This is a genomic window from Acinetobacter sp. YH12211, from assembly GCF_013418015.1.
GTDB lineage: Bacteria > Pseudomonadota > Gammaproteobacteria > Pseudomonadales > Moraxellaceae > Acinetobacter > Acinetobacter towneri.
The window spans coordinates 1-57,671 of record NZ_VPCW01000003.1; the positions used below are offsets into that span (position 1 = coordinate 1).

Consider the following 57,671-nt stretch of genomic DNA (forward strand, 5'->3'; position numbering starts at 1 on the left):
TGTTCAAATGGCGATTCAGCGTTTAATTGGTTTTGGGAAAAAAGAAGAGTTTAAGGAAATTTTGGCAATTTTAAGAAAGCAGAATCCTGATAGGATAAGGGTTCTGTGAAATTTGTCGTGTACAGAGCAAAAGCTGTTTCACTCAAGCCATATTGATCCATCATGAGCGCACTTGAACCGCTGATATAGCAAAACAATGCCCCACCAGTCAGACAGCCTGCCAGCATTGGAAAACGAAAATCACGATCTTTTAAAATGGCAAAATATAAGGTCAGGACTTGCTGAAAGTTCAAATTTAAACGACGCTCTTTCGCCAAAGTTTCTTTAAAAAAGAAGTGCACACATAAACAGCAAATAATTCCAACGCAGGTCAGCACTACAAAAATAGCTTGCCAATTCATCCATCTAAGTACCCATGCCCCCAGCGTAGGTGCAATAATGGGCGCAATGGTCATCACAATCATCATACTCGAAAAAGCTTGAGCGGATGTTTGCAAATCCAAGCGATCACGAATAGCTGCTCGTGCAATTACCACACCCACACAGCCACCCAAAGCCTGCAAAATACGTGCAGCAATCAGTACCCATTCATTTTGTGCAAACACACACAACATACTGGCGAGTGAAAATAGTGCCAAGCCAAAATATAAAGGCGGCTTACGTCCAATCCGATCACTCAGCGGCCCGTAAATCAGTTGACCCAATGCCAAACCTAAAAAGTAGGCAGGCAAACTGTTTGCGACCATTTGGGTCGATACGCCAAACTCGCTTGCCATAACGGGCAAGGCAGGCAAATACATATCAATCGATAAAGGCCCAAGCGAAGTCAATAACGCCAACAATAAAATCCACGCAGTCGAATATTGCCGCATGTTGGGTTGTTGCCTAGATGGTGGCGTACTGCTTGAACTTGGCAGCGTTTTCGATATGCTCATATTTTATGATGAAATGACAGATGTACAGACAAGCTTACACGCTCCATAGTATGATTTGTTGTGATCAAAGATGAATTTTCACATATTAGGTACTCTAAACATCTCATCTACAGTTACAATGTACGCAAACCTTCATCTTGCAGCATAAATCTCTGTTTAGACAGAAAAGTTTACTTAAAGGAATGATGTTGAAACCTTGGCTGATAAAGCTCAAACAAGCGACCTATAACACCACATTTATGTATAACATCCGCATGCTCATTGCATTTGCGGGAACTGCTTTTGTTCCCTATTTTATGGGGATGCAGCTTGCCACTATTCCTTTAACTTTAGGTGTGCTTGCCGCAGGTTTGAGTGATATTGATGACCGTTTTTCGGTGCGTATTGTCAATCAGCTCTATACTTATATTGGTTTCTTTGTTACCGCCACATCAATTCAGTTTTTATTTCCGCATCCTATTTTATTTGCTACAGGCTTAATCCTGTCGTGTATTGTCTTAATTTTGCTCGGTTCGCTCGGACGACGTTATGCCACCATTTCTTATGGCTGTTTGGTAGTATCGGTCTATTCCATGCTTGGCGTCAACCTATTTGATGACTGGTACATGCAGCCGCTGCTTTTGGTTTCGGGCGCAATTTGGTACGGCTTAATTTCGACCATCAGCTTTTTACTGTTCCCTGTTCGTGCCTTACAAGACAAACTTTCACTCAGTTATTCTTCTTTGGGTGATTTTTTATTTGCCAAATCAAATCTATTTGATGTGGATATGACTGCACCGAGTTATCAACAAAGTATCATTGATTTATCACTTGAAAATGGCAAATTAATTGCGATTTTTAACGACTTAAAAACCGCTTTACTGACCCGTTTAAAAGGCGACCGTGGGCAAAAAGATACCCGACGCAGCTTACAATATTATTTTGTCGCACAAGACATTCACGAACGTGCCGACTCTGCACATATTGATTATCAAAAACTGGCGAAAATATTTCAGCACAGCGATATTTTATTTCGCTTCCAACGCATTTTGTCGATTCAGGGCAAAGCCTGTAAAGATTTAAGCGAAAGCATTTTGCACCGTAAACCTTATGTGCATAACAAGCGTTTTAAACATGCTTTTGAAAATCTTAAACAGTCTTTAGAAAAACTGCGCAGTGAACAGCAATATGACCAAGTCTGGATTAATGCATTGTTTGCCCTATACCAAAACCTGAAATCTATTGATGCTCAATTGCGTAACCTTGAAACCGAACGCAATATTAAACTGGATAAATCAAAACATATTGAACAACAACTGAAAGATGACGACTTAAAAAGTTGGGATGATATTGTCATTCGGATTAAGCAGCATTTAACCCCCGAATCGGTTTTGTTCCGCCACGCCATTCGTTTGTCGATTGTGCTGTTGATTGGCTATATTTTTGTGCAAGTCACCAACATTCAATATGGCTACTGGATTTTACTGACCGCCCTGTTTGTGATGCAGCCTAACTTTAACACCACCAAACGGCGTTTACGTTTGCGTATTATTGGGACGTTGGCAGGGATTGTAGTCGGCTACACCATTTTATATTTTGTACCGTCCGTTGAAGGGCAATTACTGGTTTTAGTGATTAGTGGCATGTTGTTCTTTGAATTGCGCAGTAAACAATATGCACAAGCCACTGCCTTTATGACCATTTTGGCGCTGATGAATTTTAACCTAGAAGGTTTGGGCTATGCCGCAGCTGTGCCACGTATGGTCGATACCTTAATTGGTTGTGCGCTAGCATGGTTTGGCGTGAGTTTTATCTTCCCCGATTGGAAATTCCGTCGTTTATCACGCACGATTCGCCGCTCACTCACCGCGCAATGTGGCTATTTGGCAGAAGTGATTGAACAATATAAAAATGGACGCAACAACGGTTTGAATTATCGTGTCGTGCGCCGTGCTGCTCATAATACCGATGCAGAAGTTGCTTCACTGATTTCAACACTCGCCACCGAACCTGATTTTGACCCCAATCAAAAAGCTCAAGCCTTTGAGTTCTTGTGTCTAAATCACACCTTTATTAGCTATATTGCTGCACTTGGTGCGCATCGTGACAAAATTGACGATCAGGAAGTCTTGCAACTGCTCGATCAAGCAATGGACGATATTCAAGGTGCTTTACTGAAAGATGAAACGCCAGATTTAAGTGCACACAACATGTTGCAAACCATTCGTCAGCGTTTAAGCCAAAACAAAGAAGAAGATCAAAAATCATTAATTATTTTGCAGCAATTATCTTTGATGATGAGTATCTTGCAACAATTAAGTCGCTTAAAACAAAGTTTAAGCCACGAACATGATCAGGACGCAACTGAACTGGCGTCTTTATAAACAATCCTGCAAACGGTCAGTGCCTACTTATTCGCCCTAAGCTGCACAAGTATTCACCGACCTTAGCATGATTTTGCGACAATATACTCACTGCATGACAGCAATTAATGCTAAACTTTTTATAGTTTTAAATTTGTTAGTTTCACTATGACCGCGAAAAGTTTATACGCCTATACCCTACAGCCTGTGATCTACGAAGTTTCTGAAGAAGAACAACGTCACGCACAACTGGTAATTTGGCGCAGTACCAATAAAATTGGCATGAAAGCATGGATTATTATGGGTGTGATTGTTGCCCTTTCCATTTTAGGCATTCTGCTATTAAAAAATTATTCGACAATTTTCTGCTGGGTTGCCATTGTCTGTGTGGTGCTCTACCTGCTGGTGCGTAAATACGGCTTGGAATGGTACGTTAAGCGAAAAATGAATGAATTTCCTGTTCAAGAAATTAAAGGGATTCGTTTAGGCGTACAGCCGCACGGTATCGTGATGCGTCAGCAAATGGGCGCTCAAGAAGGCGTGGGTGCAATTGGCTGGAAAGATGTGTATGAATGGTACAATACCCCTGAGTTTATCTTGATGAACTTCAAAGTAAAAGGTCAGCAAGGTGCTTATATTCTGCCTAAGCGTATGGACAGCAAGAACTTTTCGTTCAACACCATTCGCAAGCATTTGACTGAAGCTGCAGGCGAAGCCAAGCAAATCTAAATATCCCTATTTAAAAATAAACCTCTATCCCCTGTGATGGAGGTTTTTTTTGCTTAAAATTAAAACAATGAACGATAATGAGAATAAATAGCATTTGCATTAACTTCATCTCTGCATTATTCTGCATCACAATTCATACTCAACAACCAACGCTTATGCTGAAGAAAGCCTTTTTCCAAATTCACTGGTTCCTTGGTATTACTGCAGGACTGATCTTGTCACTCATGGGCGTGACAGGTGCGATTTATTCCTACGAACAAGAAATTCTAAAATGGATGAATCCGAACAGTTATCAGGTACAAGTTGAGCAGAAAGCCAAACTAAGCCCTGCAGAAATTTATCAACATTTTCAGCGTACCCAACCTGACTATAAAATTAATAGCATTACCGTTGCAAAAGACCCGGCTGCATCTTCAACCATCAATATTGCGAAAGAAGGTGCAAAACGTGGACAAAATATCCTGATTAATCCTTACTCGGCAGCAGTGTTGCCTGACATTCGGGGACGTGAATTTTTCCAGTTTATTCAGCAATTACACCGCAACTTAACCGTAGGGCCTATTGGTAAACAAATTACAGCCGCATGTACCCTCATGTTGTTGTTCTTTGTGTTAAGTGGCATTTACCTACGCTGGCCGAAACGCCATTCATTTAAACAATGGTTTGCGCTCAAACCTCAATTAAAAGGACGTAATTTTATTTGGGATTTACATGCCGTAGTAGGTACATGGGTGGTGATTTTCTATCTAGTTTTGGCATGCACAGGGCTATATTGGTCGTATGAGTGGTGGCGCAATGGCATGTTTAAAGTCATGGGTGTGGAAAGACCACAAGCGCAATTGCAAGCAGATGGACGCAACAAACCTGTAAATTCAAATGCTCAAGCACCTCATCAGGCTGCGCAAACACAAACTGCAGGACGCCGCGCAAACACTACAAAACCAGCCAAGCAGAATACGCTGGATCAGGCACAAATCAATCTGGCATTGACGAAGGCATGGCAACATTTCCCGCAGCAATTGGGGCAGGATTATTCCAGTATCACTTTTAATGTGCCTAAACACGCCAATAGTGAAATTGAAATTAACTTTGTCGATGTCATTCCACAACATGAACGTGCCCGCAATAGGGCAACTTTTGATTATCAACAAGCACGTATTACTCAACTTGAATTATATGTAGACAAACGGCTTAATGAAAAAATCATGAGCAGTATGCTGCCTGTGCATCGCGGTAGTTTCTTTGGGCCTGTTTATCAATTTTTGGCAATGCTTTCTGCATTGATGATGCCGCTGTTTTTCGTCACAGGTTGGATGCTGTATTTAAAACGTCGTAAACAAAAGCGTTTGACTCTTGCTGCACGTCAAAACCAGACTCAATTTCAGATCGACCCAAATGCTGCACACTGGCTCATTGTCTATGCCAGCCAAACAGGTACTGCCGAACAATTGGCATGGCGCACCGCTACTAGTCTGCAAGAAGCACATCAGCCTGTCACAGTCAAAGCCCTGCAACATCTCAGCCTTGAAGATCTTAAAAACACCACCCAACTGTTATGTATTGCTAGCACTTATGGCACAGGTGATGCACCCGATTTGACCTCAAGTTTTGTGAAAAAAATCCTACCGCAAACCTGTGACCTGAGTCATTTGCGTTATGCAGTACTGGCTTTAGGTTCACGTGAATATGCAGATCATTACTGCCGTTTTGGACATACGATTGCTGCATGGTTGCAACGTAATCAAGCACATGCCTTGTTCAATACCATTGAAGTAAATAATGCCAATCCTGCAGACATACAGCGTTGGAATCAGGCTTTGGTACAGGTCACACAACTTGACTTACCAAGTATGCATATCGAAAAAACTTTTGATACATGGACCTTACAGCAACGTGACTTGCTAAATCCCAACAGTTTAGGCGCACCCGCCTTCAATATTGAACTGTTAGCACAACATGATGTGCATTGGTCTGCAGGTGATATTGCAGAAATTCAGCCTGAAAACAGCACTGCACGGATTCACGCCTTTTTAAAACAGCATCAACTCGATGCCAATACAATTCTTGCTGATGGTCAGCAAACCTTAGTACAGGCTTTGGCAGATAAAGACCTCACCGCGCCAATTCAGACATTTAAAACTGCGGATGAATTATTGGCACAACTTTCACCCTTGCCTAGTCGTGAATATTCAATTGCCAGTATTCCTTCACAACAGGTTTTAAGACTTGTGGTGCGTCAAAAATTCGATGCTCAAGGCGAGCTTGGCTTAGGTTCAGGTTGGTTAACTGCACATGCTGCACTTGGGCAAAATATCGCATTACGCATTCGCAATAATCCATCTTTCCATTTAATTGATGATGACCGCCCAATTATTTGTATTGGCAACGGTACAGGGCTTGCAGGATTAATGAGCTTATTGCATGCACGTACCCGCCTGAATTACACCCAAAACTGGTTGTTTTTTGGTGAACGTCAGCAAGCGCACGATTACTTTTATCAGCACACCATCGAGGCTTGGCAAAGCACAGGTATGCTACAACGCCTTGATTTGGCCTTTTCCCGTGATCAAGCCGAAAAAGTCTATGTACACCATAAGTTACGCGAACAGGCTGAAGAATTAAAACGCTGGATTGAACAAAATGCCGTGATTTATGTCTGCGGTAGCATTCAAGGCATGGCCAGTGATGTCGACCAAGCCTTAAAAGATATTTTGGGTGAGACTCAACTGGAACAATTACGTCAGCAAGGACGTTATCGCCGAGATGTGTATTAGGATTTGTTGACACTTTTTAAATGGCTTGCGCTGTAGCTCTATAGCTAAAACTTGGCAATTCACCCAAGTTTTATCCATAGCCTCAGCCGAAACATAATTCAGTTGAGGCAAAATTTTTCAGCAGCTTCGGCTATACTGTTTGTACAGCATCACAGTACAATAAAATTATGCAAGGCATGCAAGCAAGTCACGTACAAACACAATTTAGTCTATTTAAAAGAATATTGAGTAGCCTAATTGGATTAATTTTAGTATTGGATGGTGCCTATCTCATCAGCTTAAAGAAAATTCATTTCGGCACCGTTTTACCTGTTTTAATAGGCATGATGCTGCTGTGTTATGCCATTTTCTATACTTGGATTCAAAGCTACTTAAAACAACATACACGCTTAGATTGGCTGTGGAAATTCGGTTGGGGCGTATTTTGGCTGTGGTGCATCAGCCTGCTGATCTTTTTTACTTATATTCATTTCAGTACACAGCAGCAAAATACTGTAACCAACAATGCTAAAGTGGTGATTGTACTCGGCAGTGGCATTGAAAATGGACAACCATCGCCCACGCTCGCCAAACGACTGGATACTGCAGCCGCGTATGCCTTGGAGCATCCTCAAAGTTATTTCATTGTTAGTGGTGGCCCTGCATTTGCGGAACAACTCACTGAAGCACAGGTGATGTCTAATTATTTGCAACAACGTTATGCAATTGCAGCATCACACATTATCTTGGAAACCCAAAGCACCAGTACGGCACTTAATTTGAAAAACAGTCAGCCCTTGCTGCATACATTAGGCACAGATAAAACCCAACCGATTATAATTGTCACCAGCGACTTTCACACACCACGTGCAGCAGCCATTGCCAAACGACAAGGATACACACAGTTCAGCATGCTCAGTGCAACGACACCACTCTATACCCGCTATAACGCATGGTTACGCGAGTATTTTGCTTATATCAGTGGTTGGCTGCTGAATGAGTATTAAAAATAAAATCTAGCAAGCAGATCGCTTAATTCAAACGTATCGAGCGTGGTAAAGGAATTTGCATATCTTTAAAAAATTCAGGTTTTTGCATATACACCTGATACAAATAATTTTTTAGATCAAGCAATAACTTTTCAGGGGCAACCAATACATTCTGCCCTTCTGGGCTTAGATTCATCGAAATATTGGTGGCTTCCTGACGTAAAAATGGAATCACTTTTTCAATAAAATCTTTCAGTGAAATTTCTTCGACTTGATAATTGGCCCAATTGTCTTTAATTAACAGTTTTGCCAGACTTTTATTTTGCCACATTGCAAAAGCACGTTGCCCTGTAGGCGTGGCACAGAGCGCCCAGCCATCTTCATACAATGCAAAAACATGCCCCTGAGACACAATGGTTTCAATAAATTGCTTGTAAATATCTTGTGCATTATAAGTTTGCGTTGCTTGCTTAGATGCAGCTTTACGTTGATAAGGATTTCGCATAAGTCACGGATATTAGTATTATTATTAAATAAAAATTCTAGGCGAATTTAGTGCAATACGCAAGAAATATAAGATAAAGGAGGATGAAAGGATATGGTGGGCGCTGACGGGATCGAACCGCCGACATTCTGCTTGTAAGGCAGACGCTCTACCAACTGAGCTAAGCGCCCTGAAGATTAAAAAATAACATCGTTATTTTTTATGATGCAAGACAAGCAAAGAACGTCGTCTTGAACTTTGAAATACATTTTTCACATCAGGGAATGAAAAATGGCGCAGCGGACGGGGCTCGAACCCGCGACCCCCGGCGTGACAGGCCGGTATTCTAACCAACTGAACTACCGCTGCAACGGTAATTGCGTAAGCAATTAAGGTCTTTTTTGTATGTATGCCAAGCATAAATACTAAAATATGGTGGGCGCTGACGGGATCGAACCGCCGACATTCTGCTTGTAAGGCAGACGCTCTACCAACTGAGCTAAGCGCCCTGATAAGATCAAAACAATATTTTGTTCTGATTTTGCAAAACTGTCAAACTTTGCATCATTTCAGTTTAAGTCTATCAGGCAACCTAAACTTTTCTTTTGAATGGCGCAGCGGACGGGGCTCGAACCCGCGACCCCCGGCGTGACAGGCCGGTATTCTAACCAACTGAACTACCGCTGCATCGCAAAAGAATCTGGTGGGCGCTGACGGGATCGAACCGCCGACATTCTGCTTGTAAGGCAGACGCTCTACCAACTGAGCTAAGCGCCCTCAAAAGCAATTTTATGTAAATGGCGCAGCGGACGGGGCTCGAACCCGCGACCCCCGGCGTGACAGGCCGGTATTCTAACCAACTGAACTACCGCTGCACTTACACAAAGTCACTATTGTGGTACAAACAATGGTTAAAGAATCTTAAGTGGCGCAGCGGACGGGGCTCGAACCCGCGACCCCCGGCGTGACAGGCCGGTATTCTAACCAACTGAACTACCGCTGCACGTAAGAATCTATAACGTAAAGGCTTGGTGGGCGCTGACGGGATCGAACCGCCGACATTCTGCTTGTAAGGCAGACGCTCTACCAACTGAGCTAAGCGCCCTTAACGTCTTTATCGTTTGTGAGGTGCATTATAGAGAATCTTTACCGCCTGTCAAACGCTTTTCGGCTTGTTTTCAGTTTTTTGTGACTGAGTGATTAAAAAATAGGTGATCCGCTATAAAAACAAACAAATTCTGCAAGTTATTTTAGTTTTCAAGCAAAATTAATGTGCTTTTCAACTTGTTAGCGTTGCACTCTACCTGCTCAATGTATTTGTTTTTTATGTTGCGATGAATACAACTTTATTCAATTGACTCGCACCATCAACCAAGCAACCCTAAGCTATTTAAATCTAGCTTGTGTTCAGAAATATAAACCAAGGCTTTTTCTGGAATCAGTTCAAACAATTCTAAAATATCGTGGTTACGCATCCGAATACAGCCATGCGATGCAGGAATTCCCATCGGCTCTGTATCTGGTGTGCCATGTATATAAATATAACGCTGAAAAGTATCGCAGCCGATGCCTTGATTAAAACCTTCTTGCAAACCACTGAGCCATAAAATGCGGCTTAAAATCCAGTCTCGTTCAGGAAATTGTTCAGCTAAATCTAAATTGTAAATTTCCCCTGTCGGTTGACGTGCAATGAACACTGCATTTTCAGGTTCATTTTCACCAAACTTTAAAGCGACTTCATGCCAGCCACGTGGTGTTTTACCACTATTTTCAGTTTCACCAATGCCATTCACACCACTCGAGATGACGTAGAGTTTCTGATGCTTCGGCAAATATAAAGTTTGCTCGGCTAAATCAATCAAAATATCTGCTTGTGTGTATAAAAAAGACATTGCGCTACCCTATTCTTCTTCTTGCGTGGGCGGCTGTGGCTCAGGACGTAACCACAACCAAATACACACCACCAACATGGTGGTATTGGTAAAAATTTTGACCGCAACGGGCGCAGTTGTAAACAGCATGATCACGGCACTAATACTCATCATGATCGTTGCAAACCATTTGGCTTTACGCGGTACAGTACCATTGGCGCGCCAATCTCTGAGTGTACTGCCATATTTAGGATGATTCAGTAACCAGTTGTCCATTTGCGGCCAACCGCGTGACGATGCCCAAGCTGCTAAAATCAAGAAAACAGTAGTAGGCATACCCGGCAACAATGCACCAATAAAGCCGAGGATGACAAAGATCACCACTAAACTTCGCCATAACAAGCTTTGCATACCACTGTCCTAAACTACGAATTGCGGTAGTATAAAGCGTTTTTTAATTTTCCGTTGTAATTCTGCATTTTTCAGCATGGATTCATAATGATTGAGTTGCATCAACCCGAGCTTCTGCCCGAAGTATGGCTGACCTACAAAACCCCGCTTATCCGTCAGTTGGCTTTTAGTGTGGCAAGTCCGAATATTTTATGTGCTGTGCCTGAGCAATTGCCCATTCAACATGCTTTTGAATTCCATTCAGATACTTTTTGGCAGCAGCATTATCACGCTTATCAATCACGTTTAGCCTATTTAGATTCACATCCAGAAGCAGTGTACGACTTTTTAAATCAACTGAAAAGCACCCGTTTAGGCTTACGCTTTGAAATGCTGATGTGGTTTTGGCTGCGTGATCGTGATTATCATCCCTTCGAATTATTGGGACACAGTATTCAAATTATTGATGGCGCTAAAACTGTGGGTGAACTGGATTTTTTACTGCACAACCATGACACACAGCAGGTTGAACATTGGGAAGTCGCATTAAAATACTATTTAGCCGAAGCAGATTGCTCTTTGGCACACTGGTATGGTTTAAACCGCTCCGATACTTTGGCGCGTAAACTGAATCATTTTAGTCAAAAGCAATTTCAATTTAAGCAAGCCTTGGATGTGCCGATTCAACGCCGTTTTGCTGTACTCAAAGGACAATTGTATTTCGCCATACATCACTTGGCACAATCATCTACAACACTTACGCCACACTGGATTAATCGCGCTCGTCGTTTAGGTCTTTGGGGGAGTGATATTCCTGCCCAAGCAGAACGGTTTTATCGCCTACAACGTCATGAATGGATTTGTCAAAATGCTCAAGCCAGTAGCCTACCGAATCAATGGTGGGGAGATGGCTTGTATTATCGGGCGGCACATTCACAATTTTATATGTATCGTGCTGCACCGCTGATTAGCTATCCCCCTTTAACACGCTGAATAACTGTTTCAACATTTTATTACGTAAGCACCATAAAAGTTGCCTATTTATTATTCTGTTTATTTCCTAAGCTAAAAAACACATCAAAATAATCTATCTAGAACATATTGGAGATGATCATGAAAAAAATTCTAGCGACTTCACTACTATTAGCCTTTGTTTTAACGGGTTGTAATACAATTAAAGGCGTGGGCGAAGACGTATCTTCTGCAGGTCATGCGGTGAGTAATACTGCTGAAAAAACCCAACAAGAAATTCGCAAATAATTCTGAGTATTTCAGGAATATCTTCACAAAAACTACAAAAAACCTTGTTCTCGGACAAGGTTTTTTCACGCTAAAATTTCACTTTTGTTGCATTATTCCCCTATTATTAGCACTTACTCTTGATAAACGTCTGAAACTCTCATGACCTCTTCTGCTACTCTGGATTTAAGCCTTCAGCTTTTACGCCAACCGTCTGTCACTCCTGTCGATCACAACTGTCAAAACCTCATGGCAGAACGCTTAGAAAAAATTGGATTTAAGATTGAATCTATGCGTTTTGACGATGTAGATAACCTCTGGGCGCGTAAAGGTACAGAAGCACCTGTCTTTTGCTTTGCAGGTCATACAGATGTTGTACCGACAGGCAATTTAGACGCATGGAATACCGATCCATTTGTACCTGAAATTCGTGATGGCAAACTTTATGGTCGTGGCAGTGCCGACATGAAAACAGCATTGGCAGCCATGGTCGTTGCCTCTGAACGCTTTGTCGCCAAACATCCTGACCACAAAGGCTCAATTGCCTTTTTAATCACCTCAGATGAAGAAGGCCCATCCATTAACGGCACCGTAAAAGTTGTAGAAACGTTGGAAGCTCGTCAGGAAAAAATGACTTGGTGTTTGGTCGGTGAACCTTCAAGTACGCATAAACTTGGCGATATTATTAAAAATGGGCGTCGTGGTTCACTGAATGGAGTCTTGACTGTAAAAGGCAAACAAGGTCATGTGGCTTATCCACACTTGGCAATTAACCCGATTCATACCGCGTCTAAAGCGATTTCGGAACTGTGTGAAACGGTGTGGGATCATGGCAATGAATACTTCCCTGCCACCTCATTTCAAATTTCAAATATTCAAGCAGGAACAGGTGCGACCAATGTTGTCCCAGGTAACATGACGGTGACCTTTAACTTCCGTTATTCGACTGAAGTGACTGCAGATGAGCTAAAAGCACGTGTCTTGGAAATTTTAGATCGCCATCAAGTGGATTATGAAATCGAGTGGACGCTTTCAGGTTTGCCATTTTTAACCCCTGTGGGCGAATTGGTTAATGCTGCACGTCAAGCCATTCGCAATGTCACAGGTGTTGAAACAGAATTATCGACCAGTGGCGGTACATCTGATGGTCGCTTTATTGCGCCGACAGGTGCACAAGTGTTGGAGTTAGGCGTACTCAATGCCACCATTCACCAAATTAACGAGCATGTTGATGTGGCTGATTTAGAGCCATTGGCAGAAATTTATGAACAGATTTTGGAAGGATTACTAACTTAAATCCAATAAGATTAGTTGCATGAAGCAGAAAAGGAACTCTATTTGAGTTCCTTTTCTATTTTACAACGGAGAAAATTGCGTTTAGATCGTCAAATTTTCTTGAATGTATTTCAAATTAGGCACATGAAAGACCTGCTCACCCATACGGACATATTGGAATACCGCAGGATCAGTCGTGGTTTGCTGGTCATCATCTACCACTTCAGAAATACGCAAGCGCAGGGTTTTAGGCATTTCATTGCACATCAAAGCAAAACGCTGCTCCATTTCATCGCCTTCAATAACCAGTGCCACGCCCATTTTTTTCTCTGGGTCATTGACCGCATAAACAGGCAATTGCGATTCGTGCCATTCCACAGTTTTAACTTGAGTGGCGTTATCCAGCGCTGACAACACAATATTTTGAGGTATCAGCATTGGTTGTTTACCATGACATTCAACAATATAAGCATCAATAAAACCGGTAGATACGGTAATTAAATGTTGCAGCTCTTGCTGACTGATTTGCCCGAGTAAATTTGGACTATTCGTCTGACTCATCGTTTACCCCTGACTAACTGCTAATAATTGTTCAATATTGGCAAGCAATTCTGCCTCTTGGAACGGTTTACCCATGTAGTGCGTCACACCCAAGCTAAACGCTCGTTCGCGGTGTTTTTCACCTGTACGTGACGTAATCATGATGATCGGCAGATTGCTATGCATGTCGTGGTGGCGTACAAGGTTAGTCACCTCAAAACCATCCATACGTGGCATTTCAATATCCAGTAACATCAAGTCAGGTTTGACGTTTTCAAGCTGCTCCATGGCATCGACACCATCTTTGGCAGTCACGATGTCATAACCTTGACGCTCAAGCATACGTGAAGTTACTTTACGTACGGTGACTGAGTCATCCACAATCATAATTAAGCGGCGTGTATCACGACGTTGGCTATCACGTTGATCGCTGGCTTGTTTAGTACGTTGCGTTGCAAGAATTTGACGGGCAATGTTCTGACCATCCAAAATCAAACAAACTTGACCATCACCCAAAATAGTTGCGCCTGCAATTGCACCAATGCTTGAGAACTGTTGTCCAATTGGTTTCACAACAATTTGACCACGCGAACCAATCAACTGATCGACTAGTAAAGCAATGGTTTGACCTGTGCTGCCTTTAATTAACAGAACAGGTAGTGAATGACCCACATGGCTTAAACGCGGTAATGGCTGATTGCCAACGAACTCAGATAAGTAACGTAACTTGTAGTTCTGGTTGTCAATTTGGAAGAAATCTTCATTGCTGTTGAAGTAAGATTCCAAAGTGGTTGGTGCAATACGTACAATACGGTCAATTTGCGCCAACGGTACAGCAAATTGTTGATCACCAACTTTAACCATTAAGGCATCGGATACCGCAACCGTCGTTGGTACACGAATACTAAAGGTTGTGCCTTGACCTAATGTTGAATCTACAGAAACGTGACCGCCGAGCGCCTTAATCTCACTTTGCACCACGTCTAAACCAACGCCACGACCTGAAATTTGTGTAACCGATTGTGCTGTTGTAAAGCCTGGGTGGAAAATGTATTGCAGAATTTCATTTTTATCTAAATTCTGATCGGCTTTGATTAAACCTAAGCTCAATGCTTTTTCTTTAATCTTAGCATCATCAATACCCTTACCATCATCCACAAAAGTCACCATAACATCTGTGCCTTGGCGAGTAATGTTCAGTTCAATTTTACCAACTTCAGGTTTATTGGCTGCAGCACGTTGTGCAGGGTCTTCAATCCCATGGTCGACCGCGTTGCGCAGCATGTGTTCAAACGGTGTCACCAAACGCTCTAGAATGGTACGGTCTAATTCACCTTCAGTGTTATAAACCACCAGTTCTGTCGGACGGTTTAAGGTCGATGAAGTCTGACGCACAATACGTTGTAAACGTGGCAATAAACGTGAGAATGGTACAAGGCGTGTACGCATCAAGCTTTCTTGAATTTCAGCCTGAATACGTGATTGTTGTAATAACAAACCTTCGGCATCACGAATTTTTTCAGCCAAGGTGCTCTTAAAGTCCACCAAGTCCGATGCAGATTCCGCCAGAGATTTAGACAACTGATTCAACGATGAATATTGGTCCATCTCTAATGGGTCAAAGTCTGCATAACGTGAGTTTTCAGAACCATGCTTGGCAATAATTTGCGATTCCAGCTCGCCTTCCATTCGGCGTAACTGATCGGCAAGACGTTTAATCGCCAATTCCATCTCATTCAACGTACCGCCTAGTTGCCCAAGCTCCATTTCAATACGTGAACGGTTAATCGAGTTCTCGCCTGACAAGTCAATCATCTTCTCGACTAAATCGGCAGAGATACGAATCATCTCATTGCTATTATCCAGCTGTGTGGTTTCGCCCCACTCACCCGACATTGCAGGTGGCTCTGTACCATCACCCTGAACAAACTCATAACTACGGCTTGGCGATAACAAGTCGGTATGCGTTAAACGCTCGGGCAATTGCGCAGATACATCTACAAACTGCATCGCCGACAAGCTAGATTTTAAGCTGTCATAATTGCTGTAATCTGCTTTGAAGATTGCATCACGCAACCACGCCAACGTGGTTTGCAATAAAGCATCATAAACATTTGAGTTAAATTGATGCACAGCAAACTGTTCAAAGGCACTTTCAAGTTGATAGGCGATTTGCGCAACAGACTCAATTTCAGCCATACGTGCACCGCCTTTTAAGCTGTGCGCCGCACGTTGTAATTGAAGCAAGATACTTCGGTCACTACGCTGTTCAAACCATTGTTTCAAGCGCTGATCTGCAGCATCCAAAATTTCTTCCGCTTCTTCTCTGAAAGTCTCAACCACAATTGAATGTAATTGCTCATCTTCAGATTCAGCACTTGCTTCAAGACTTACAGTTTCTGTGATCGGCTCAAATGCCGTAGCAGCAGCGTCTTCAAAATGTGCATCATCAGCAATAACTGCGTCATCTTCAGCTAAATCTGCAGTTGTATCTTGCAACGCTTTTACCGCCAACTCAGGCTGTGCATCAACCTCTTCTACTGCCTCAATAGTCTGTTCAGGCTGCGCTGCGGTTGTCGCACTTGCAACTGACACATCTGCATCGCCTTGTGCCAAGCTAACAATGTTGCCTAAAATTGCAATCGACTCTGGCGCAGCATAGTCCACACGCTCATCACGAATGGTCTGAATACGGTCTGCAATATCATCTTGCACCAAACGAATAATTTGAATTAACGCAGGTGAAACAACAATTTGGTTGTTAATGATACGCTCGTAAATCGACTCAAGGTTGTGTGCAATTAAACCAATATGCGTCGCAGAAATCATATTTGCACCACCTTTTAAAGTGTGCAAATAACGCATTAAGTTGTTTAAAGCCGAAGTATCGCTGGCGTCTTTTGACCAAGTATTAACATCTTCATCCATACCCACCAAAAGCTCTTCTGCTTCTTCCAAGAAGATATCCAGCAAGTCAGGATCGAAGTCTTTGTTGGCATCATCGGCATGCATGTTTTGTTGATCTGATGCAATACGTTGTGACAATTGCGCCAAATTCACTGTGCCCGAATTTTCGCTAGCAACTGCAGCAGGCACCGCTTCAGGTTCTGCAACAACTGTTGTTTCTACAGCATTGTCGCTCACTGATGTTTCAGCATCTTCAAGTGCAATTGCATCAATGTCTTGCTGCACAAATGCAGTTAAGTCATTTAAGGTTTTCTGAATGTCTTCTGTAACCGTAACACGCTGTCCCGCAGCCAAGGTATCGAATAAATGAATAAACTCTTGGTGTGCCTGTGCAAATAACTCATAACCATATTCAGAGTTAAGCAGAATTGGTTTGGCTAAAACACTGTCGTAAGCAGCTTTAAGTTCTTCAGTAAATTGATGAATACCCACAGACGCACGGTTATCGGTATGCTCTACCAACAATTGCGCTTGTGCGCTGAGTTCTTCTAAATAGCTTGGGAATTGCGCTTGCGCCAATTTATCAAATTCAAATTCGGCATCAAGTAAACGATCAATATTCAGTTCGATTAGCTTCGATACTAAACCTTGAGGATTAGAGTCTTCTGTATCGCTGGTGCTAAAGCCGTAGCTATCCCATGCTTTATTAAAAGTTGCATAGATTACATCTAAACCATCACAGTGACCTTGACGAAGTACATGCAGATAATCCCGGACAAATTCTGCATATTGCACCAACAGCGCAGTTTCTTTTGATGTAGATTCAATTTCATCTTGTACAAACGCTTTAAACAAGTTTTCAACTTTAGAACTGGCTTGAAAAACTTGATCAATTTGCGCCATAGACGAACTGCCGCGCAGTGTATGTAATGCACGGATTAAGCCATTATAGTCTTGTGAGTAAATCTGATCTTGTGCCAAGAACTGATCAATGGTCGCTAAATGCTCTTCAGCTTCTTCTACAAAAATAGCCAGAGTTTCAGCCAATAGACTCGCATCAGCAGCCGCTTCTTGTGCAACTTCTGTCTGCGGCATTTCTTCAGCAGTCATTACATCTTCTGATGATTCAACTGCTGCGACAGCTGCTGTTTCAACTGCAGCATCCGTCAATTCTAGTCCTGTCGGCATATCAGTGGCAGTCAGTTGATCTGCTAAAACCAGCAACTCTTCCAATGCAGGTTCAGGACTTTGGTTTTGCTGTAATTGTTGTCCTAAAAGCACCAATGGGCGTAAATCAAGATCAATTAAACCGACTTGCTTAAAAATTGGATAAAGCTTGTATTGATAAATATTTAAAACAGTTTTTGCGTATTTTTGAATATCAGTATTGAGTGTTACCGCACCCGAAAGCACACGGTTTAAAGTATCTTCAACCGTCCATGCCAATTCGCCCGCAGACTTCGCACCCACCATGCGACCCGAGCCTTTTAAAGTGTGAAAGTGACGACGAATAGTCACTAAAGTTTCTTGATCTGTTGGGTTAGCAAACCAAGTAGTAAATAATGGATTTAATTCTTCGAAGATTTCTTCAATTTCTTCGACAAAAATTTCAAGAATTTCCGCATCTTGCTCAAGATAACTATCTTCAGGAAGCGTCATTGTTTCGACTAAATTTTTTAATATTTCTTTCATAGCTAAGGCTTCTTACGTTTTCAGCACCAAAAGGCACTTCAACTTAATTGTAACCATCCTGAATGCCCCTAACCCAAAAGTTAAGTTCATCTTTGCGATGCTTTATCTCTGAATGATGGTGTACCCATAACTGTGTATAGGTACACCTTTCCCCAAGCTGGAATCCCGCTTATTCAGGTAGTTTAAAGTCAGTTACAGATTCACGTAATGATTCTGCCATGTTGGCCAACTCAGATACCGAACGTGCAGTATCGAAAGTTGCACTGGTCGTTTGCGAGGTAATTTCCTGTACAACGTTCATCGTGGTTGCAATGTGACCTGCAGAAGCAGACTGAAGTTTTGCAGCATCCGAAATGTTAGAAATCAATTTCGCAAGGTTGGTCGATACCGTTTGAATCTCATCCAGTGCAACACCCGCATCTTTAGATAAGTTCGCACCACGCACAACTTCTGATGTGGTTTGTTCCATCGAAATTACGGCTTCGTTGGTATCGGTCTGAATGGTTTTAACCAGTGTTTCAATCTGCTTGGTTGCAGATGCTGAACGTTCCGCTAGACGCTGTACCTCGTCGGCTACGACTGCGAAACCACGACCTGCTTCACCCGCCATAGACGCCTGAATTGCTGCGTTTAATGCCAAGATGTTAGTTTGGTCGGCAATATCGTTAATCAAGGCAACGATGTTACCAATCTCTTGTGAAGATTCACCCAAACGCTTAATACGTTTAGAGGTTTCTTGAATCTGCTCACGAATGATATCCATACCTTCAATTGAACGGTTTACAACGTCTGCACCATTCGATGCAATATGTACTGAACGTTCTGCTACCGCTGCTGATTCTTCAGCGTTGGCAGATACTTGGTCAATCGATATTGCCATTTCGTTAATTGCGGCAGATGCACCTGCAATTTCTTGCGCCTGATGCTCAGATGCTTCAGCAAGCTGGTTGGTAATGTTCTGTGTGGTTGCCGTATATTGTGCAACTTCGTGCGATGTTTCGTGAATACGCGATACAAGGTCACGTAATTGGTCAATTGCGAAGTTAATCGAGTCGGCAATTGCACCCGTGAAGTCTTCCGATACTGTTGCGTATGAACGTAAGTCACCATCTGCAAGGTCGGCGATCTCATCGAGTAAACGTAAAATCGCGTTCTGGTTACGGTCATATTCATCTTGTAGACGAACCACGCGAGCTTTATCGGCTTCACCACGTAAGCTTAAGAGTTTGAATACACAGAATAAGAACGCAAGTAATGCTGCAATTAAGCCAATTGCAGGAATTGCAATAGACCAACCTGAACTGCTAGACAATTTATTTAAATTGGTTAAAAGTTTATCTGACTGATCGAAAATAGAAGATGATGCCTGACGTACTTTTACAATTTGTGTTGAGTTATTTAAAACTGTTGCAGCAGCAGATTTCAATACATCTTCATATTCTGCTTGAATACCTTCTAATGAACTACGTAAATCTTCTTGAGTAATACGTTGTACACCAAGTTCCGCACTACCATTTAACTGTGCTGCCAAGTAAGCACCAAACGTTTCGGTATCGGCACTAAAGTCATCTGCAGATTCACGTGAACTGTCTGTACCTGTTAATACAGAACTGATTGAACGTAAAATACGTTCTGCAATGAATACTTGGTTCTTTGCAATAACCACCTGGCTACTTGGCATGTCTTGACGTGCCATTTGGTCAACCATCAAGTTATATTCAGCCTGAATACCCGGAATGGTTTCACCAATTGCAATGTTGGTGTCATAGAGTTGGTTAATGATTTTTTGTTGCGAAGCAATCAAATCAATATTTTCAGAAACCGATTTCCACTGTGTTTCCACTTCACGCAGTGTATCTGTGCTGGCATGAATATCCTTCACTGTTTCTAAGTGAGCAGCAAAGGCTTTTTGTGAATCTGTTAAGTTTTTAATAGATTCAGGCGTACCTGATGCAGTCGCTTCGGTTGCTTGACGTGAAATGGTTTGTGACAACAGACGTAAATCACCCAAACTACGGGTAAAATCGTTATTACGCGGCACGCTATAAAAAAGGTATAACAACAGGAAAAGCGATAAGATGATACAAAAAGCTGCGCCTAAAATAAGTGGCTTAGATTTTTCTGTTTCGCCAAATACACTCGCAAACTCTTCTGTTCGCGCCTGTAATTTTGCAAAAAAACCTGGACCACTTGCTTTACGGACGGTTTCTTCGCCTGAATTTTTCTTTTTAAGTTTAAAGCCCATGCAGCTTCTCCCCGATTGACGCCTTCATTTTTTAGGTGCGCGACAGTTAATTTATAAATTTTATAGATGCGTTCATGTATTTTGGGTTTTGCAATAAACGACTAAATAAGAAAACATGCCATTGTTGGTTATGTTGGTGAAAATACCCCTGACAATATTCTTGTAAATTACTATCTAAATCATTGTGTTTAGAAAAGAAACTTTTCTTATTAAAGTGCTGTATACCCAAAACTTGATCTACAACTAAACCGACATAATGGTCATTATGACTAATACACATTACTTTTTGAGTAGGTGAATATTGGCTGCTTTGCCCAGAAACATAATGTGCCAAATCTGAAACTGAAAGTAATCTTCCGCGAATATTCGCTAAACCTACTACCCAAGGTTGGGTATTTGGCACTGGCGTATATTTCGGTGGATAAATAACCTCAGAAACTTCTCCTAATGGAGCAACGAAATATTGCCCCATCATCTCAAAAGCAATGCCTGACCAGCGGTTTACCTCATTTTCGGTACTAACGTAGTTTTTGTTTCCACGTTTAGATAACCGAAGCAATTCAATAAAACCATTTGCAGCCATAGCTTATCCTGCATTAAGGTGTTGATTAATCACATCAATTAATTGTTTTTCGTCAACAGGCTTAGTTAAGTAATCGCTTGCACCTTGGCGTTTTCCCCAAACACGATCAGTTGCCTGATCTTTGGTACTCACAATTACAATTGGAATGTGTTTGGTGGTGTCACCACGCGAAATTTGACGTGTTGCCTGAAAGCCATTCACGCCTGGCATAACCACATCCATTAATACTAAATCTGGTAATTCAGCTTGCGCCATGGTCACGCCATCTGCACCATTCGCTGCTTCAATGACTTCAAAACCATGCTTGGTCAAGATTTCTCTAAAGCGGAATGTTTCTGTAGGTGAATCATCTACAATAAGAATACGAGCCATTATTTTCCCCAATAAATCTAACTAACTAATAATTATGCGGTCACGTGGTTACGAATGGCGTTTAATAATTCATCTTTACTAAATGGTTTAGTCAGATACTCATCAGAACCCACGACACGTCCTTTAGCTTGGTCAAATAAACCATCTTTACTTGATAGCATAATGACAGGAATGTTTTGGTAGTTTTGCGAGTTTTTAATTAAGGCACACGTTTGGTAACCATCTAGGCGTGGCATCATAATATCTACGAATACGATATCTGGATTTGATTCTGCAATTTTGGATAAAGCTTCAAATCCATCAACTGCGGTAACCACTTCACAACCTTCACGCTGCAGAAGTGTTTCAGCTGTACGGCGAATGGTTTTTGAATCATCAATCACCATGACTTTTAGATTTTGGAATTTATCGTCCATTCAATGACCCTTCCCATTTTTGTTTGTACAAGCAACTGAGTAGAAAAATCTTACACATTGATCGTATTTTTAACATATCTTTACTTGTAGTTTCAATGAACATATTTAGTGTAAATCTACACTTTTACACCATTATCACCAAACCGCTCACACTTTCTTGTGACCATTGATATTTTTTATCGGTTGTATTTTTTTAATTCCTAATTTTGATCTAATATAACACTATTATTACGTGTAATTTAAGTAATTTAGTCAACTTTATTATGGGGGACAACGTGAGCACTTTTTTTGCAAAATCACTCGCTGTCAAATTAAAACAAAATAAGCAGTCACTTAAATTGGGCATGCTTGCTTTACTGCTCTTGTCCTCTGCCCCACTCATGGCTGACAGCCAGAACAAAGCGGTGTGGTATCGCTATTATGATCAACATGGCGTTGCAAATATTAGTAGTAATGTGACACCTAATCATATTCGTCATGGCTATGAAGCATTAGACCGTAACATGCAAGTGATTCAGCGCGCACGTCCATACAACACTGAAATGGATATTAAAAAAGCCCCACAACGTGCTGCTCAAGCGTATCAAATGGAATCTGATCAGCGTTTAAAAAAAGCCTATACCAATAGTCAAACCGCAATCACTAAACGTAATAACGCTTTAGCGCATATTAAAAAGCAAATTATTTTCCAACAAGAACAACTCAAACAGCTGCAAAATGACCGTATTACTTTTAAACGTCAAGAAATGGAGTATTTACGCAAGGTCAAACCTGTGCCTGCACAACTAAAAACCAATTTGGACAATAACTTAAAAAACATCGAGCTTAAAAAAGATATGATTCAATCTTTACAAACAAGCTATCGAAATACACAAGCAGAATACGACAGAATTATTACTCGCTTAAAAGCACTTGAATAGTTGATTTGAATTACCTTGTCATTTTGGCAATCAATAAGGACAAATATGCATGCACATTGCACAGCGTATCGCAGTTAGGTTTAATCGGCAGCATTTACCCATTTTTCGTATCGGTGCAATCGGTTTATGTATTTTGCTGAGTGCCTGCCAAAAAACAGAAACTGAAAATAAAACAACAGTATCAGAAAAAATTGAACTCATTCAGCAAGATTTAGTGACACCACAACAAGGCAGCGCAATCAGTAAAACTGCCTTTACAGGCACAGTGCGTGCTGTGAATCAAAGCAGTATTCAAGCACAGGTGACTGCCACAGCAACCTCAGTCTATGTCAAAGTGGGAGATAGCGTACAACGTGGTCAAACCTTGCTACGCTTAAATAATCAGGATAATGCTGCGCGTTTAGCACAAGCTCGCGCCAATTTAGCTGCAACGCAAGCGCAAGCCAACCAAGCCCGCAACATGATGCAACGAAAAAAACGTTTGCTCGATCAGGGTTTTATTTCACAAGTGGAATATGAGCAAAGTCAGTTAGATTATCGTGCGCAAATGGAAAATGTACGCGCCCAACAAGCCAATGTCGATATTGCACTAAAAGCCGATCAAGATGGCACGATTACCAGTCCAATTCATGGTGTCATTACCCAACGTCAAGTTGAGCCTGGGCAAACTGTGGCTGCAGGACAAACCTTATTTGAAGTCGTCGATCCGAACCAATTAGAAATTCAAGCGAAATTACCAAGCGACTTACAAGCCGCACTCAAAATTGGTCAAAAAATTGAATATCAACTCCAAGGACAAGCAAACACATTTAATGCACAAATTAGCCGTGTTTCTCCTGTTGCGGATTTAGCCAGTCGTCAAATTGAATTTTTTGCAACCCCGCTTGATCGTCTTCCCTCTTTAAGTATTGGGGCATTTGTGGATGGTTATATTTTAGCGAACACGACAATTTCAGGGCAAATCATCCCACTCAATACCATTCACGATATCCAAAACAAACCTTATGTTTGGGTGATTCGAGATCAAAAAATTGCCCGCGTGGATATCACAGTTTTAGAACAGCGCTATAGTGACAATACTGCTGTGATTCAAGGCTTACAGAGCAGTGATCTAGTCAGTCGAGTGGTGTTCAACCCCGATCAAATTCAGCAGCAGGTGATCATTCAAAATAACCCTCAATAAATTGAATTTCATCTCAATGCAGTAGTGCAGATGTCCAATAAATAAAAAATCAGGATCGTTGTTATGTGGTTTACCCGAGTTAGCGTCAAGTATCCCGTTTTTACCATCATGATGATGTTTTGTCTAATGGTGCTTGGCTTGGCTTCATGGCAACGTATGGGCGTGGAAGAATTTCCTGACGTCGATTTTCCGTTTGTAGTGGTTTATACCAGTTATCCGGGTGCATCACCTGAAACAGTTGAATCTGAAATCACCAAGAAAATGGAAGATCAGATCAACACCATTTCTGGACTCAAACAACTGGTTTCACAATCCAGTGAAGGGTTATCTACTATTATTGCCGAGTTTAATTTAGATGTTCCTTCGGCAGTGGCGGCACAAGATGTACGCGATAAAATTTCGTCTGTCAGTGCAGGCTTTCGAGATGAAATTCAAGACCCTGTGGTGGAGCGCTACGACCCAACTGCCAATGCAGTCATGTCGATTGTGTTTGAATCCTCACAAATGTCTTTGCGTGATTTAAGTTCCTATTTAGATCAACAAGTTGTACCGCAACTGCGCACTGTGTCTGGTGTCGGAACTGTTAATTTATTGGGTGATGCACAGCGACAAATTCGTATTGAGGTAGATCCACAAAAGTTAATGAGTTTTGGACTGGGTGTGGATCAGGTCATCAACACGCTCAAAGCTGAAAATATTGAAGTACCTGGCGGCACACTCAAACAAGCCAATAGTGAATTGGTGGTCGAAATCCAATCCAAAGTCATTCACCCTCTGGCTTTTGGCGATTTAATTATTGCCAATAAAAATGGTGCGCCAATCTTTTTAAAACAAGTTGCCACAATTCAAGACAGTCAAGCAGAGCTGGAAACCAGTGCATTTTTAAATGGGCAAACTGCAGTTGCTGTCGATATCTTGCGTAGTTCAGACTCTAATGTCATTGAAGTGGTAGATAACACTTATAAAACCTTAGAACGTATTCAAACCCAACTGCCTGCTGGCATGACTGCAAAAGTCGTGGTGGATTCTTCTAAAGGGATTCGTGGCAGTATCCGTGATGTAGCGCGCACCATTATTGAGGGTGCGATTCTGGCAGTCCTGATTGTACTGTTGTTTCTTGGTTCATTCCGTTCTACCGCCATTACAGGATTGACCCTGCCAATCGCCCTACTCGGCACACTCACCTTTATTTGGGCATTTGGCTTTACCATCAACATGATGACCTTACTGGCACTCTCGCTCAGTATTGGCTTATTGATTGATGATGCAATTGTGGTTCGTGAAAATATTGTGCGTCATGCAGATATGGGTAAAGACCATGTCACGGCTGCTTTGGATGGTACTAAAGAAATTGGCTTAGCAGTTTTAGCAACCACCTTAACCATTGTGGCGGTATTTTTACCTGTGGCATTTATGGGCGGCATTATCGGACGCTTTTTTTATCAATTTGGTGTCACCGTCAGTACTGCCGTGCTGATTTCCATGTTTGTCAGTTTTACGCTGGATCCAATGCTTTCTGCACACTGGGCAGAAAAACCAAATCCCAATAAAAAACCTGGACGAGTAAAACGCTTCTTAAACTGGATTTCCAACAAACTCGACAATTTAAGTCATCATTATGAAAAACTTTTAAAATTAGCACTACGATTTCGCGTTATCACCTTATTGATTGCCGTGGGTTCATTATTTGCAGCACTCGGATTATCCAAACTGATTGGCACAGAGTTTGTACCTGTACCCGACAAAGGTGAAATTCGGATTAAATTTGAAACACCTGTAGATGCCTCGCTTGAATATTCACAAGCAAAATTAAAACAAGTAGATCAAATCATCCGTCAACACCCTGAAGTACGTGCGACTTACGGAGCCATTAACAGCGTAACAGATCGCGGGAAAAATCATGTTAATTTGCGTGTAACTGTCAGCCCACGTAATGAACGTCAACAAACGCTAACCGAACTCAATAACGAATTTCGCCAGCGTCTACAAAGTGTTGCGGGCATCACCATCACCTCTGTCGCCTCTGCCGATGAAACGGTTTCTGGTGGGCAAAAACCTGTGATGGTGTCTATTAAAGGCCCTGATTTAGCAGAATTACAAAAAATCTCTGACCGCTTTATGACCGAAATTGCTCAGGTGAATGGTATTGTCGATTTAGAAAGCTCGCTAAAAGCTCCTAAACCTACATTAGGTGTTCATATTAACCGTGTCCTTGCCAGCGATTTAGGGCTATCGGTAAATCAAATTGCCAATATTATCCGCCCACTGATTGCGGGGGATGATGTCACCACTTGGCAAGATGAACGTGGCGAAACCTACGATGTCAATGTTCGCCTTACAGAAAACCATCGTAGCTTGCCGAACGATGTGCAAAATATGTATTTAACTTCACAAAAAACCGATGCCAATGGACAAAATATTTTAGTGCCTCTAGCAAGTGTGGCGAAGTTTGAAGAAAGTTTAGGTGCAGCGCAAATCAACCGCCGTGATTTGGCCCGTGAAGTTTTGGTCGAAGCTAACACTGCTGGACGTCCTGCAGGGGACATTGGTGCCGACATTCAAAAAATTCAGGATAACTTTAAATTACCCGCAGGTTATAGCTTCGACACTCAAGGCGCCAATGCTGACATGGCTGAATCTGCAGGTTATGCACTGACTGCAATTACCCTGTCTATTGTGTTTATTTATATTGTTTTAGGTTCGCAATTCAACAGTTTCATTCACCCCGCAGCAATTATGGCTTCCCTACCTTTATCGTTGATTGGAGTATTCTTGGCACTGTTTATTTTTAACTCGACCATGAACCTGTTTTCTATTATCGGTATTATTATGCTGATGGGATTGGTCACCAAAAATGCGATTTTACTAATTGATTTTATTAAAAAAGCCATGGATCAGGGCGATTCACGTTATGATGCAATTATAGCTGCAGGGAAAACCCGTTTACGCCCTATTTTAATGACCACCAGTGCAATGGTGATGGGGATGGTGCCACTCGCACTTGGCTTGGGTGAAGGCGGCGAACAAAGTGCGCCTATGGCACACGCAGTCATTGGCGGTGTAATTACATCCACCCTACTCACCTTGGTGGTCGTACCTGTCATTTTCACTTACTTAGATGATTTTAAGAATTTTATGTTACGCCAAACGCGTAAACTGATTTCTTAAAATCTCACGCAAAGTCACACAATCGTTCGGGCTAAATTTTAACGCAAGTTTAGCCCGATTTTTATTGTATAATCTGGCTTTGAAAAAACTCCATTTAACGCTTCACTTTTTAGGACAGTTTCCATGCGCGCGAGTCGCTTTTTATTTGCTACGTTAAGAGAAACCCCAAACGATGCCGAGGTGATTTCTCACCAGCTGATGTTACGTGCGGGTATGATTCGTAAATTGGCTTCAGGTTTATATACTTGGCTGCCAATGGGTGTGCGTGTGCTAAATAAAGTTGAAGCCATTGTTCGTGAAGAAATGAATCGCGCAGGTGCTTTAGAAACTTTTATGCCTGTCACTCAGCCTGCCTCACTTTGGGAAGAATCAGGGCGTTATGTGCAATACGGTCCTGAATTACTACGCTTTAAAGATCGCCACGACAATCCTTTTGTACTTGGCCCAACACATGAAGAAGTCATTACCGATTTGGCGCGTAATGAATTAAAAAGCTATAAGCAATTGCCAATCAACTTCTATCAAATTCAAACTAAATTCCGTGACGAAATTCGCCCACGTTTTGGGGTAATGCGTTCACGCGAATTTATTATGAAAGATGCTTATTCTTTCCATACCGATCAAGCTTCTTTACAAGAAACCTATGATGTGATGTACGACACCTACTGCCGTATTTTCTCGCGCTTAGGTTTAGACTTCCGCCCAGTACAGGCAGATACAGGTTCTATTGGTGGTTCAGGTTCACATGAATTCCACGTTCTAGCTTCAAGTGGTGAAGATGATATCGCCTTCTCTACCGAATCTGATTATGCAGCCAATATTGAAATGGCTGAAGCTATTTTGGTGGGTGAACGTGCTGCGGCAACGCAAGAACTCAAAATTGTGGATACACCAAACCAAAAAACCATTGCGGAAGTTTCTGCATTTTTAGGCACAAATAGTAACCAATCAGTCAAAGCGCTCTTGGTTCAAGGTGTTGCAGATGAAACAGGTCAAGTGCCTGTGATTGCATTATTCCTGCGCGGTGACCATGAACTCAACGAAATTAAAGCAGAAAAGCATCCACAGATTGCAGCACCACTTACTTTTGCAACCGATGCACAAATTGCAGCGTTAGGTTTAACTGCTGGCTTTGTTGGTCCACAAGGTTTGGTTGAAAAAGGCATAACTGTGATTGTAGACCGTGCTGCATCAGTACTGTCTGACTTCGTTGCAGGTGCAAACCAAGTTGATCAACACGCAACAGGTGTGAACTGGGAACGCGATGCACAATATACTGAAGTTTACGATTTACGTAACGTCGTTGAGGGCGATCCATCTCCAGATGGCAAAGGAACTCTACAAATTAAACGCGGTATTGAAGTCGGTCATATCTTCCAACTCGGTACTAAATACTCTGAAGCGCTGGGCTGCAAAGTATTAGGTGAAGATGGCAAACCGTTTACTGTTACCATGGGATGCTATGGGATTGGAGTCACACGTGTCGTTGCCTCTGCCATTGAACAAAATTTTGATGATAAAGGGATTATTTGGCCTGCAGCCATCGCACCATTTGAAATTGCGATTGTACCAATGAACGCACATAAATCACCTCGCACATTAGAAGCAGCAGAAGCACTTTATGCTGAACTTCAAGCTGCGGGTTATGATGTATTACTGGATGATCGTAATGAACGTCCTGGGGTGAAATTCTCTGACCTTGAGCTTACAGGTATTCCGCACCGTATTGTGATTGGTGAGAAAGGTTTAGATGCAGGTACTTTTGAATATAAAGGTCGTCGTGATGCTGAATCTAGCAACCTAACGAAAGAAGAATTACTCATCAAAATTGCCAAATAAGATTGAAGACTGAGTATAAAAAATCCCGCACAAGTTGCGGGATTTTTTTCATTTGGGATTAGCAGAATTTCATACCACCATAACAGTTAGGGGTAACATTTTGGTTTTGTAAAACCTGATTATTAAGTGTTAATCTGGCTGGTTGACCCGTGTAATATCCTGTGTAACTACCAACATCGATATTCATTTTACGCTCGATTGGTGTACCAGCCAATGAACCTAATGCTTCTAACAAACTTACATCTACATTATGCTTATCTTGCATTAACTCAGAAGTTAATGCTTTTGCGACCTGTGGTAGTACTGCAGAAACATCTACCAAATCCGCAGTTGCCAAATAACCTAATTGCACTGGTTCCTTAAACGACATCCACCAACCTTGTTGTGCAATATCTTTTTCATCTGCACCCATCCACTGCACTGGCTTGCTTTGTAAAGATAAATATCCACCTGTTCCTGTCAGAGGAATATTGTGAATCATATTTAGGGCTTGGACAAAAGTAATATCCATATTCAAATTTTCTAATGTAGAACCCTTACTCATTTTAAAGAATGAGTGATCACCAACAGAACCAAACAATAAAGGAGGAAATGTGACATATAACTGGTCTTTTGAAAAGTCAGGTGTTCCATTTACATCACCAGTATATGTCCCAGACTCTGTTGCCGCTAGCGGAATAGAAGCTAATGTTGAACGGATACCCGTAACTACAGCGGATTCCATACGCTGACCAGTCACTACTGTTTCAGGCATCGTAAAATCAGCTCGCATCGATGGAACGGTAATCCCAGTATGTCCTTCTGCGCCAGGTTTACTTGTATAGACACGATCCTGCCCCAACGCAGTCAGTATCCCACTAATTTTTTGGTCAGAGGCATTACCAAATTTAGCTTCTTTAGTAAATGAATGCCCTTGCGTTTGTGCCATTTTCATATAACCACTGAAACTTTTAATCCCGTCATTTGGGTTTTGCACGTTATCTGTACCCAAAGTCAGTAGACCTAAAATTTCTTCTGCACCTAAGCGAAAACCAACCACTTCACGTGTTGACGCACTATTTCCACTAATCGCAAATTCAATAAATGGATTGGTAATTTGTGCACTGGTACCCGCACGTTCACCATTAAACTTTGGGTTACCTGTTGAATCATAGGATTCATTCAAACCACTTAACGAAATATTAGAAATATCAATATCACATCCCGCTTTACCACCAATCGCATTATTTACACCGCCACAACCTAATTGTAGCGTTTTAATGTTGGCATTAAGCTCCATGAGTGCATCAACACTTAGTTTATAAAAATTTAACCCTTGCGATTGATCTGTCGCAGTCATCAGGTTCAAAAGTGCCTGACCTTGTACATGAGATAACTGATCATCATTTAAAGCCTGCATCGCTTGAGCAGAATTGAATGAAAAAGCTGTACTTAAAATAGATGCAACTAAAATTGTTTTTTTCATTTTATTTCTATCCTTTAGCGTGGCGTAATGCCCAATGTGCTGCGCATGGTTCCACCTGTAAGCACGACAGATGCGATTTTCTGCATATTGCCATTGGTAGACATTGCAAAGTTTGTTTTAAAGGGTTGAGCAATATCATTTTTATAATTAAATTTCACTTGATTGTCTAAAGTGACCGTATCTGCACTGACAACAACTTTTCCTTTAACACCTAAATGACCTTCCATTCGATTCAAGTTTATTGAAGAAGTTTGAACAGTTTCATTATTCACTTGATCTTCATTAATTAAACTAAAATAACTACCTAAGTTCTTCGGATTCGACTTTTCTGTGCTATCTAAACTTCTAAACTTAAAGTTCGCATCAAAAGACAAAAAGTTTGAGTTCGGATTAGTATCGGTAGGATCCACTCCAGGAATTACCAACAATTCACCATTGCCATCTAATTTAAAAGCAATTGTGGTCAACACATCATCTTTCTTAGAGAAATTATCGTAAGGTACAAAGCCACCGCATTTAGTTGATCCTGTGACGCAGTTGTATTTCGAACCTGGTAATTGTCCAATCGCCAATTCTGCTTTTGCTGCAACTAATAAATGATCTGCACGAATATAAATCCCTTCATCTTCATAACCAATCACACCGTCGGACTGAATTAATGCATCAATATTTCTTAAACCAGCATAATAGTTGACAGCTTCACCAGCATGCAGGCTGTCTTGCCCGTCAATTAAGATAATAGAAGTGGTACTTGGTAAGCCTGTTTTTGAATCAATGCCATAACCTTCGGTAGAAACAATAGCGTTATAACCAATTCCAGTTTTGTTCGTTCCATCATAAGGTGACAGATATTGTTTACCCGACAAGGCCACATTGGCATTTAAATTATAAATTGGAATCCCAATACCCCAAGAACCACCATCTCCTGTCAATTCATTTAAAGAGTTGTCAGAAATAATTCTAGCTTTGGCTGCAATAGACTGAAAGTCCATACCACGAACAGCGATCAGTGAGAACTGGTCACCTTCAAGCTTACTCGATAGCAACTGGTTTAAAATAGGACTGGTTGCACCAATGGTATTTTTAATATTTTCATTGACTAAAAAATTGAGGTTTTTCGCTTGTACGGTATTAATATAAATATCGCCAAAATCAATATAAGCATTTTTATTGTGCAAAGCACCTTGTGCATCACGTGTGGTTAGCGGTCTTAAATTCGAAAACTCAACCGCATAACTGCCTTTTCCTGTGTGCCCAATTTCTAAGGTTGTTGGTAATTGCCCTGCAGCCAAGCCTGCCGTATTTTGATTGGTAAAATCAGCAGATAAGCCCAAATGCAAACCACCTTGCCCCACCACAGTATCGTAGCCTGTAACTGCGGTATTTTTAGTTTCAATTACACCATTGACCTTATTCGAAACGTCAAAATTGGCAACATTTTTTTGATGCCCATTAAAAAACAATTTCGCATTGCTTACCGCACCTGATGCACCAAAGCGAATTAAATTTTTATCATCATAACGCAAGTCAATATTGACCCCAGGGTTAGTTGCATTTTGTCGGCTACTAGCAACATCACTCAGGTCTTTCACTCGTCCAAGATTAACAAAATGGTCGGTGGTGCCATTTTTAGTGGTAAAGACCAATCCCTCATCGGCATCAATGTACATATAGCCGTCAGTCGCAAAATTAAAGTTAAAATCATGCATAGATAATTCATGCTTACCTAAACCATGACTAATTTTGGCATTCTGTAACTGGAAGTTTAAATGTGCCGTTTCATTTTGATTGAATAAACCTGCTTTGGTTTCTAATAAAACTTTTAAAGGTGATTTAGTTTCTAAGCCGAACTGACCCAAGCTTTGTGTTTCTTTAGTACAACTATTTCCGACACAGTTTTTTTTGACCAAGTTTAAATCTGCAGTCGATTGAAAAGCATCAATACTCGCATCGATACGCACACCTGCGCCAACATCAGTTTTCCCCACATCTAAAGCAAGCTTACTGATAATAGGCTGGTTATTCTGTCCTTTAATTTCTACATTATGTAAGCCTAAACCCTGTTGAGTTCCAGCCACTAAATCAGGATCATACCAATTGACTTGATTAATCGTGGCTTTAGACATTTCATGGGTGATTACAATACCATCTTGCCCACTTACATCAGACAAATGCTGGTCTGCAATCAGCTCTAAAGCATACACTTGTTGCGCACAAAGTACGCTCAATGTTAATAAATTCAACTGCATTATTTTTTTCATTGTTATTTCCCTATACTGTACTTAATCCTATATTCAACAACGACTTGCTGCTGAACCTGTACAGTTGTAGCTAAATATTTTCACATTGCCAGACATGTGCATATTGCCGTGAATATTTAAGCCCATAAATCCTTTTTCAGCGCCCTGATCAAACAAAGGTACATCTTGCTGAACTAAGTTACTACCATCTTGTTGATAATTTCTTCCTTGAAATTTGGTATATACCTCTGAATTTGCATAACCTTCATTTGCTCCCTGCCCTGTACCTGTTTCGATCGCCATGGTTGCAAAACCCAAATTTCTTATTTTTAATGGCTTATCATCATAAAACTTAAGCTGCATTGCCGTTTGTGGGTCATTTTTATGATTAATAATAGTCGTGCCATCTAAAGAAAATTTATCTATTTGTATGGTGCCCTGAATTTGTTTAAATACCAGCCATTTTTTATTGCCGTTATTATCTTCATGGTTATTGGGTGCAATCGCTAAACGACAAAGCACATTATTGTCAGCACAATTTTTACTATAGCGATAATAAACTTCTGTAGGTTTAGTCCCACCATTAAATTTAGAAATATTGCTGAGTTCTAAATTTTCGGCATATTCATGGTTTAACGATAACGTCCAACTGAGGTCTGCTCCACCTTGACCAGTAGCCTGCGTTAATTCATGATTTTCCAGTGCAATTAAATTGGCATGGGTCAAAGGACTACACATCAATGCAATACAAGACAGTTTTTTCAACATGATGATTCTCCTTTTATAGACCTGTTGTTTTAAATTTAAGGTGCTGAATCAGCACACCATCTATTGCAACTGAACCTAGATTCTTAGCAGTACCATCTACACCCTTAAATACAACACCTGTGGCATCCGTATGATCTTTGGCACGCAACATATTATTTGGCAAGCGTTCTACAGTACCAATTGCAATACTACTATGCGTCGCATTACGTCCTTGATACATCGCAGCACTGTCATTGACATTGGCTTTTAGCGGTGTGCCACAACTCACCACATTACAGGTAGAACCTGTAAATGCTGTAGAACCTAAATACCCACCCTTTCCATCTTCATAATTTTGATAAATTTTATTGTAAATTTCAGGAACATTCGGAATACGTGTTACTTCTAGCACAATATTATTGCCCTCAGAACCAACCACAAAAGGCTGATACATATTCCCTAAAACTAAATTGATATTCGGACTGTATAAATACAAACCCTCTGTATCATGAAAAACTGGTGCCAATGAACCATCTATTGCTGGTGTGACCGCCGTTCCATCCAAAGTATCTGATTTTGCTGCTGTACTAATGCGGATTCCTTTACTATCTAAGTTTGAATCTGTGAAACTTAGATTCGCAGGATTATCATTGGTATTTAAACGCAATAAACTTGCCATACCCAATGTTTGATGATGATTTGGGTTATCCGAGTCTAAAGTCTGAAATAGTCGCGTTTGAGAACCATTTAGGCTTAAACCATTGGCAACAAACTGAGTACGTAAACGGTGCTCTTTATCTAAACCCGATTTTGGTGCTCCAGTGCTCGGATCAACCTCTGCGCTTGATTTCAACTGACGCGAAAAAATATCAGTCCAAAAGCCCAATTTAATATTATTATCACTTTCAGTTGCTGTAGTAGTTGCGAGCGGTGCCTCTAGTGCTAAATAACCAACATCTTTTTCTACATTTTTAAATTGTTTGACTTTTTCTGTACCTGCACGGAATAACCATGGATTGTCTGCAGAACCCCAGTTAAAACCCTGATTGCTATAACGACTGCTTAAAGAGTTATCACTTTTAGATAATGCCAGACCATAAATAAAGACATCTGCTTTGGTTCTTAACGTTTGCACAGGAGAACCCGATGCAGCAATTGCCGCAGCCTGTTCAGCCGATTGTATAATTTGAGCATAAATTTCAGCTACAGCAGACTCAGCTGCATCTTCTGCAAGTTGACCCGCATTATATTTAGCCCGAATATCAGCCGATGCTGTTTCTTTGGTTATTTCAGCCTGTATTAATGTGTCTACTTGTGAGCCAACTTGGTCTTCTCGAGTGAAGTTGCCAAGCCCTTTATAAAAATCAGAATTCAATAAATCATTATTATCTTCTGCCGACCGACTCCCATATAAAAGATCAAGCATTTCATAAGTGTTTGTAATAGCATATTCTTTTGCTTTCTTTTCATACTTTAAAACGCCAGTTGGATCCTCGCTAACTGGTCGTGTGGTATATGCAGTAGTTCCATCTTTTTTTAAACTCTTTCTACGCCCCCAAGTCCCATCCCTATAGTCTGCAAGACGCTGATTGTAATAATTCTTGAGCGTCTCATTATTAAAAAAACCTTCACGAACATCAAATGTAAATGTTTCTGTTTTCGCTTCAACATCTTTTTCAATATTTTTAGTATATTCTTGATACAGAGTTGAATATTGACTTGTATAGGTTTGTTCATAAGTTGAACGGTAAGTTTCGTTATATTTGTGCTCAGCCTTACCTTCTAAAACACTTTGATTATAAGTGTTGTTATAAACCGTATGGTATGCGCTTTCTGCTAACTGCGCATAATTCTCCCCCGTCGGGATAATACGAATAAAGCCCGTATCATATTGGCTAGGGTTGTCTAAGCCACGAGTATAGCTTGACCCTGTAGAAAGATCGTTCGGTTGCTGGAACACCATCTTGAAGTCATCAAGAACTAACGCAACACCTTCGCCTGTCGTATTAGAGAGGGAGTCATCTGAGAGTGCTTGCAAGGCATAACTCGGATTTGCCAAGAACATACCTACGGCAATAGCTAAGCAATGCTTTGGAAAAGGGAAAGTAATTGCGTGTTCAGTCATCTCGACCTTCCTTTTATCTGATGCTCCGCATCTTTCTTTTATTTATCTATGACTTGGCTATTTATTAGGGTGTTTTTATCCTTAAAAACGTGATTATGCCAAACCAATCTCAAATTTAATTATGCTGAATATTAATACAAATGCAAAAAAAACTGGCTAAACAGCACAGCTTTCCGATGAATGAAAAAAGCGAACCTTTCGGCTCGCTTTCTTTTAATCTGAATTAGTCTATCAGTTATGCTTTAGGTAAAGTCACACCTGTTTGCCCCTGATACTTACCACCACGGTCTTTGTACGAGGTTTCACAAACTTCATCTGATTCAAAAAATAGCATTTGCGCCACGCCTTCGCCAGCGTAAATACGTGCAGGCAAATTAGTCGTATTAGAGAATTCTAAGGTGACATGCCCTTCCCACTCAGGTTCTAACGGAGTGACATTGACAATAATACCGCAACGCGCATAGGTCGACTTACCCAAACACACCGTCAAGACATTACGCGGAATACGGAAATATTCAACAGTACGCGCTAAAGCAAAAGAGTTTGGCGGAATGATGCACACGTCTGATTCAATATCGATAAAACTTTTTTCATCAAAGTTTTTTGGATCAACAATTGCTGAGTGAACATTGGTAAAGACTTTAAATTCACGCGCACAGCGCACGTCATAACCGTAGCTAGACACCCCATAAGAGATGAGTTTTTCGCCATTTTCGTCAAAACGAACTTGGTTTTCAGCATACGGTTCAATCATGCCGTGTTTTTCGCTCATTTCGCGAATCCAACGATCAGACTTAATTGCCATTTATTTTCTATCCAAAATATGAATGTTTAAACTGTGCTGTACTTTAACTGAAAACCAGATTAATGAAAACTAGCTACTTTTTAAAGCACCGAGAGAATTTAAGTTTCCGCTATTTCTCGTTTACAGGCACACTAATCCCAAGTAGCTTCTAGCTATTGAAATACTTATAAGGTAACAATAACTGTTATTTTTCAATTCGCACTTAAAAAATACGATTATGATCTTTTTCAGCTTTAGGCAGTTTTTTTGCTATCTGTTGAGCAATCGCAATATAACTGTCTGCAGCATCATCGCCAGCAATTACAGACGGTGTGCCCGCATCGACATTTTCACGAATACTCACATTTAAAGGCAAACGTCCTAGCAACGGAATGTCGTATTGTTCTGCCAGTTTATCACCACCGCCCTGACCAAAAATTTGCTCTTCATAGCCACAGTTTGAGCAGATATGCGTCGACATATTCTCAATCACGCCCATAACAGGAATTTGCACCCGATTAAACAGTTCAATCCCTTTCACGGCATCCATTAATGCAACATTTTGCGGTGTCGTCACAATGACTGCACCCGTTACTGGAATACGCTGTGCAAGGGTCAGTTGAATATCCCCCGTTCCTGGTGGCATATCAATCATCAACACATCTAAATCTGGCCATAAGGTTTGATTAAAGAGCTGCATTAATGCACCTGTGGCTTTTGGTCCACGCCACGCTACAGGTGTATTGTGGTCACCTGTTAAATGTCCGATGGATAAAACTGGCATACCAAAAGCATCTAATGGAACAAACTGCTCAGCCTCAATCATAGGGGTTTTGCCCGCATTACCCAGCATGGTAGGAATGCTTGGGCCATAAATATCGGCATCCAATACACCAACTTTTAAGCCTAATTCTTGCAGCGCTAAGGCCAAATTTACAGTTGTGGTAGATTTTCCTACCCCACCTTTACCTGATGACACCAAAATCACGTTTTGAATACGTGGATGTTTTGGCACATCACGCTGTTGTGGCGCAGCTTTTTGAATAGGTGGATTATTCGGATCTGCTTCTTGCGCTGAGCTTTGACCCGCAGCATCGACCACTGGTGGTAAATTAGAAGACGCAGCCTGAGCTTGATTAGATGAGCAGCCTTCGCCCGCAGCATGTTGATGACCACAACTTTCTTGCTTTGCTTGACCCGTTTTTTGCTGAATCACATGCATATTCAATTCTTTAATGCCACATTTTTCCAAAGCATCGGCCAATTCATCATGTATTTGTTGTAAATGTGATTTTTCTTCAGGATACGTATTGATGGTGATTTGTAAAATTTCACCCTGCACATTCACTTGGGAAATCCGATCTTTTAAAAACTGCTGAGAATGTGGCAGCACGTAACTTTGCAAAATCTGCTGAATCGCTTCTTCATTCACCGACTGAGATGGTGAAAAAACCGATTTAAGTGAAGAAAGCCAAGACATAGATTTACTCCAAAGTTTGGAAATACCGCGATTTTGATAGTGTAACGATAATTCAGTATAAGGTTAAGTCGTGCTTTCACTGAAATACTTAATTCTGAGTATATCAGTTGGTTTTCAACATGGTTTATCTTCAAATGCAGACCAACTCCTTGTTTAGATATTGTATTTAGCCTTCTAGGCGGATTTGAAAAGAATTCATGGAATCCCTTGTGCATCTATGTGCTATCTAAGGTAAAATTGCCCGAATTGCATCGTCCCTATTTGAGAGAGTTATATCCGTGCGTCAAATTTTAGTCACTAACGCCCTACCATACGCCAATGGTCCGATCCATATGGGTCACTTACTCGGTTATATCCAGGCAGATATCTGGGTTCGCGCCATGCGTGCAATGGGACATGACGTGACTTATGTCTGTGCGGATGATGCGCATGGTACAGCAATCATGCTGCGTGCCGAAGCCAACGGGATTAGCCCTGAACAGCAAATTGCCAATGTGCAACAAGAACACATTCGTGATTTTGACGGTTTTGGCGTGCATTTTGATCATTATGATTCAACGCATAGCAACACCAACCGCGCACGTGCCAGCGAAATTTATGTCAAAAACCGTGATGCGGGCAATATTGCTGTTCGTCCTGTCACGCAATTATTTGACCCTGAAAAAGGGATGTTCTTATCGGATCGTTTTATTAAAGGCACTTGCCCAAAATGTAAAGCGGAAGATCAATACGGCGATTCTTGCGAAGTTTGCGGTACAACCTATAACGCGACTGAGCTGATTAATCCAAAATCGACTTTGAGCGGTGCGACGCCTGTAGAAAAATCATCAGATCATTACTTCTTTAAATTGCCTAATTTTGGCGAATATTTGCAAAAATGGACACGCGATGAAGGTCGTTTGCCAGTTTCGATCGCCAACAAATTAGATGAATGGTTTGAAAATGGCTTGAATGACTGGGATATTTCACGTGATGCACCATATTTTGGTTTTGAAATTCCAGACGCACCAAATAAATATTTTTATGTATGGGTTGATGCACCAATTGGTTATATGTCGAGTTTTGAAAACTACGTAAAAACCAAACGCCCTGACCTAAATTTTGACGATTATTGGAAAAAAGATTCAGACAAAGAAGTCTATCACTTCATTGGTAAAGACATCGTATATTTCCACGCTTTATTCTGGCCTGCAATGTTAGATGGTGCGGGTTATCGCACGCCTACAGGTTTATTTGTAAATGGTTTCTTGACTGTAAATGGTCAAAAAATGTCGAAATCTCGCGGCACATTTATTAAAGCAGAAACCTATTTACAGCATTTAAACCCTGAATATTTACGCTATTACTTTGCCTCAAAACTATCTGACAAAGTTGAAGACTCTGACTTAAATCTGGATGATTTTGTGCAGAAAGTAAACTCTGACCTTGTAGGTAAAGTGGTGAATATTGCTAGCCGTTGTGCCAAATTCATCAACACCAAATTTGATAATAAATTAAGCACAAACTGCGCAGAACCTGAGTTGGTACAAAGCTTTATTGCTGCAGGTGACTCGATTGCCAAAGCATACGAAGAGCGCGAATTCTCTGCCGCCATTCGTGAAATTATGGCATTGGCCGATAAAGCGAACCAATATATTGATGAGAAAAAGCCTTGGGCTTTAGCCAAAATTGAAGGCGAAGAACAACAGGTTCACGATGTATGTTCTGTGGGGATTAACCTGTTCCGTCAATTGGCGATTTACTTGGCTCCTGTATTGCCGACTTTGGCTGAACAAGTTCAAACCTTCTTACAGTTAGATAGCTTTAACTTTGAATCACGTAAAACTGTTTTAGTCGGTCATGAAATTGCGTTGTTCCAACCATTGATGCAACGTGTCGATCCGAAAGCTGTAGCTGCAATGGTGGATGCATCTAAAGATTCTTTAGCTGCTCCTGCTGAAGCACCAAAAGCTGAAAAGAAAAAGGAAAAAGCCAAAGAGAAAAAAGCAGAGCCTAAAGTAGGTGAAGCAGAAATCATTGGAATTGAAGACTTTATGAAAGTCGATTTACGTGTTGCAGAAGTTTTAGAGGCAGCAACTGTTGAAGGTTCTGATAAGCTTCTTCAACTGACTTTAAATGTTGGTGAAGCTGAACCTCGTAACGTGTTTAGCGGTATCCGTGAGTTTTATGCACCTGAAGATTTAAAAGGCAAATTGGTGGTAATGGTCGCTAACCTTGCTCCACGTAAGATGCGTTTTGGTATTTCAAACGGTATGGTACTTGCTGCAGGAAATGGTGAAGGTGTTTGGGTGATTTCACCTGAATCTGGTGCTAAACCGGGGGATAAAGTGTCTTAATTTTTAGACACTGATAAAAAGCCCTGCTATATTTTAGTGGGGTTTTTTTATAGCTATAAATAATGAATAGATGGATAAAGTTTTTTTGCTTAGTTCTACCAATAGTCTTGATAATTATTAGTTTGCTAGCTACCTATTTTATTTTTACCAACAAAGCTTTTCAAATTGGAGCAACCTCCTTGATTGATCCAAATTTAGGAGCTTCTTTAGGTAATTTGTATGGAGGACTTATAGGTACTCTCTTAAGTGCATCAAGCATATTCCTCTTGATTTATACAATTATTAATCAAAAAGATGAAGCGCAGAAAAATAATTTAAAGTCTAATTTTTTTAAAATGATTGATTATCACAACCAACATTTGATAAATATTTCTTTACCCAATACCGATCCGCAACACCCACCAAAAGAAGGAAAAAAGGCTTTTGTAACCTTCAAAATTCAGTTCAAAGGAATTTTAGAAACGATTCAAGAAATTTCTGCACAAGAAAATCTCCAACTCAATAAATCACAAATATTAGATATCTCATACGTTATTTTTTACTTTGGTATAGAGGGAAGTTGGACGACATTTATAGTAAATAAACTATCAAGGTAGGCAGAGTAAAACTTGAAGTGCGACATAAACCACCTAATTAATTTAAAGGGTTTATGGAGTATATAAAATTGTCATACCATCATCTTAACTTTGAAGATCGTACTGCATTAATGCTTGAGTCAAGAAAAGAAGGCTTTTCACCCAGAAAATTTGCTGAACTTATTAAAAGACATCCTAGTACGATCTATCGTGAACTTAAAAGAAATAGCATCAATGACGTTTATCAAGCTAAATATGCTTCTGATAACACCTTCGCTAGACGTAGACGTGGTCATAGAAAACTCAAAATCGATTCAATCCTCTGGAAATTTATTGTTGAAGCGATCCGTTGTTTATGGTCTCCTCAGCAAATAGCAAAGCGTTTAAAGAGATTTCCTGATTTGGATCAAACAATGAATGTAAGCCATACAACGATTTATTCAACTATACGAGCATTACCAAAGGGTGAGCTGAAAAAAGACTTACTATCCTGTCTGCGTCATGAAAATAAAAAGCGAAAAGCTAACGGTGAACCTAAAAAAGATTCTATATTACAGGATATTAAAACTATTCATGAGCGCCCAGCCGAAGTTCAAGAAAGAAAAATACCGGGTCATTGGGAAGCCGATTTAATTAAAGGTAAAGACAATAAAAGTTCGATAGCAACACTTATTGAACGAAATACACGGCTCTGTATCTTGGCAACATTACCTGATGCAAAGGCAGAATCAGTGCGCAAGGCTTTAACTGAAGCTCTGAAATATTTACCCGCAGAACTGCGTAAAACATTGACCTATGACCGTGGACGTGAGATGTCAGAACATAAAATTCTCGAAGAAGATTTAGGCATAGATGTATATTTCTGTGACCCACATTCGCCATGGCAGAAAGGCACATGCGAAAATATGAATGGTTTAATTAGGCAGTATTTACCTAAAGGGATTGATTTAAACCAGGCAGATCAGCATTATTTAAATCAAGTTGCCATGTCACTGAATACTCGCCCTAGAAAAGCGTTAGATTGGCTTACACCATTAGAGAAATTTGCTCAGCTTGTTGATTATCATAAGGCTTTTGAAACTGTCGCACCTCATGTTTGAATTCGCCGTATAACGGATTTAATGAAGAATTAGTTATTAAAATTCAGAAAAGGTTAATGGAAAAGGATTCTAGAGGCTGCTTATTGAAAACCAATCAAACTCATTTAAGCTCTTATTTTAGAAATATGTATAATGCTATAAAAATAGTAGATGAATCAACAATCCTAAGTGATTTTGAAAAATACGAGTTAATAAAAATTTACCGTGCTCAACTTTCAAACCCTGAGCTTTATATCCTTTTTTTCAATGTTTTATCGCGTTTTGGAAAAAATGGCTCCAAAATAATTTTATAAATAAATATGATTTTATTAAAAATATTCCATTTGAATATTGTGACGGATATGACCCTAAACATTACTTTCCATCTATCAAATTCGAAGAGGATGAATATTGATTTAAGTACTAACGCACAGAAAGGTGACATGGATGTAGCCTGTTCGTTAGGCACACGGACGTGCCCTCTAACGAACAAAGGATTTTTGTTACTTTTGATCCTTTAAAAGTAAGGCAAACATTTTAATTATTAGAATACCCTCATCCCAATCTTCTCCCAAAAGGCATAGGTATCTACACAAATAAATCACTTCATCCCAAAAATTAACTTTAATCCCAATACTGTCATGACCGCCCCTGCTGCACGGTCAAAAATAGCCTTAAACTTAATATAAGCCTGACGCGGTTTTTCTGCAGACAAAGCCACTGCAACCAATGAACACCAACCTGCATCAATAAAAAAACACAGAATTGGCAGCACCACATAAAAATAGTTCGGAATTTCTTTAGGCAACAAAGCCGTAAAAATACTCGCCAAGACAATTGCAATTTTAGGGTTAGATAACTGCGTAATTAAACCTGTAGTAAACGCACGGCGCAGTGACATTTGCTGTCCATGTGCAAGATTGGTTTGAATAGGCGCTTTGGCATGCTTCACAATTTTATAAGCCAAAAACAACAAATATAAACCACCACAAATTTTAAGCAGAAAATATGCTGAAGGCACTGCCAATAAAATAGCCTGCAACCCCATCACCGCCAATAAACCAAAAATTGCGGCACCCGTACCCGTGCCTAAAGCCGTAAATAAACCATGCTTACGTGAAATGGCAATCGAATTTTTTGCCACATAAATAAAGGTAGGCCCAGGACTAATTGCCCCCAACATTAATGCCAAAGCAATAGAGCCTAAAATCAATAATGATTCCAAGATAGACCTCAAGATTAGAATAATTTTCAATTATTTATTTTACTTAAAAAACCATAATAGAAGATATAATTTTTTTGATTTATGTTTATAAATTTAAGGATTTTTCAAGCAATTTGATATTTATTAAAAAAACCAAAAATAGAGTAAAAACTCAATTTAATTTCAATATCAAACAGTTAAAACATAGCATATGAACAGTAAAATTTTATTGTGCATCCATTTTTTCTATTAAAGTTTTTTTCTGATAATAATTTATCATCGATTTTTAGCAGAACTTTCATATATTTTTAAAACATATAATCCCATAATAAAATTACGGCTTTAATTTTCTTTAGAACTACAAACGAGGCACATCAGATGCAAAATAAAAGACTGAAAACATTAGACCGCTCTAAATCACATCTTTGGATTGTAGGTGGAGGCATAGCTGGTATGGCTGCTGCTGCTTTTGCGATTCGTGATGCTAAAGTGCCAGCTGAACATATCCATATTTTAGAAGAATTGAATGTTTCTGGTGGTTCGATGGATGGTGGACATAATCCGCTTAATCCGAACCAAGCATGGGTCACACGTGGTGGACGTATGCTAACTGATGAGACTTATTTGTGTACTTGGGATTTATTTTCAAGCATCCCATCTTTAGAAAATCCAGACATTTCTGTTCGTGAAGAATGTCGTGAATTTAACGAACAAGTTAAAACCAATGCTCAAGCACGTTTGATCGACTCAAATCATATTATTGCAGAAGCTCAAAAATTGGGGTTATCAACGCTCAACCGTGCTCAAATGTTACGTCTACTGGCATTAAAAGAAGATCGTATCGGTAGTCGCCGTATTGATGAATTTTTTGATGATGCATTTTTCCAAAGTAATTTTTGGCGGATGTGGCGAACCACGTTTGCCTTTCAAAAATGGCATAGCGCAGCGGAATTACGCCGTTATTTTCTACGTTTCATTCAAGAATTACCACGCATCCATACCTTAGCAGGTGTGAAACGAACTAAATACAATCAATATGATTCAATGATTCATCCTCTACAACGCTGGTTGGTGGAACAAGGCGTTGATGTTCGTTTCGGTAGTTATGTCACAGATGCAGACTTTGTCGAAGATGACCAAACGAAGGAACGTAAGGCAACCCAACTTTATGTCAACATTCCAGAAGGCACTGAACAAATTCAACTGGGTGAGCATGATCTTGCGCTCTTTACTTTAGGTTCGATTACGGCTGATTCACGTTATGGCGATAAATTCGATGTTCCTGAGCTAATTCGTGATCGACAAGATCATGGCTGGCGTTTGTGGGAAACATTGGCTCAAAAAGCTCCTGATTTTGGTCGTCCAATGACCTTCTATGGCAACATTGATGAGCATAAATGGAAATCCTTTACGCTCACCATGCATGATGATGTGCTGCTAAAACGGATTATTGATTACACAGGAAATGAACCGGGTACAGGTGCACTCATGACTTGGTTTGAATCTGGTTGGCATCTATCTGTGGTCGTTCCAGCTCAACCGCATTTTGCTGACTTACCAGAAGGTAAATTCACCTTATGGGGTTATGGTTTTGAAATTGACCATATCGGCGATTACATTAAAAAACCGATGAGTGAAGCGACGGGTCAAGAAATTTTAATTGAGTTGATTCATCAACTTGGTTTCGATGACATTTTGGATCATGTGTTGGCACATACTGACATTACCACAGTAATGATGCCTTATGCCTCTGCCCTATTTGCATGTCGTAAAGCAGGTGATCGCCCATTGGTCATTCCAGAAAATGCAGTCAACTTTGCTTTCTTAGGTCAATTCGTAGAGCTTGAAGATGATGTGGTTTTCACTGTGGAATATTCCGTACGTTGTGCCATGATTGCCATTTATCAGCTCTTAGGTGTCGAACGTGAAATTCCAGAGATTTACAATGGTTTACTCGATCCTAAAGTTGGCTTAAATGCTTTGGAAGCAGTTTTTCATTAAATTTTAAAAAGCCATAGGGTAAATTGCTGCCCTATGGTTATTCAACTTATTTTGATAAAACGATCTTTGTACACGACAAAAAAGATAACTCATTGAAATAATGGCATAATACTTGTTTTCTGACGACGAATATGATCACACATTTCAATGAGTTACATCTCATATTAAACAAATATCTAAAGTGGAACAAGTCACATGTAAAATGTTTTACACTGATTATGCCTGCATTAATTGTAAAACAGACATGTAATCTTTCTTTTGTATCTAAAGCCTTACCCATCAAGTGCTTACCACAATCATTTTATCGACGTATACAACGCTTCTTTGCAGATCAGTATTTCGATTATCGTCAAATTTCTCAGTTAATTTTCAATATATTTTTATTCGATAAAGTCCAATTAACTTTGGATAGAACCAACTGGAAATGGGGAAAACGAGATATCAATATCTTGATGTTAGCCATCATCTATCGTGGAATAGCGATACCTATTGTTTGGACATTGCTCAATAAACCAGACCATGTGGAGCAGATTTCCACTGCTGCGGGCTCATAGTTCAGTGTACTCAAACCTGATAATGCCACAGGCAACTCTTTACCAAAGTGGTGCAACGTATTGCGGTACGCATCGCCATTGATCCAGAACAAAAAGGCATGGAAAACCTACGTCCTGGTATGTCGGTAATCACGTCGGTGGATGCCGACTCATAAACCAACACTGACATTCTCAATCAAATACATTTACAATGTGGTCAAATTCATTTCTCGTTCGCAAAAAATGTTTGATCACATTGCTTTTCCTACCCCTTATCAAACATTAGAACTTCCCCAGCCTGTTCAACTGACCATCAAACGCCTTGATCAGATTCATCCCCAGATTTCGGGCAACAAGTTTTTTAAACTCAAATACAACCTCTTGGCAGCACAACAGCAAGGTTTTTCTCAAGTCCTCACTTTTGGTGGTGCATTTTCCAATCATATTGCAGCAACAGCTTTTGCAGCACAGCATTTTGGTTTTCAAAGTATCGGCATCATTCGTGGTCAGGAACTTGCGACCCAAGACTTAAATCCTACCCTACAAACAGCGCAAGATTTTGGCATGCAACTGCATTTTGTCAGCCGAGCCGAATATCGTCTGCGCCATGAAGTAGAATATTTACAACAACTTCAACAGCAATATCCTCAAGCCTTTATTATTCCAGAGGGTGGAAGCAATTCCCTTGCCATTCAAGGGACACAGGAAATCCTCTCCCCTGATGATTTAGAAAATTATGACGTAATTTGTTGTGCCGTGGGTACAGGTGGAACTCTTGCAGGCATCATTGAAAGCAGTTCAGATCACCAGCACATTTTAGGCTTTTCAGCCTTGAAAGGTGATTTTCTCAAACAGGACATTCAACAATGGACTGATAAAAGCAATTGGTCTTTAACCGATGCTTATTGTGGTGGCGGCTATGCCAAAACTACAGCTGAATTATTGAAATTTATTCAAAATTTTGAGCAAAAATATCAAATTCCACTCGAACACATTTATACAGGTAAAATGATGATGGGAATTCTTGATTTAATCCAGCACAATCATTTCCCTGCCCACACTCGAATCCTGGCCATTCATACAGGTGGGTTGCAAGGAAAGCTTAAAGCATATTAAAACCCCCACAAATCTTTTATAATTGCTCGCTTTTCGTCTACCGAGTAATACTCATGGTTCATCAGGTTGATGTTGTTGTTTTAGGTGCGGGTGCATCAGGCTTGATGTTGGCTGCAGAGGCTGGTAAACGTGGGCGTTCGGTTGTGGTACTGGAAAAAGCCAATAAAGTGGGCAAAAAAATTCTGATGTCTGGTGGTGGTAAATGTAATTTCACCAATTTAGAAGTCGAGCCAAACCATTATATTTCACATAATCCACATTTTGTCATTTCTGCTCTCACCCGTTATACCAACTGGGATTTTATTGGTTTGGTCTGCGAATACGGCATTGAATATGAAGAACGTAAACACGGACAATTATTCACCTTAAACGGCGCTAAAGAAATTTTAGCCATGCTCTTGGCCGAATGTGAAAAAACCAATCTGGTCAATATTCAAACTAATTGTGAAGTCAAAGCTGTGAATGCCCTAGATGATCAAGGTTTCCAAATTGCAACGACTTTAGGGTATTTCCAAGCAAGCGCTGTGGTTGTAGCCACAGGTGGTTTATCTATTCCAACTTTAGGTGGCTCTGGAATTGGCTATGAAATTGCTAAACAGTTTGGTCATCGTGTTTACCCGACCCGTGCAGGTTTAGTGCCTTTTACCTTCTCAGACAGCTTTAAAGAAGTCACTACACGTTTAAGCGGTAATGCGGTGGATGCGACTTTATCAAATTCATTAAATAGTTTTACCGAAGCATTGCTATTTACCCATCGTGGTTTGAGTGGGCCAAGCGCCTTACAGCTTTCTAATTATTGGGATGTCGGACAAAGTTTTAAAATTAACTTTTTGCCATACTTAGAACTCTATGACTTTTTTAAAAACAAAAAGCAAAGCAGTCCTAAAGTTTTACTACGCACCTTGCTCAGCGAACATTTGCCAAAAAGTGTAGTGGCTGAATTGCAGCAACTGATCTGGCCTACGCTCTCTGAAACGGCAATTGGCAATATCAGTGATGAAAAACTAGAACAGATTGCAGCACGTTTAAATGCCTTTGAAGTCAAACCATCGGGCACAGAAGGTTATCGTACTGCCGAAGTCACTTTAGGCGGAGTCGATACCCAAGAAGTTTCCTCTAAAACCATGGAAAGTAAAAAACAAAAAGGCTTGTATTTTGTCGGAGAAGTCTTAGATGTAACAGGACATTTGGGCGGCTATAATTTCCAATGGGCGTGGTCATCTGCACATGCAGCATCGGAGTATGTTTAAGTTTGCTTTTAGATGAAACATGCAAACAAATGAATGTGATAAAAATGATTCTAGTCTAAACAGAATAATATTGATCTTGCCGATCAAATTGCAAAATGACAAAAGCCAGTTTTTTCTAAACTGGCTTTTTCTTTAACACCGTCACGTACTATAAAGACTTAGCAATACGTGAATCCTGTTATTTTATTCTAAATAATCGGTACGAAATAATACCAATTTTGGCGTATTTGCCAAACGTGATTCAGTTTGCTGCATTTTAAGCACAGCATTTTGTTGATGCATAGGTAACGAATTTGCCACTTGAACTTTTAAACTGATACGTAATTTGTTTAGCATATTGATTTCTCTCATTATTGTCATCCTTGCGCGAATTTTAAGACTCAAATATTTCAGCTTGGTTAAAACCCAAGTTTTTTATTTTTCCCTTAAACCCTCATCAAGCTTTCCAAGTTATTGATCTGATTTATCCAAATCAGTCTTTGGCTCATTCCTGCCAAAGTTGATTAATTTTTAACATAATTTAAGAGCTTGGTCTATCCTCTTTTGGATGATTTTTCTCAAAATTTTCAGTTGGTTTTGCGGTGGCTTCTGGCTTGGCAAAAACAAATTTATAGGCTGCAACAAAAAAGCCGATGGTGATGCCAGCAATCACGATTGGGGCAAAAAACTTATCGGGTGCTGATTTGGACATTAGTCTTTCCTCTTTTTTAATGAATACCGAAAAGAAATCGACCAATACGGTGATTGGTCGATCATCTTAGCGATTCAAATCAAAATTTGAACAGGTTATTTCGGGTCATTTTTTGGATGTTCATCGACATCTGGTTCAGCCTCACCTGTCGAACCAAATGGGTTATTGACTGGTGGATGTTCAGGATCAACCTTTAACGTATCTGGCACAGCATGATCAGTTGCCGCTTCAGGTGTTGTAGTCACATCACTTACAGACGCTTGTGGCTGCTCAGATACAATAGGTGTCATCACATTTGATGCTGACGTTGCCGTTTCTGTTTTGTGCAACGGATTCGGTTGATTCGCCTCACGTTTGGCTTTATCAATCAAATCAGTTAACACACGTTCTGCAGGTTGACGACCACCTAAACCAAAGGCAAGTGCGAAAGCCACTGCAACAGAACCAAGAGTTAAACCAAAGGCCAAGTTCACAATAGAGTCTGCAATACCCATCGCGCGTAAGCCCATGGCTACCACCAAGCCCATAATTAAAATACGGACTAAGTTTGCCAACCAACGCGAGCTGTTATATTCACCGCGCTGTACCACTTTGGCGACCAAATTCGCTAGCCAGAAACCCACCACCAAAATGACAGCACCCAACAGAATATCTGCACCAAACTGGATAAACATGGCAATCAAGCCGCTGACTTGATCAAAGCCCAAACGGTTCGCCGCTTCAGATACCGCAAATAGCATGGTAAAGAATACGATCAGATAACCAACCACACATGAAATTTTAGTTGTACCTAAAAAGCGCTGTAAGTCGAGTTTGGCAGGAATACCATCGACTCCTGTGCCTGCAACCACTTCCACCACAATATTGGCTACAAAACGCGACACCACATAAGCCAAAATAAGAATCAGACCTGCCGCAATAATATGCGGGATCGCATTCATAATTTCATACAGCATGGCAGTCGCAGGCTGTGAAATGGCTTCAATGCCAAGTGCCTCAAAACCAATAATCAAGGCTGTGATGATCACCAAGGCGAAAACAAACGAACCGAGTAATTTAGGTAAATTTGAATTTTTGAAGATGCCAACTTTTTCAGCATGCTGTTGAATATTCAAGCTACCCAATAAACCTTCGACAATGCCACGAACAATTTTTGCCAGAATGTATCCTACAAAAACAATCACGCCTGCAATGAAGATGTTCGGTAAATACAGCACAACTTCATTCACCATGTTTTGCACAGGGAACAACAGACCGTTTAAGCCTAAAATTGACAGCACAATTGGCAAGAACAGCAATAAAATCAGCCAATAAACAATTTCACTGATATTTTGACTTAAACCACTCACACCGACATCGGCACTGAGTTTTTCATCCAACTGAGTACGTGCCAACAGTTTTTGCATCCCCACTTTAACCAGATTTGCCAAAATCCAACCAATAAAACCAACAGCAACAGCAGCCAGTAAAGAAGGAATAAACAATAAGAACTGCTGAATCATATTACTGAATGGCCCACTGACACTGGTCAGATTCAACACGTTCAACGCACCAATGACTGCAATAATTAAAATTACCCAAAACACGACCCGTGACACAATCACTTCAATATTTGAACGATGCCCCGTTGCATTTGATAATTTTTGATCGGTGCCTAATTTTTGTAGAACCTTTTTAATTCCACCCGCGACCAATAATGCAATCACCCACCCGACAAGTAAAATTGCGACTGCAGCAAAAATGGGTTGAAATTGCTCCCAATAATACATGGCATCAAAACCTCTGCCATGTAGGTTCCCATTAAAATAATCATTCATCTTGTTTAATCCTCATGGTGATTAGCTTCATTTTTAGGTTTGCACCACGGCGCAAAACTGCTTTTTATCGATTCAAATTATTGAGTAAAGCTCTATTCACCATAGAATTTGCATATTTTTTATTCAACCTTAGGATGCAGAATCGCAACAATTCTACAAAGGAGGGACAATAAACCTTGCGAAAATCCACAAAAAAGCCCTGCATCTAGGCAAGGCTGAATTTGTAAATATGAATTTTTGACGCTTAGGCTAAGCTACCGATCTGTTGCTGTTGCAGTATTGCTGTCCTCTGCACGTGCTTCATCTCCAGCTGTGCCCGTTGTCGTGCTATTTGGCGTTGCTTGTTGTACGGTTGGATTAGGATGTCCAGGAGGTGCTTCGCTCGGACTCGGATTGCGATCCGCCATCATGTAAATCAGCAATGCCAATAAAAAGATTCCCACCAGTAGAAGCATATAGACTGGAATACGTTTTTTTCGCTTAATGTCTTCAGCTGAGTTTACATGAGGTGGTTTATTGAAATCATGCGGCATGTTCCCCTCACTTATGTATTTATCTGATGAATTTTCATACTAACAAGCTCCTCACGCTTATTGTGTGACAATACATAGCAAGATGGTGAAAAGATGTAATATACCTCAAGTACCACCTATGTTGCCCAATATCGACAAAGCTGCCTCTCACGGGGAAATGCGCTATAATCACGTACCGTTTTTTTGTGTACTTTGAACTTTATGGCGTATCGTCAACAAAGTGTATCGCTTGATCTTGACACTGACGTCACTCATCAATGTGCCTTGCACTATACCCGTGATGGGCATCTCATTGGTATTATTGAATTTAGCAAGCCCAGCTATCTGCTCAAATGGGGCGATTTGGAATATTTCCGTCGTCGTACCGAAGAATTTTCGGTCATGCCATTTCCAGATTGTGTGAATGCCATGATCATTGATATTCGCAACATTGCTGCATTTCTGGATAATGAAGTGCCAATTTTACCGTGGCGCTTACTTGAAGAAGAATGTCCTGTGCGTTTGGTGGTTCCTCAAGAGCGCTTAGAGCATTATGCAGGTTTTTTTGAACCGACTTGGCTAAGTAGCGATGTCGATAGCGCGATTCAGGAAATCCGCGAATATATGGATATGTTTGTGCACTAATTTCTTTGAAGAGTCACTTTCAAGCATTGCGTTCAAAAGTTGCTTTCAAAATTGAATCGCACCAAGCAAAAACCTCATCTGCAGCGTTGTAGATGAGGTTTTTATATGAATGGTGAAGATCACCTCAACAACCAATTTTTAGCGAATTGTGAAAATACATTTATTTTCAAAACTCGATTTAGGCAGCCACAAAACCTGCTTAAAACGCACCTGATCTATGCCAAAACTGCGCATTTTCTTAGATGTATAACGCCAACCGACACAGTCTTGATACTTCTCATATTCAGGAGTCTGCCCTGCAATGGTTGAGCTTTGCTGAACTTTAATTTTCTGAAAAAAAGCGGTTTCCTTTGCACGGATTGGGCCAATATATTCATTATACATTTGTTCCATTTCGGCACTTTCAAATTGCATTTTTTGCAAACTGCCACCATGCCAACCCAACTGACTACGCAAGTTTAAATATTTTACTTTGCCCGCAGGAAATACATAATTGGCACAAGAAGAAAAGCAATACTGTCCAACTTCAACATTCAGTTGATGGCCAAAGACCAAATTACCCAAATCAATACCTAAGCTGATCTCGCCACCACGACTGTTGATTTTTAAGGTATCAATTTTGTCTGACTGTTTAAGTAATTCCGCTGCACGTGCGTTGGCTTCAGGGCTAAGTGGCCCATCATAAATGAGTACGTGATCTTGCACAGCAACCTGAGTTTCCACCGTTTCAGCCTGTACGGTTTGTGCGACTATAAACATCAGCCCTGCGCTGGCTATATATTTGAACAGTTGATATTTGAATAGTTGCATCACATCCTCACCAATAATTTTCAACTGCAATATTGCCTTCCCCACGGCGGTTCATGGTTAAACCACGCGCTTTTAAGGCTTCTTTGGTGTCATCGACCATGGCAGGGTTACCGCATAACATCACATGGCTGGTTTCAGGGTTGAGTACACTACCCGCAGCCTGTTCAAGTTCACCATTTGCAATTAATATAGGCAAACGATCATGCAAATCAGCTTGAGGATCGCGAGTGATAATTGGGATAAATTTAAAGCCTGTATGCCCTTCGCCAAAAGTTTCGGCAATCTCGTGAATTTTATCGACATAAGCCAATTCAGCTTCGGTACGCACGCTATAAACCAAATAAATATGTTGATATTTTGTCCATGTTTCAAAATCTTGCAGCATGGATAAAAACGGTGCAAGACCTGTACCTGTGGCCAGTAACCATAAATCGTGTGGGGCAGGCAATTGATAACGCGCCAAGGTCAAAAAACCATAAGGGATTTTTTCCAAGTACAGCTCATCCCCCACTTGAAGGTGCTGCAAGTTAGAAGTAAACGCACCATCTGGCACGACAATTGAGAAAAACTCTAAAGTTTCATCAAAGGGTGATGACACCACCGAATAAGCACGTACTACCAATTCATCGCCCACTTTTAACCCGATACGTGCAAACTGCCCTGCGGTAAATTTAAAGTGCGCAGGACGAGTCATGGTGAAGCTAAACAAGGTGTTGGTCCAACGATGAACCGAAAGCACTTTTTCTAAAGTAAATTTTTCAATTGACATGATTTGAGCGTGGCATGAAAGACTGTGCTCATGTTAGCATGTTGGGGTAATTTATGAATATTTTTAAATGTTAAGGCTTGATTCATGCGCATGACTTTACGCCAGTTGGCGGTTTTTGTAGCAGTTGCCCAAGAAGGGACAGTAACCAAAGCCAGTGATGCCGTTAAGCTCACCCAAAGTGCTGCAAGCATGGCCTTAGCAGATTTGGAAGATGGCTTGGGTGCTCCACTGTTTGACCGTTTGGGTAAGCGTCTACAACTAAATGATTTGGGTCGTTTTTTATTGCCACAAGCCTTAGAAATTTTGGGTCGTTGTGAAGCATTTGAGCAAGCCGCTAAAGGCGAGCTACAAAGTATTGATTTGCGTTTAGGTGCAACTCTTACCATTAGTGACTATTTGATGCCTGATTTAATGGCAGACTTTTTGCAAATTCAGCCGCAGGCGCATTTACAGTTACAAGTGGGCAATACCCGCCAAATGATTGAAGCTGTAAACCAATTTCAGCTAGATTTAGCACTGATTGAAGGTTCTTGTCACTTACCCCAACTCCAATGTATTCATTGGCGTGATGATGAACTTGCAGTGTGCTGTGCGCCAAGTCATCCTTTAGCGCAGTTAAACCGTGCTTTAAGTATCGCAGATTTTGAAGACGCCGAGTGGATTTTACGTGAAGAAGGTTCAGGTACCCGTGAAGTGTTTGACAATGCAATTTTAAAAGACCTGCCTGATGCCAATATTCGTTTAACTTTGGGTCATAACGAAGCGATTTTAAAAATTGTCGCAGGTGGGATTGGTATGTCGTGTATTTCACGATTGGCGATTGAACCTTTACTAGAAAAAGGTCAATTGGTGATTTTAGATACACCTTTCTGGCAACTGACGCGCCCGTTATTCATGTTGGTGCATCGTCAGAAATACCAAGGGCCTGGCTTAAAGGCATTTATGAAGTTTTGCGACGCGAAATAGTTTATAAAAGAGTACCGATGATGGTACTCTTTTTTTAGCGATTAAACTGACTCTCACACGGTATGCCGTCACCATCACCGTCCATTTTAGTATTTGGACAATTTCGTATAAAGAATAATGCTTCTTCGTAAGACGTCATTTGACTACAGTGCTCACGCCCATCACAAGTAAAGTTCTGTTCAACAACAGGAACTTCTACTACTTTTTGTACTGATAAAGCTTCAGGCTGACTATTTTGCCAAGCTTGGTACTTATTAAATACTGCATAAGCCAAGCCGAATATAATCAATATACCAATATAAGTAACAAAATTGGATGAGTTATTTTCAGACTTCTGCTGTCTTTTATGATTCTGCTTTGTCGTATGAATTGCCCTTGATTGAGGTGTATGCCTTTCGACTGCAACCTTAATATCTAGACGGATAATATTATCTGCTTTGAACTTGCCATTTTCTTCTACTTTACGAAATTTTAGATTTTCTCCCACTTTTAGTGGAATATTTTTATTGGGAAAATCTTTAATATGAAAAAATAAATCTTTAGGCTCTCCTTCTATTTGAATAAAACCAAAGCCTCGTTCTTCGTTATAAGTTTTTATTTTCCCTTCTAAAAACATAAATTACTCTTTTCACGTTAATTTTTGATTATTGTACAAAAAAAGAGGCGAAAATGCCTCTTTTCTGTGCATGAAAACATTTAAAACTAACGCTTTAAGTTTGATAACAATGCAGACGTAATCGACGTATTCGCAGCAACCGCTTTGGCTTTTTTTGCTTTTTTGGATTTATCTTCTACAGGTTCAATATTAATGGCTTTATAACGATCACCATTTTGAACCACATTAAATTTAACGCGATCATTGCGCTTTGGCTCGCCTTCAGCCGCAGGAAAATCCGAGATATGGAAAAACACTTCACCTTCAGGTGCGGCAATAAATCCATAGCCTTTTTCGGCATTATATTGTTTGATTTTCCCTTGATATTGTTCAGATTTCATGGCTTAACCTTTTACGAGCTGCACTTTATATGAGTATATAAAAAAGAGGCAGTTAATGCCTCTTTTTCACCGACATTCGGCTTAATCTTTTTGCACTGAACCAAAAATTTTATCGCCTGCATCACCCAAGCCAGGCACAATATAACCATCTTGGTTTAAACCTTCATCTACCGATGCAGTAAAGATCACCACATCTGGATGCGCGGCTTCTACACGTTGAATGCCTTCTGGCGCTGCAACCAAAACCATCACACGAATGTCTTTACAACCACTGGCTTTGAGCAAATCAATCGCTGCCACTAAAGATGAACCTGTGGCAAGCATAGGGTCAATAATCATCGCAATACGGTTTTGTACATCTGGTACTAATTTTTTGTAGTACGTACGCGCTTCTAAAGTTTCTTCATCACGTTCCAAGCCAAGTACAGACACTTTGGCACTTGGAATCAAGTTTAAGAAACCATCTAACATGCCAATACCTGCACGTAAAATAGGCACAACCGTAATTTTTTTACCCGCAATACGGTCTACAGTGACTGCACCATTCCAACCCGCAATTTCGTGCTCGACCATAGGCAAATCTTTGGTCGCTTCATAAGTCAGCAACATGGTGACTTCTTGTGCCAATTCACGGAAGTTTTTGGTGCTGATATCAGCACGACGTAATAGCCCTAATTTATGACGAATAAGCGGATGTCGGATTTCATGAATAGCCACGGGAGAACACCTAAAAGGAAAGAAAAGCAAATATCATTTTATTATATGCTGTTTTTATTGTGTATATAAACCAAAAAGCCTTCAATTTATGAAGGCTTTTTGACTGAAAGTTAAACTTCTTTCAAATTATTGCTGTGACAGCATGAAATGGATGGGTGACAAAATTTCAGCTTCAAGTGCCATTTTGATAATTGGGTCTGGATAAACACCAATCACCAATACCGCTAAAGCTGCAACCAATACCATAATACCGCCCACTTTTTGGCCCCAATGATCGACAGCATCCATTTTTGGTTCATCTGGCGGTGTCATATACATCACCACCATAACGCGCAAGTAGTAGTACAAACCAATACCTGAACCCACGATGATCATCGCAGCTAAGAACCAGTGCTGAGTCGTTACCGCAGCCATCACCACCAAGAACTTACCAATGAAGCCTGCAGTTAATGGAATACCTGCAAGAGAAAGCATCATCACGGTTAATACAGCAGTCAATACTGGACGACGCCAGAACAAACCACGGTAGTCAGCCAAACTTTCAGCTTCTGCTACGTTGTTGTATGGGCTAGACATTAATGCCACTGCACCAAACGCGCCAATAGTCGTCAAGACATAGGTAATCACATAAACGCTGACATTACCCAAGCTTGCATAAGTCATGCTGATCAAACCAATCAACAAATAACCAAAGTGTGCAATTGATGAGTAAGCCAAAATACGTTTCAAGTTCACTTGACGTACAGCAAGGAAGTTACCCACCAAAATTGAAAGCACGGCAATAATGGTCATGATAGTTACAATCGAGTCGATCAGGATTGCCCCTGAACCCAAAATGTAACGCACGAACAAACCAATGGTTGCTACTTTCGCTGCAGTCGCAAGGAAGGTTGCGATTGGTGCAGGCGCACCGTCATAAACGTCTGGTGTCCATTTGTGGAATGGCGCCAAAGACAGTTTAAATGCCACAGCAAAGACAATTAAGCCTAAACCTAAAATTACCAAAGGTTGCTGGATGTTTTGCATTAATGCTTGAACAGAGTCATAGAACGACAATGAACCTGTGTACGCATAAATGTACGCCATACCCATAAGCAACATTGCTGATGCAGTTGCAGACAATACTAAGTACTTCACACCCGCTTCTAAAGATTTAGAACGCTGGTGGGTATATGCCAATAAGCCATAAACAGGAATTGACATTAACTCAAGGCTAATGAAGAACGATGCATAGTGCGAACTTGATACCATCAACATAGCACCCGCTACAGAACATAACATCAAGATGTAAAGTTCTTCGCGGTTGTCTTTATAGGTCTCAATATAAGCATGAGACAAAGTAGAACATGCCAATGCTGCGATCAGAATCACCAGTTGATATAACAAGGTGAACGGATCAATCATAAACATGCCCATCACGCTGGCAGGAGCAAAGTTCCCACCAAACATCATGAGTAAAAGGTAAGCCGCAGCGAGGTTCAAGCCCACCACTGATGCTGTAGCAATTAAGTTATGGTTACGCTTAATTGCAGTAAGGATCATCACGATAATCGCAGTTAAAGCCACGATCATCACAGGAGCTAAAGGCATAAGCTCAGAAAATGACATTGTGAAGTTCATGGCTTATTGGATCTCCACATTTTCGAGTTGAGCTGTTACTTCTTGTGTAACTTCAACTACTTCTTGAACTGGGATGTAGCTATTTGCTAACCACGCCATACTTGAATTTGAAATATCAAGGAAGGTTTGTGGATACAGACCAAGCCATACTAGACCCAGCGCACAAATTGAAAGAATCACAACTTCACGTGCATTTAAATCTTTTAACGGATTTGCATAGTGTTGTTTTTGCTCTTCATTTGGTACACCAAATAAGGCTTTGTGAATCAGGATTAAACCGTAAACACCTGCAAAAACTAAACTGATTGCCGCAATAATTGT

At 40.6% G+C, this 57,671-nt stretch carries 47 protein-coding genes, 8 tRNA genes and 3 pseudogenes (1 of these 58 running past the window's edge); 22 read left to right on the plus strand and 36 right to left on the minus strand.

Annotated features, from left to right (window positions below):
* Positions 1–125 precede the first annotated feature (125 nt).
* Positions 126–872 (minus strand): annotated as a pseudogene (locus FTU98_RS02075) (multidrug effflux MFS transporter); the annotation flags it as partial.
* A gap of 251 nt (positions 873–1,123) precedes the next feature.
* Here FTU98_RS02075 and yccS point away from each other — a divergent pair.
* From yccS to FTU98_RS02095, 4 genes are all read left to right on the plus strand, one after another.
* Entirely contained in the window at positions 1,124–3,298 is a 2,175-nt protein-coding gene (gene yccS, locus FTU98_RS02080) for a YccS family putative transporter (RefSeq protein ID WP_131261543.1), read from the plus strand.
* Between the two features lie 147 nt (positions 3,299–3,445).
* Positions 3,446–4,006: a YcxB family protein gene (locus FTU98_RS02085; protein ID WP_004977388.1), complete on the plus strand. Its 561-nt coding sequence runs from the start codon at positions 3,446–3,448 to the stop codon at positions 4,004–4,006.
* Between the two features lie 155 nt (positions 4,007–4,161).
* Positions 4,162–6,780, plus strand: a complete 2,619-nt coding sequence (locus FTU98_RS02090; protein WP_180050235.1) for a sulfite reductase flavoprotein subunit alpha — start codon at positions 4,162–4,164, stop codon at positions 6,778–6,780.
* A gap of 167 nt (positions 6,781–6,947) precedes the next feature.
* Complete coding sequence (locus tag FTU98_RS02095; RefSeq protein WP_131261500.1) at positions 6,948–7,766, plus strand: YdcF family protein; 819 nt, start codon at positions 6,948–6,950, stop codon at positions 7,764–7,766.
* A gap of 25 nt (positions 7,767–7,791) precedes the next feature.
* On the opposite strand, the gene FTU98_RS02100 is transcribed toward FTU98_RS02095, so the two are convergent.
* From FTU98_RS02100 to FTU98_RS02150, 11 genes are all read right to left on the minus strand, one after another.
* The gene (locus FTU98_RS02100) at positions 7,792–8,253 is read right to left on the minus strand and encodes a DUF2750 domain-containing protein (RefSeq protein WP_004977378.1); all 462 of its coding nucleotides are present in this window, start codon (positions 8,251–8,253) and stop codon (positions 7,792–7,794) included.
* A gap of 94 nt (positions 8,254–8,347) precedes the next feature.
* Positions 8,348–8,423, minus strand: a tRNA-Val gene (locus FTU98_RS02105).
* A gap of 101 nt (positions 8,424–8,524) precedes the next feature.
* Positions 8,525–8,601: transfer RNA gene (locus tag FTU98_RS02110), tRNA-Asp, on the minus strand.
* A gap of 64 nt (positions 8,602–8,665) precedes the next feature.
* Positions 8,666–8,741, minus strand: a tRNA-Val gene (locus tag FTU98_RS02115).
* Positions 8,742–8,842: 101 nt separating this feature from the next.
* Positions 8,843–8,919, minus strand: a tRNA-Asp gene (locus FTU98_RS02120).
* 14 nt (positions 8,920–8,933) lie between these two features.
* A tRNA-Val gene (locus FTU98_RS02125) sits at positions 8,934–9,009 on the minus strand.
* A 21-nt stretch (positions 9,010–9,030) separates the two neighbouring features.
* Positions 9,031–9,107, minus strand: a tRNA-Asp gene (locus FTU98_RS02130).
* 51 nt (positions 9,108–9,158) lie between these two features.
* Positions 9,159–9,235: transfer RNA gene (locus tag FTU98_RS02135), tRNA-Asp, on the minus strand.
* Positions 9,236–9,261: 26 nt separating this feature from the next.
* A tRNA-Val gene (locus FTU98_RS02140) sits at positions 9,262–9,337 on the minus strand.
* A 262-nt stretch (positions 9,338–9,599) separates the two neighbouring features.
* Positions 9,600–10,124 (minus strand): cell wall-recycling L,D-carboxypeptidase ElsL, encoded by a 525-nt coding sequence (elsL, locus tag FTU98_RS02145; protein ID WP_131261501.1) that lies wholly within the window; start codon positions 10,122–10,124, stop codon positions 9,600–9,602.
* Between the two features lie 9 nt (positions 10,125–10,133).
* Entirely contained in the window at positions 10,134–10,514 is a 381-nt protein-coding gene (locus FTU98_RS02150) for a YbaN family protein (protein ID WP_104852333.1), read from the minus strand.
* A gap of 87 nt (positions 10,515–10,601) precedes the next feature.
* Between FTU98_RS02150 and FTU98_RS02155 the strand changes: the two genes are divergently transcribed.
* The 3 genes from FTU98_RS02155 to dapE all read left to right on the plus strand — a co-directional run bounded on the left by FTU98_RS02155 (position 10,602) and on the right by dapE (position 13,028).
* A complete protein-coding gene (locus FTU98_RS02155; protein ID WP_180050238.1) occupies positions 10,602–11,486 on the plus strand; it encodes a DUF1853 family protein in 885 nt (294 codons plus the stop codon).
* Between the two features lie 120 nt (positions 11,487–11,606).
* A complete protein-coding gene (locus FTU98_RS02160; RefSeq protein ID WP_096901466.1) occupies positions 11,607–11,753 on the plus strand; it encodes an entericidin A/B family lipoprotein in 147 nt (48 codons plus the stop codon).
* Positions 11,754–11,894: 141 nt separating this feature from the next.
* Positions 11,895–13,028 (plus strand): succinyl-diaminopimelate desuccinylase, encoded by a 1,134-nt coding sequence (gene dapE, locus FTU98_RS02165; RefSeq protein WP_004968259.1) that lies wholly within the window; start codon positions 11,895–11,897, stop codon positions 13,026–13,028.
* 81 nt (positions 13,029–13,109) lie between these two features.
* On the opposite strand, the gene FTU98_RS02170 is transcribed toward dapE, so the two are convergent.
* The 6 genes from FTU98_RS02170 to pilG form a co-directional block, all read right to left on the minus strand.
* Positions 13,110–13,568, minus strand: a complete 459-nt coding sequence (locus tag FTU98_RS02170; RefSeq protein ID WP_179989384.1) for a hypothetical protein — start codon at positions 13,566–13,568, stop codon at positions 13,110–13,112.
* 3 nt (positions 13,569–13,571) lie between these two features.
* Positions 13,572–18,146 (minus strand): Hpt domain-containing protein, encoded by a 4,575-nt coding sequence (locus FTU98_RS02175; RefSeq protein WP_180050241.1) that lies wholly within the window; start codon positions 18,144–18,146, stop codon positions 13,572–13,574.
* 169 nt (positions 18,147–18,315) lie between these two features.
* On the minus strand, positions 18,316–20,391 hold the full coding sequence (locus FTU98_RS02180; RefSeq protein ID WP_180050244.1) for a methyl-accepting chemotaxis protein: 2,076 nt from the start codon (positions 20,389–20,391) through the stop codon (positions 18,316–18,318).
* Between the two features lie 46 nt (positions 20,392–20,437).
* Positions 20,438–20,974 (minus strand): chemotaxis protein CheW, encoded by a 537-nt coding sequence (locus FTU98_RS02185; protein ID WP_004975527.1) that lies wholly within the window; start codon positions 20,972–20,974, stop codon positions 20,438–20,440.
* 3 nt (positions 20,975–20,977) lie between these two features.
* Positions 20,978–21,346 carry a PleD family two-component system response regulator gene (locus FTU98_RS02190; RefSeq protein WP_004975526.1) on the minus strand — a complete coding sequence of 123 codons (369 nt, stop codon included), beginning with the start codon at positions 21,344–21,346 and terminating at the stop codon, positions 20,978–20,980.
* Positions 21,347–21,378: 32 nt separating this feature from the next.
* Entirely contained in the window at positions 21,379–21,762 is a 384-nt protein-coding gene (pilG, locus tag FTU98_RS02195) for a twitching motility response regulator PilG (RefSeq protein ID WP_004975524.1), read from the minus strand.
* Positions 21,763–22,025: 263 nt separating this feature from the next.
* Between pilG and FTU98_RS02200 the strand changes: the two genes are divergently transcribed.
* The 4 genes from FTU98_RS02200 (at position 22,026) to FTU98_RS02215 (ending at position 28,872) form a co-directional block, all read left to right on the plus strand.
* Complete coding sequence (locus FTU98_RS02200) at positions 22,026–22,682, plus strand: hypothetical protein (protein WP_180050246.1); 657 nt, start codon at positions 22,026–22,028, stop codon at positions 22,680–22,682.
* Positions 22,683–22,731: 49 nt separating this feature from the next.
* Positions 22,732–23,865 carry an efflux RND transporter periplasmic adaptor subunit gene (locus FTU98_RS02205; RefSeq protein ID WP_131261509.1) on the plus strand — a complete coding sequence of 378 codons (1,134 nt, stop codon included), beginning with the start codon at positions 22,732–22,734 and terminating at the stop codon, positions 23,863–23,865.
* A gap of 63 nt (positions 23,866–23,928) precedes the next feature.
* On the plus strand, positions 23,929–27,033 hold the full coding sequence (locus FTU98_RS02210; RefSeq protein ID WP_180050249.1) for an efflux RND transporter permease subunit: 3,105 nt from the start codon (positions 23,929–23,931) through the stop codon (positions 27,031–27,033).
* A 123-nt stretch (positions 27,034–27,156) separates the two neighbouring features.
* Positions 27,157–28,872, plus strand: coding sequence for a proline--tRNA ligase (locus tag FTU98_RS02215; RefSeq protein WP_179988582.1), 1,716 nt, complete (start codon positions 27,157–27,159; stop codon positions 28,870–28,872).
* 58 nt (positions 28,873–28,930) lie between these two features.
* Here FTU98_RS02215 and FTU98_RS02220 read toward each other — a convergent pair whose 3' ends face one another.
* From FTU98_RS02220 to apbC, 6 genes are all read right to left on the minus strand, one after another.
* On the minus strand, positions 28,931–30,337 hold the full coding sequence (locus FTU98_RS02220) for a hypothetical protein (protein ID WP_180050252.1): 1,407 nt from the start codon (positions 30,335–30,337) through the stop codon (positions 28,931–28,933).
* Between the two features lie 14 nt (positions 30,338–30,351).
* A complete protein-coding gene (locus FTU98_RS02225) occupies positions 30,352–32,598 on the minus strand; it encodes a DUF6160 family protein (RefSeq protein WP_180050255.1) in 2,247 nt (748 codons plus the stop codon).
* A gap of 33 nt (positions 32,599–32,631) precedes the next feature.
* Positions 32,632–33,345, minus strand: a complete 714-nt coding sequence (locus tag FTU98_RS02230; RefSeq protein WP_180050259.1) for a hypothetical protein — start codon at positions 33,343–33,345, stop codon at positions 32,632–32,634.
* Between the two features lie 13 nt (positions 33,346–33,358).
* Positions 33,359–35,449, minus strand: a complete 2,091-nt coding sequence (locus FTU98_RS02235; RefSeq protein WP_180050262.1) for a hypothetical protein — start codon at positions 35,447–35,449, stop codon at positions 33,359–33,361.
* Between the two features lie 235 nt (positions 35,450–35,684).
* A complete protein-coding gene (gene dcd, locus FTU98_RS02240; protein WP_004975507.1) occupies positions 35,685–36,254 on the minus strand; it encodes a dCTP deaminase in 570 nt (189 codons plus the stop codon).
* Between the two features lie 202 nt (positions 36,255–36,456).
* Positions 36,457–37,713, minus strand: a complete 1,257-nt coding sequence (gene apbC, locus FTU98_RS02245; RefSeq protein WP_180050265.1) for an iron-sulfur cluster carrier protein ApbC — start codon at positions 37,711–37,713, stop codon at positions 36,457–36,459.
* A gap of 278 nt (positions 37,714–37,991) precedes the next feature.
* On the opposite strand from apbC, the gene metG reads away from it, so the two are divergent.
* The 4 genes from metG (at position 37,992) to FTU98_RS02265 (ending at position 42,017) form a co-directional block, all read left to right on the plus strand.
* Complete coding sequence (gene metG / locus FTU98_RS02250; protein WP_180050268.1) at positions 37,992–40,049, plus strand: methionine--tRNA ligase; 2,058 nt, start codon at positions 37,992–37,994, stop codon at positions 40,047–40,049.
* A gap of 179 nt (positions 40,050–40,228) precedes the next feature.
* Positions 40,229–40,645 carry a hypothetical protein gene (locus FTU98_RS02255; RefSeq protein WP_180050271.1) on the plus strand — a complete coding sequence of 139 codons (417 nt, stop codon included), beginning with the start codon at positions 40,229–40,231 and terminating at the stop codon, positions 40,643–40,645.
* Positions 40,646–40,755: 110 nt separating this feature from the next.
* Positions 40,756–41,724: an IS30 family transposase gene (locus FTU98_RS02260; protein WP_257220003.1), complete on the plus strand. Its 969-nt coding sequence runs from the start codon at positions 40,756–40,758 to the stop codon at positions 41,722–41,724.
* 56 nt (positions 41,725–41,780) lie between these two features.
* Positions 41,781–42,017 carry a putative phage abortive infection protein gene (locus FTU98_RS02265; RefSeq protein ID WP_257220001.1) on the plus strand — a complete coding sequence of 79 codons (237 nt, stop codon included), beginning with the start codon at positions 41,781–41,783 and terminating at the stop codon, positions 42,015–42,017.
* A 287-nt stretch (positions 42,018–42,304) separates the two neighbouring features.
* Here the strand turns inward: FTU98_RS02265 and FTU98_RS02270 are convergent, their stop codons facing one another.
* Positions 42,305–42,928: a LysE family translocator gene (locus FTU98_RS02270; RefSeq protein ID WP_096901823.1), complete on the minus strand. Its 624-nt coding sequence runs from the start codon at positions 42,926–42,928 to the stop codon at positions 42,305–42,307.
* Positions 42,929–43,285: 357 nt separating this feature from the next.
* On the opposite strand from FTU98_RS02270, the gene FTU98_RS02275 reads away from it, so the two are divergent.
* From FTU98_RS02275 to FTU98_RS02295, 5 genes and pseudogenes are all read left to right on the plus strand, one after another.
* Complete coding sequence (locus tag FTU98_RS02275; protein ID WP_167846175.1) at positions 43,286–44,908, plus strand: oleate hydratase; 1,623 nt, start codon at positions 43,286–43,288, stop codon at positions 44,906–44,908.
* A 134-nt stretch (positions 44,909–45,042) separates the two neighbouring features.
* Positions 45,043–45,420, plus strand: a pseudogene (locus FTU98_RS02280) (IS4 family transposase); the annotation flags it as partial.
* 6 nt (positions 45,421–45,426) lie between these two features.
* A pseudogene (locus FTU98_RS02285) lies at positions 45,427–45,617 on the plus strand (HlyD family secretion protein); the annotation flags it as partial.
* Positions 45,618–45,684: 67 nt separating this feature from the next.
* Positions 45,685–46,557, plus strand: a complete 873-nt coding sequence (locus tag FTU98_RS02290) for a 1-aminocyclopropane-1-carboxylate deaminase/D-cysteine desulfhydrase (protein ID WP_167846176.1) — start codon at positions 45,685–45,687, stop codon at positions 46,555–46,557.
* A gap of 53 nt (positions 46,558–46,610) precedes the next feature.
* Positions 46,611–47,807: an NAD(P)/FAD-dependent oxidoreductase gene (locus FTU98_RS02295; RefSeq protein WP_167846177.1), complete on the plus strand. Its 1,197-nt coding sequence runs from the start codon at positions 46,611–46,613 to the stop codon at positions 47,805–47,807.
* Positions 47,808–47,990: 183 nt separating this feature from the next.
* Here FTU98_RS02295 and FTU98_RS02300 read toward each other — a convergent pair whose 3' ends face one another.
* The 4 genes from FTU98_RS02300 to FTU98_RS02315 all read right to left on the minus strand — a co-directional run bounded on the left by FTU98_RS02300 (position 47,991) and on the right by FTU98_RS02315 (position 50,848).
* On the minus strand, positions 47,991–48,158 hold the full coding sequence (locus FTU98_RS02300) for a hypothetical protein (protein ID WP_004975492.1): 168 nt from the start codon (positions 48,156–48,158) through the stop codon (positions 47,991–47,993).
* 169 nt (positions 48,159–48,327) lie between these two features.
* Entirely contained in the window at positions 48,328–48,498 is a 171-nt protein-coding gene (locus FTU98_RS02305) for a hypothetical protein (protein ID WP_180037861.1), read from the minus strand.
* A 95-nt stretch (positions 48,499–48,593) separates the two neighbouring features.
* A complete protein-coding gene (locus tag FTU98_RS02310) occupies positions 48,594–50,315 on the minus strand; it encodes a mechanosensitive ion channel (RefSeq protein WP_180050277.1) in 1,722 nt (573 codons plus the stop codon).
* A gap of 254 nt (positions 50,316–50,569) precedes the next feature.
* Complete coding sequence (locus FTU98_RS02315; RefSeq protein ID WP_004975487.1) at positions 50,570–50,848, minus strand: hypothetical protein; 279 nt, start codon at positions 50,846–50,848, stop codon at positions 50,570–50,572.
* A gap of 201 nt (positions 50,849–51,049) precedes the next feature.
* Between FTU98_RS02315 and FTU98_RS02320 the strand changes: the two genes are divergently transcribed.
* Positions 51,050–51,472, plus strand: a complete 423-nt coding sequence (locus tag FTU98_RS02320) for a hypothetical protein (protein ID WP_004975486.1) — start codon at positions 51,050–51,052, stop codon at positions 51,470–51,472.
* A gap of 138 nt (positions 51,473–51,610) precedes the next feature.
* On the opposite strand, the gene FTU98_RS02325 is transcribed toward FTU98_RS02320, so the two are convergent.
* Both FTU98_RS02325 and FTU98_RS02330 read right to left on the minus strand, forming a co-directional pair.
* Positions 51,611–52,282 carry a hypothetical protein gene (locus FTU98_RS02325; RefSeq protein ID WP_154320450.1) on the minus strand — a complete coding sequence of 224 codons (672 nt, stop codon included), beginning with the start codon at positions 52,280–52,282 and terminating at the stop codon, positions 51,611–51,613.
* 7 nt (positions 52,283–52,289) lie between these two features.
* Positions 52,290–53,051, minus strand: a complete 762-nt coding sequence (locus FTU98_RS02330) for a ferredoxin--NADP reductase (protein ID WP_180050280.1) — start codon at positions 53,049–53,051, stop codon at positions 52,290–52,292.
* 84 nt (positions 53,052–53,135) lie between these two features.
* Between FTU98_RS02330 and gigC the strand changes: the two genes are divergently transcribed.
* Complete coding sequence (gigC, locus tag FTU98_RS02335) at positions 53,136–54,017, plus strand: LysR family transcriptional regulator GigC (RefSeq protein WP_004975482.1); 882 nt, start codon at positions 53,136–53,138, stop codon at positions 54,015–54,017.
* Between the two features lie 34 nt (positions 54,018–54,051).
* Here gigC and FTU98_RS02340 read toward each other — a convergent pair whose 3' ends face one another.
* From FTU98_RS02340 to nuoM, 5 genes are all read right to left on the minus strand, one after another.
* Positions 54,052–54,633, minus strand: coding sequence for a cold shock domain-containing protein (locus tag FTU98_RS02340; RefSeq protein ID WP_179996972.1), 582 nt, complete (start codon positions 54,631–54,633; stop codon positions 54,052–54,054).
* 86 nt (positions 54,634–54,719) lie between these two features.
* Positions 54,720–55,013, minus strand: a complete 294-nt coding sequence (locus FTU98_RS02345; protein ID WP_004975478.1) for a cold-shock protein — start codon at positions 55,011–55,013, stop codon at positions 54,720–54,722.
* A gap of 81 nt (positions 55,014–55,094) precedes the next feature.
* Positions 55,095–55,730: a uracil phosphoribosyltransferase gene (gene upp, locus FTU98_RS02350; RefSeq protein WP_004975475.1), complete on the minus strand. Its 636-nt coding sequence runs from the start codon at positions 55,728–55,730 to the stop codon at positions 55,095–55,097.
* Positions 55,731–55,856: 126 nt separating this feature from the next.
* Positions 55,857–57,350: an NADH-quinone oxidoreductase subunit NuoN gene (gene nuoN / locus FTU98_RS02355; RefSeq protein ID WP_180050283.1), complete on the minus strand. Its 1,494-nt coding sequence runs from the start codon at positions 57,348–57,350 to the stop codon at positions 55,857–55,859.
* A 3-nt stretch (positions 57,351–57,353) separates the two neighbouring features.
* Positions 57,354–57,671, minus strand: partial view of an NADH-quinone oxidoreductase subunit M gene (nuoM, locus tag FTU98_RS02360; protein WP_004975471.1) — the 3' end only. Its footprint extends 1,296 nt past the window's final position; only the last 318 of its 1,614 coding nucleotides appear in the window; its start codon lies beyond the right edge, outside the window; the stop codon is at positions 57,354–57,356.

Excerpts from the sequence above, each read along its gene's own strand:
- nuoN (WP_180050283.1), bottom strand. The coding sequence starts at position 57,350 with ATGAACTTCACAATGTCATTTTCTGAGCTTATGCCTTTAGCTCCTGTG.
- FTU98_RS02225 (WP_180050255.1), bottom strand. The coding sequence starts at position 32,598 with ATGAAAAAAATAATGCAGTTGAATTTATTAACATTGAGCGTACTTTGT.
- gigC (WP_004975482.1), top strand. The coding sequence starts at position 53,136 with ATGCGCATGACTTTACGCCAGTTGGCGGTTTTTGTAGCAGTTGCCCAA.
- FTU98_RS02155 (WP_180050238.1), top strand. The coding sequence starts at position 10,602 with ATGATTGAGTTGCATCAACCCGAGCTTCTGCCCGAAGTATGGCTGACC.
- dcd (WP_004975507.1), bottom strand. The coding sequence starts at position 36,254 with ATGGCAATTAAGTCTGATCGTTGGATTCGCGAAATGAGCGAAAAACAC.
- FTU98_RS02170 (WP_179989384.1), bottom strand. The coding sequence starts at position 13,568 with ATGAGTCAGACGAATAGTCCAAATTTACTCGGGCAAATCAGTCAGCAA.
- FTU98_RS02095 (WP_131261500.1), top strand. The coding sequence starts at position 6,948 with ATGCAAGGCATGCAAGCAAGTCACGTACAAACACAATTTAGTCTATTT.
- FTU98_RS02220 (WP_180050252.1), bottom strand. The coding sequence starts at position 30,337 with ATGAAAAAAACAATTTTAGTTGCATCTATTTTAAGTACAGCTTTTTCA.
- FTU98_RS02345 (WP_004975478.1), bottom strand. The coding sequence starts at position 55,013 with ATGAAATCTGAACAATATCAAGGGAAAATCAAACAATATAATGCCGAA.
- pilG (WP_004975524.1), bottom strand. The coding sequence starts at position 21,762 with ATGGACGATAAATTCCAAAATCTAAAAGTCATGGTGATTGATGATTCA.
- FTU98_RS02210 (WP_180050249.1), top strand. The coding sequence starts at position 23,929 with ATGTGGTTTACCCGAGTTAGCGTCAAGTATCCCGTTTTTACCATCATG.
- FTU98_RS02235 (WP_180050262.1), bottom strand. The coding sequence starts at position 35,449 with ATGACTGAACACGCAATTACTTTCCCTTTTCCAAAGCATTGCTTAGCT.
- FTU98_RS02295 (WP_167846177.1), top strand. The coding sequence starts at position 46,611 with ATGGTTCATCAGGTTGATGTTGTTGTTTTAGGTGCGGGTGCATCAGGC.
- FTU98_RS02090 (WP_180050235.1), top strand. The coding sequence starts at position 4,162 with ATGCTGAAGAAAGCCTTTTTCCAAATTCACTGGTTCCTTGGTATTACT.
- FTU98_RS02185 (WP_004975527.1), bottom strand. The coding sequence starts at position 20,974 with ATGGCTGCAAATGGTTTTATTGAATTGCTTCGGTTATCTAAACGTGGA.
- FTU98_RS02265 (WP_257220001.1), top strand. The coding sequence starts at position 41,781 with ATGGAAAAGGATTCTAGAGGCTGCTTATTGAAAACCAATCAAACTCAT.
- FTU98_RS02190 (WP_004975526.1), bottom strand. The coding sequence starts at position 21,346 with ATGGCTCGTATTCTTATTGTAGATGATTCACCTACAGAAACATTCCGC.
- FTU98_RS02325 (WP_154320450.1), bottom strand. The coding sequence starts at position 52,282 with ATGCAACTATTCAAATATCAACTGTTCAAATATATAGCCAGCGCAGGG.
- FTU98_RS02330 (WP_180050280.1), bottom strand. The coding sequence starts at position 53,051 with ATGTCAATTGAAAAATTTACTTTAGAAAAAGTGCTTTCGGTTCATCGT.
- FTU98_RS02100 (WP_004977378.1), bottom strand. The coding sequence starts at position 8,253 with ATGCGAAATCCTTATCAACGTAAAGCTGCATCTAAGCAAGCAACGCAA.
- FTU98_RS02230 (WP_180050259.1), bottom strand. The coding sequence starts at position 33,345 with ATGTTGAAAAAACTGTCTTGTATTGCATTGATGTGTAGTCCTTTGACC.
- FTU98_RS02200 (WP_180050246.1), top strand. The coding sequence starts at position 22,026 with ATGGGGGACAACGTGAGCACTTTTTTTGCAAAATCACTCGCTGTCAAA.
- FTU98_RS02305 (WP_180037861.1), bottom strand. The coding sequence starts at position 48,498 with ATGTCCAAATCAGCACCCGATAAGTTTTTTGCCCCAATCGTGATTGCT.
- FTU98_RS02340 (WP_179996972.1), bottom strand. The coding sequence starts at position 54,633 with ATGTTTTTAGAAGGGAAAATAAAAACTTATAACGAAGAACGAGGCTTT.
- FTU98_RS02275 (WP_167846175.1), top strand. The coding sequence starts at position 43,286 with ATGCAAAATAAAAGACTGAAAACATTAGACCGCTCTAAATCACATCTT.
- FTU98_RS02320 (WP_004975486.1), top strand. The coding sequence starts at position 51,050 with ATGGCGTATCGTCAACAAAGTGTATCGCTTGATCTTGACACTGACGTC.
- FTU98_RS02310 (WP_180050277.1), bottom strand. The coding sequence starts at position 50,315 with ATGAATGATTATTTTAATGGGAACCTACATGGCAGAGGTTTTGATGCC.
- FTU98_RS02215 (WP_179988582.1), top strand. The coding sequence starts at position 27,157 with ATGCGCGCGAGTCGCTTTTTATTTGCTACGTTAAGAGAAACCCCAAAC.
- FTU98_RS02300 (WP_004975492.1), bottom strand. The coding sequence starts at position 48,158 with ATGAGAGAAATCAATATGCTAAACAAATTACGTATCAGTTTAAAAGTT.
- elsL (WP_131261501.1), bottom strand. The coding sequence starts at position 10,124 with ATGTCTTTTTTATACACACAAGCAGATATTTTGATTGATTTAGCCGAG.
- FTU98_RS02150 (WP_104852333.1), bottom strand. The coding sequence starts at position 10,514 with ATGCAAAGCTTGTTATGGCGAAGTTTAGTGGTGATCTTTGTCATCCTC.
- FTU98_RS02315 (WP_004975487.1), bottom strand. The coding sequence starts at position 50,848 with ATGCCGCATGATTTCAATAAACCACCTCATGTAAACTCAGCTGAAGAC.
- FTU98_RS02290 (WP_167846176.1), top strand. The coding sequence starts at position 45,685 with ATGTTTGATCACATTGCTTTTCCTACCCCTTATCAAACATTAGAACTT.
- dapE (WP_004968259.1), top strand. The coding sequence starts at position 11,895 with ATGACCTCTTCTGCTACTCTGGATTTAAGCCTTCAGCTTTTACGCCAA.
- apbC (WP_180050265.1), bottom strand. The coding sequence starts at position 37,713 with ATGTCTTGGCTTTCTTCACTTAAATCGGTTTTTTCACCATCTCAGTCG.
- FTU98_RS02205 (WP_131261509.1), top strand. The coding sequence starts at position 22,732 with ATGCACATTGCACAGCGTATCGCAGTTAGGTTTAATCGGCAGCATTTA.
- FTU98_RS02085 (WP_004977388.1), top strand. The coding sequence starts at position 3,446 with ATGACCGCGAAAAGTTTATACGCCTATACCCTACAGCCTGTGATCTAC.
- FTU98_RS02180 (WP_180050244.1), bottom strand. The coding sequence starts at position 20,391 with ATGGGCTTTAAACTTAAAAAGAAAAATTCAGGCGAAGAAACCGTCCGT.
- FTU98_RS02260 (WP_257220003.1), top strand. The coding sequence starts at position 40,756 with ATGCTTGAGTCAAGAAAAGAAGGCTTTTCACCCAGAAAATTTGCTGAA.
- FTU98_RS02175 (WP_180050241.1), bottom strand. The coding sequence starts at position 18,146 with ATGAAAGAAATATTAAAAAATTTAGTCGAAACAATGACGCTTCCTGAA.
- FTU98_RS02160 (WP_096901466.1), top strand. The coding sequence starts at position 11,607 with ATGAAAAAAATTCTAGCGACTTCACTACTATTAGCCTTTGTTTTAACG.